This is a genomic window from Phyllobacterium sp. 0TCS1.6A (genome assembly GCF_026420825.1).
Classification (GTDB): domain Bacteria; phylum Pseudomonadota; class Alphaproteobacteria; order Rhizobiales; family Rhizobiaceae; genus Phyllobacterium.
Genome location: NZ_JAPMAB010000003.1, coordinates 456,184 through 511,818, shown reverse-complemented (window position 1 = coordinate 511,818; position 55,635 = coordinate 456,184). Strand labels below are relative to the sequence as shown.

Annotated in this window: 61 protein-coding genes (2 of these 61 cut by a window edge); 31 read left to right on the top strand and 30 right to left on the bottom strand. The window is 59.0% G+C overall.

Annotation, left to right across the window (positions count from 1 at the left end; translation table 11 throughout):
- Both OSJ75_RS10715 and OSJ75_RS10710 read right to left on the bottom strand, forming a co-directional pair.
- A protein-coding gene (locus OSJ75_RS10715; RefSeq protein ID WP_267227980.1) for an SDR family oxidoreductase crosses the window boundary here: on the bottom strand, nt 1-886 show its 5' portion. Its footprint begins 104 nt before the window's first position; 886 of the gene's 990 nt are visible here — the first part of the coding sequence; the start codon lies at nt 884-886; its stop codon lies off the left edge, out of view.
- A gap of 58 nt (nt 887-944) precedes the next feature.
- On the bottom strand, nt 945-1,415 hold the full coding sequence (locus OSJ75_RS10710) for a DUF2147 domain-containing protein (RefSeq protein WP_267227979.1): 471 nt from the start codon (nt 1,413-1,415) through the stop codon (nt 945-947).
- A 372-nt stretch (nt 1,416-1,787) separates the two neighbouring features.
- On the opposite strand from OSJ75_RS10710, the gene OSJ75_RS10705 reads away from it, so the two are divergent.
- A complete protein-coding gene (locus OSJ75_RS10705) occupies nt 1,788-2,243 on the top strand; it encodes a MarR family winged helix-turn-helix transcriptional regulator (protein ID WP_267227977.1) in 456 nt (151 codons plus the stop codon).
- Nucleotides 2,240-3,055 carry an NAD-dependent epimerase/dehydratase family protein gene (locus OSJ75_RS10700; protein WP_267227976.1) on the top strand — a complete coding sequence of 272 codons (816 nt, stop codon included), beginning with the start codon at nt 2,240-2,242 and terminating at the stop codon, nt 3,053-3,055. The genes OSJ75_RS10705 and OSJ75_RS10700 overlap by 4 nt, the downstream gene beginning before the upstream one ends.
- A gap of 72 nt (nt 3,056-3,127) precedes the next feature.
- Here the strand turns inward: OSJ75_RS10700 and OSJ75_RS10695 are convergent, their stop codons facing one another.
- Complete coding sequence (locus OSJ75_RS10695) at nt 3,128-4,051, bottom strand: AraC family transcriptional regulator (protein WP_250016034.1); 924 nt, start codon at nt 4,049-4,051, stop codon at nt 3,128-3,130.
- 164 nt (nt 4,052-4,215) lie between these two features.
- Here OSJ75_RS10695 and OSJ75_RS10690 point away from each other — a divergent pair, with 164 nt between their 5' ends.
- A complete protein-coding gene (locus OSJ75_RS10690; protein ID WP_267227975.1) occupies nt 4,216-5,532 on the top strand; it encodes an MFS transporter in 1,317 nt (438 codons plus the stop codon).
- A 93-nt stretch (nt 5,533-5,625) separates the two neighbouring features.
- Complete coding sequence (locus OSJ75_RS10685) at nt 5,626-6,189, top strand: class I SAM-dependent methyltransferase (protein WP_267228053.1); 564 nt, start codon at nt 5,626-5,628, stop codon at nt 6,187-6,189.
- A gap of 62 nt (nt 6,190-6,251) precedes the next feature.
- Here OSJ75_RS10685 and OSJ75_RS10680 read toward each other — a convergent pair whose 3' ends face one another.
- Nucleotides 6,252-6,650 (bottom strand): VOC family protein, encoded by a 399-nt coding sequence (locus tag OSJ75_RS10680; protein ID WP_267227974.1) that lies wholly within the window; start codon nt 6,648-6,650, stop codon nt 6,252-6,254.
- Between the two features lie 468 nt (nt 6,651-7,118).
- A complete protein-coding gene (locus tag OSJ75_RS10675; RefSeq protein WP_267227973.1) occupies nt 7,119-7,487 on the bottom strand; it encodes a c-type cytochrome in 369 nt (122 codons plus the stop codon).
- A 200-nt stretch (nt 7,488-7,687) separates the two neighbouring features.
- On the opposite strand from OSJ75_RS10675, the gene OSJ75_RS10670 reads away from it, so the two are divergent.
- The 3 genes from OSJ75_RS10670 to OSJ75_RS10660 all read left to right on the top strand — a co-directional run bounded on the left by OSJ75_RS10670 (nt 7,688) and on the right by OSJ75_RS10660 (nt 11,473).
- Entirely contained in the window at nt 7,688-8,614 is a 927-nt protein-coding gene (locus OSJ75_RS10670; protein ID WP_267227972.1) for an AraC family transcriptional regulator, read from the top strand.
- Between the two features lie 183 nt (nt 8,615-8,797).
- Complete coding sequence (locus OSJ75_RS10665; RefSeq protein WP_267227971.1) at nt 8,798-9,256, top strand: (2Fe-2S)-binding protein; 459 nt, start codon at nt 8,798-8,800, stop codon at nt 9,254-9,256.
- A gap of 3 nt (nt 9,257-9,259) precedes the next feature.
- Entirely contained in the window at nt 9,260-11,473 is a 2,214-nt protein-coding gene (locus OSJ75_RS10660) for a xanthine dehydrogenase family protein molybdopterin-binding subunit (protein WP_267227969.1), read from the top strand.
- Here OSJ75_RS10660 and OSJ75_RS10655 read toward each other — a convergent pair.
- Nucleotides 11,470-11,964, bottom strand: coding sequence for a hypothetical protein (locus OSJ75_RS10655; protein ID WP_267227968.1), 495 nt, complete (start codon nt 11,962-11,964; stop codon nt 11,470-11,472). The genes OSJ75_RS10660 and OSJ75_RS10655 overlap by 4 nt on opposite strands.
- Here OSJ75_RS10655 and OSJ75_RS10650 point away from each other — a divergent pair.
- The gene (locus OSJ75_RS10650; protein WP_267227967.1) at nt 11,963-12,367 is read left to right on the top strand and encodes a thioredoxin family protein; all 405 of its coding nucleotides are present in this window, start codon (nt 11,963-11,965) and stop codon (nt 12,365-12,367) included. The two genes, OSJ75_RS10655 and OSJ75_RS10650, sit on opposite strands and share 2 nt — an antisense overlap.
- 5 nt (nt 12,368-12,372) lie before the next feature.
- The gene (locus tag OSJ75_RS10645) at nt 12,373-13,092 is read left to right on the top strand and encodes a cytochrome c biogenesis CcdA family protein (RefSeq protein ID WP_267227965.1); all 720 of its coding nucleotides are present in this window, start codon (nt 12,373-12,375) and stop codon (nt 13,090-13,092) included.
- 28 nt (nt 13,093-13,120) lie between these two features.
- Here the strand turns inward: OSJ75_RS10645 and OSJ75_RS10640 are convergent, their stop codons facing one another.
- The 9 genes from OSJ75_RS10640 to OSJ75_RS10600 all read right to left on the bottom strand — a co-directional run bounded on the left by OSJ75_RS10640 (nt 13,121) and on the right by OSJ75_RS10600 (nt 19,594).
- Nucleotides 13,121-13,756, bottom strand: a complete 636-nt coding sequence (locus OSJ75_RS10640) for an NrsF family protein (protein WP_267227963.1) — start codon at nt 13,754-13,756, stop codon at nt 13,121-13,123.
- 49 nt (nt 13,757-13,805) lie between these two features.
- Entirely contained in the window at nt 13,806-14,363 is a 558-nt protein-coding gene (locus tag OSJ75_RS10635) for a chlorite dismutase family protein (RefSeq protein ID WP_267227961.1), read from the bottom strand.
- A 9-nt stretch (nt 14,364-14,372) separates the two neighbouring features.
- Nucleotides 14,373-15,008: an NrsF family protein gene (locus OSJ75_RS10630; RefSeq protein ID WP_267227959.1), complete on the bottom strand. Its 636-nt coding sequence runs from the start codon at nt 15,006-15,008 to the stop codon at nt 14,373-14,375.
- Nucleotides 14,995-15,561, bottom strand: coding sequence for a sigma-70 family RNA polymerase sigma factor (locus OSJ75_RS10625; RefSeq protein WP_267227957.1), 567 nt, complete (start codon nt 15,559-15,561; stop codon nt 14,995-14,997). Before OSJ75_RS10625 ends, OSJ75_RS10630 begins: the two co-directional genes overlap by 14 nt.
- A 93-nt stretch (nt 15,562-15,654) precedes the next feature.
- Nucleotides 15,655-16,263: a TetR/AcrR family transcriptional regulator gene (locus tag OSJ75_RS10620; protein WP_267227955.1), complete on the bottom strand. Its 609-nt coding sequence runs from the start codon at nt 16,261-16,263 to the stop codon at nt 15,655-15,657.
- Nucleotides 16,264-16,427: 164 nt separating this feature from the next.
- Nucleotides 16,428-16,628 carry a hypothetical protein gene (locus OSJ75_RS10615; RefSeq protein WP_267227954.1) on the bottom strand — a complete coding sequence of 67 codons (201 nt, stop codon included), beginning with the start codon at nt 16,626-16,628 and terminating at the stop codon, nt 16,428-16,430.
- Entirely contained in the window at nt 16,625-17,395 is a 771-nt protein-coding gene (locus tag OSJ75_RS10610) for a hypothetical protein (RefSeq protein ID WP_267227953.1), read from the bottom strand. Before OSJ75_RS10610 ends, OSJ75_RS10615 begins: the two co-directional genes overlap by 4 nt.
- A complete protein-coding gene (locus OSJ75_RS10605; RefSeq protein WP_267227952.1) occupies nt 17,395-18,492 on the bottom strand; it encodes a Rieske 2Fe-2S domain-containing protein in 1,098 nt (365 codons plus the stop codon). The genes OSJ75_RS10610 and OSJ75_RS10605 overlap by 1 nt, the downstream gene beginning before the upstream one ends.
- Nucleotides 18,493-18,877: 385 nt before the next feature.
- Entirely contained in the window at nt 18,878-19,594 is a 717-nt protein-coding gene (locus OSJ75_RS10600) for an SDR family NAD(P)-dependent oxidoreductase (protein ID WP_267227951.1), read from the bottom strand.
- 232 nt (nt 19,595-19,826) lie between these two features.
- Between OSJ75_RS10600 and OSJ75_RS10595 the strand changes: the two genes are divergently transcribed.
- The 5 genes from OSJ75_RS10595 (at nt 19,827) to OSJ75_RS10575 (ending at nt 25,698) form a co-directional block, all read left to right on the top strand.
- Nucleotides 19,827-21,155 (top strand): tetratricopeptide repeat protein, encoded by a 1,329-nt coding sequence (locus OSJ75_RS10595; RefSeq protein WP_267227950.1) that lies wholly within the window; start codon nt 19,827-19,829, stop codon nt 21,153-21,155.
- A gap of 20 nt (nt 21,156-21,175) precedes the next feature.
- Complete coding sequence (locus tag OSJ75_RS10590) at nt 21,176-21,658, top strand: hypothetical protein (protein WP_267227949.1); 483 nt, start codon at nt 21,176-21,178, stop codon at nt 21,656-21,658.
- A gap of 24 nt (nt 21,659-21,682) precedes the next feature.
- Nucleotides 21,683-23,329 carry a thiamine pyrophosphate-binding protein gene (locus OSJ75_RS10585; protein WP_267227948.1) on the top strand — a complete coding sequence of 549 codons (1,647 nt, stop codon included), beginning with the start codon at nt 21,683-21,685 and terminating at the stop codon, nt 23,327-23,329.
- A gap of 82 nt (nt 23,330-23,411) precedes the next feature.
- Complete coding sequence (locus OSJ75_RS10580) at nt 23,412-24,458, top strand: OpgC family protein (RefSeq protein WP_416362545.1); 1,047 nt, start codon at nt 23,412-23,414, stop codon at nt 24,456-24,458.
- A gap of 10 nt (nt 24,459-24,468) precedes the next feature.
- Complete coding sequence (locus OSJ75_RS10575) at nt 24,469-25,698, top strand: CaiB/BaiF CoA transferase family protein (RefSeq protein ID WP_267227946.1); 1,230 nt, start codon at nt 24,469-24,471, stop codon at nt 25,696-25,698.
- 5 nt (nt 25,699-25,703) lie between these two features.
- Here the strand turns inward: OSJ75_RS10575 and msrQ are convergent, their stop codons facing one another.
- The 5 genes from msrQ to OSJ75_RS10550 all read right to left on the bottom strand — a co-directional run bounded on the left by msrQ (nt 25,704) and on the right by OSJ75_RS10550 (nt 29,789).
- A complete protein-coding gene (gene msrQ / locus OSJ75_RS10570) occupies nt 25,704-26,384 on the bottom strand; it encodes a protein-methionine-sulfoxide reductase heme-binding subunit MsrQ (RefSeq protein WP_267227945.1) in 681 nt (226 codons plus the stop codon).
- The gene (msrP, locus tag OSJ75_RS10565) at nt 26,384-27,331 is read right to left on the bottom strand and encodes a protein-methionine-sulfoxide reductase catalytic subunit MsrP (RefSeq protein WP_267227944.1); all 948 of its coding nucleotides are present in this window, start codon (nt 27,329-27,331) and stop codon (nt 26,384-26,386) included. Before msrP ends, msrQ begins: the two co-directional genes overlap by 1 nt.
- A gap of 382 nt (nt 27,332-27,713) precedes the next feature.
- Nucleotides 27,714-28,178 carry a YHS domain-containing (seleno)protein gene (locus OSJ75_RS10560; protein WP_267227943.1) on the bottom strand — a complete coding sequence of 155 codons (465 nt, stop codon included), beginning with the start codon at nt 28,176-28,178 and terminating at the stop codon, nt 27,714-27,716.
- Nucleotides 28,179-28,295: 117 nt separating this feature from the next.
- Entirely contained in the window at nt 28,296-28,832 is a 537-nt protein-coding gene (locus OSJ75_RS10555) for a hypothetical protein (protein WP_267227942.1), read from the bottom strand.
- 99 nt (nt 28,833-28,931) lie between these two features.
- Nucleotides 28,932-29,789 (bottom strand): alpha/beta hydrolase family esterase, encoded by an 858-nt coding sequence (locus tag OSJ75_RS10550; RefSeq protein ID WP_267227940.1) that lies wholly within the window; start codon nt 29,787-29,789, stop codon nt 28,932-28,934.
- 291 nt (nt 29,790-30,080) lie between these two features.
- Here OSJ75_RS10550 and OSJ75_RS10545 point away from each other — a divergent pair, with 291 nt between their 5' ends.
- Nucleotides 30,081-30,713 (top strand): LysE family translocator, encoded by a 633-nt coding sequence (locus OSJ75_RS10545; protein ID WP_267227939.1) that lies wholly within the window; start codon nt 30,081-30,083, stop codon nt 30,711-30,713.
- 239 nt (nt 30,714-30,952) lie between these two features.
- Nucleotides 30,953-31,975, top strand: coding sequence for a methyltransferase (locus tag OSJ75_RS10540; RefSeq protein ID WP_267227938.1), 1,023 nt, complete (start codon nt 30,953-30,955; stop codon nt 31,973-31,975).
- A gap of 131 nt (nt 31,976-32,106) precedes the next feature.
- Here the strand turns inward: OSJ75_RS10540 and yghU are convergent, their stop codons facing one another.
- From yghU to OSJ75_RS10505, 7 genes are all read right to left on the bottom strand, one after another.
- Nucleotides 32,107-32,991, bottom strand: a complete 885-nt coding sequence (yghU, locus tag OSJ75_RS10535) for a glutathione-dependent disulfide-bond oxidoreductase (protein WP_267227937.1) — start codon at nt 32,989-32,991, stop codon at nt 32,107-32,109.
- Nucleotides 32,992-33,013: 22 nt separating this feature from the next.
- Nucleotides 33,014-33,718 (bottom strand): glutathione S-transferase family protein, encoded by a 705-nt coding sequence (locus OSJ75_RS10530; RefSeq protein ID WP_267227936.1) that lies wholly within the window; start codon nt 33,716-33,718, stop codon nt 33,014-33,016.
- 212 nt (nt 33,719-33,930) lie between these two features.
- A complete protein-coding gene (locus OSJ75_RS10525; RefSeq protein ID WP_267227935.1) occupies nt 33,931-34,737 on the bottom strand; it encodes an SDR family NAD(P)-dependent oxidoreductase in 807 nt (268 codons plus the stop codon).
- Between the two features lie 55 nt (nt 34,738-34,792).
- Nucleotides 34,793-35,236 carry a hypothetical protein gene (locus OSJ75_RS10520; RefSeq protein ID WP_267227934.1) on the bottom strand — a complete coding sequence of 148 codons (444 nt, stop codon included), beginning with the start codon at nt 35,234-35,236 and terminating at the stop codon, nt 34,793-34,795.
- Between the two features lie 934 nt (nt 35,237-36,170).
- The gene (locus tag OSJ75_RS10515) at nt 36,171-36,437 is read right to left on the bottom strand and encodes an aldehyde dehydrogenase family protein (RefSeq protein ID WP_267227933.1); all 267 of its coding nucleotides are present in this window, start codon (nt 36,435-36,437) and stop codon (nt 36,171-36,173) included.
- Between the two features lie 65 nt (nt 36,438-36,502).
- On the bottom strand, nt 36,503-37,582 hold the full coding sequence (locus OSJ75_RS10510; protein WP_267227932.1) for an MBL fold metallo-hydrolase: 1,080 nt from the start codon (nt 37,580-37,582) through the stop codon (nt 36,503-36,505).
- Nucleotides 37,583-37,625: 43 nt separating this feature from the next.
- Complete coding sequence (locus tag OSJ75_RS10505; protein ID WP_267227931.1) at nt 37,626-38,804, bottom strand: NAD(P)-dependent alcohol dehydrogenase; 1,179 nt, start codon at nt 38,802-38,804, stop codon at nt 37,626-37,628.
- A 116-nt stretch (nt 38,805-38,920) separates the two neighbouring features.
- Here OSJ75_RS10505 and OSJ75_RS10500 point away from each other — a divergent pair, with 116 nt between their 5' ends.
- Entirely contained in the window at nt 38,921-39,820 is a 900-nt protein-coding gene (locus OSJ75_RS10500) for a LysR family transcriptional regulator (protein ID WP_267227929.1), read from the top strand.
- Nucleotides 39,821-40,012: 192 nt separating this feature from the next.
- Here the strand turns inward: OSJ75_RS10500 and OSJ75_RS10495 are convergent, their stop codons facing one another.
- From OSJ75_RS10495 to OSJ75_RS10485, 3 genes are all read right to left on the bottom strand, one after another.
- Nucleotides 40,013-40,750: an SDR family NAD(P)-dependent oxidoreductase gene (locus OSJ75_RS10495; RefSeq protein ID WP_267227928.1), complete on the bottom strand. Its 738-nt coding sequence runs from the start codon at nt 40,748-40,750 to the stop codon at nt 40,013-40,015.
- Between the two features lie 96 nt (nt 40,751-40,846).
- The gene (locus OSJ75_RS10490) at nt 40,847-41,800 is read right to left on the bottom strand and encodes a zinc-binding dehydrogenase (RefSeq protein ID WP_267227926.1); all 954 of its coding nucleotides are present in this window, start codon (nt 41,798-41,800) and stop codon (nt 40,847-40,849) included.
- A 68-nt stretch (nt 41,801-41,868) separates the two neighbouring features.
- On the bottom strand, nt 41,869-42,525 hold the full coding sequence (locus OSJ75_RS10485) for an NADPH-dependent F420 reductase (protein WP_416362544.1): 657 nt from the start codon (nt 42,523-42,525) through the stop codon (nt 41,869-41,871).
- 131 nt (nt 42,526-42,656) lie between these two features.
- Here OSJ75_RS10485 and OSJ75_RS10480 point away from each other — a divergent pair, with 131 nt between their 5' ends.
- From OSJ75_RS10480 to OSJ75_RS10415, 14 genes are all read left to right on the top strand, one after another.
- On the top strand, nt 42,657-43,586 hold the full coding sequence (locus OSJ75_RS10480; protein WP_267227924.1) for a LysR family transcriptional regulator: 930 nt from the start codon (nt 42,657-42,659) through the stop codon (nt 43,584-43,586).
- Between the two features lie 173 nt (nt 43,587-43,759).
- On the top strand, nt 43,760-44,524 hold the full coding sequence (locus OSJ75_RS10475) for a 3-oxoacyl-ACP reductase family protein (RefSeq protein WP_267227923.1): 765 nt from the start codon (nt 43,760-43,762) through the stop codon (nt 44,522-44,524).
- Nucleotides 44,525-44,705: 181 nt separating this feature from the next.
- The gene (locus tag OSJ75_RS10470; protein WP_267227922.1) at nt 44,706-45,893 is read left to right on the top strand and encodes an MFS transporter; all 1,188 of its coding nucleotides are present in this window, start codon (nt 44,706-44,708) and stop codon (nt 45,891-45,893) included.
- Nucleotides 45,894-46,199: 306 nt separating this feature from the next.
- The gene (locus OSJ75_RS10465; RefSeq protein WP_267227921.1) at nt 46,200-47,060 is read left to right on the top strand and encodes a pirin family protein; all 861 of its coding nucleotides are present in this window, start codon (nt 46,200-46,202) and stop codon (nt 47,058-47,060) included.
- Nucleotides 47,061-47,113: 53 nt separating this feature from the next.
- On the top strand, nt 47,114-47,392 hold the full coding sequence (locus tag OSJ75_RS10460) for a hypothetical protein (protein WP_267227920.1): 279 nt from the start codon (nt 47,114-47,116) through the stop codon (nt 47,390-47,392).
- On the top strand, nt 47,389-48,345 hold the full coding sequence (locus tag OSJ75_RS10455; RefSeq protein ID WP_267227919.1) for a LysR family transcriptional regulator: 957 nt from the start codon (nt 47,389-47,391) through the stop codon (nt 48,343-48,345). The genes OSJ75_RS10460 and OSJ75_RS10455 overlap by 4 nt, the downstream gene beginning before the upstream one ends.
- A 140-nt stretch (nt 48,346-48,485) precedes the next feature.
- A complete protein-coding gene (locus OSJ75_RS10450) occupies nt 48,486-49,589 on the top strand; it encodes a Gfo/Idh/MocA family protein (RefSeq protein ID WP_267227918.1) in 1,104 nt (367 codons plus the stop codon).
- Nucleotides 49,590-49,656: 67 nt separating this feature from the next.
- The gene (locus OSJ75_RS10445; protein WP_267227917.1) at nt 49,657-50,673 is read left to right on the top strand and encodes an aldo/keto reductase; all 1,017 of its coding nucleotides are present in this window, start codon (nt 49,657-49,659) and stop codon (nt 50,671-50,673) included.
- 146 nt (nt 50,674-50,819) lie between these two features.
- A complete protein-coding gene (locus tag OSJ75_RS10440) occupies nt 50,820-51,542 on the top strand; it encodes an alpha/beta fold hydrolase (protein ID WP_267227916.1) in 723 nt (240 codons plus the stop codon).
- A 163-nt stretch (nt 51,543-51,705) separates the two neighbouring features.
- Nucleotides 51,706-52,848 carry a Gfo/Idh/MocA family protein gene (locus OSJ75_RS10435; RefSeq protein ID WP_267227915.1) on the top strand — a complete coding sequence of 381 codons (1,143 nt, stop codon included), beginning with the start codon at nt 51,706-51,708 and terminating at the stop codon, nt 52,846-52,848.
- A gap of 235 nt (nt 52,849-53,083) precedes the next feature.
- Nucleotides 53,084-53,758 (top strand): response regulator transcription factor, encoded by a 675-nt coding sequence (locus OSJ75_RS10430; RefSeq protein ID WP_267227914.1) that lies wholly within the window; start codon nt 53,084-53,086, stop codon nt 53,756-53,758.
- Nucleotides 53,755-55,074 (top strand): sensor histidine kinase, encoded by a 1,320-nt coding sequence (locus OSJ75_RS10425; protein ID WP_267227912.1) that lies wholly within the window; start codon nt 53,755-53,757, stop codon nt 55,072-55,074. Before OSJ75_RS10430 ends, OSJ75_RS10425 begins: the two co-directional genes overlap by 4 nt.
- Nucleotides 55,075-55,225: 151 nt before the next feature.
- On the top strand, nt 55,226-55,510 hold the full coding sequence (locus OSJ75_RS10420; protein WP_267227911.1) for a hypothetical protein: 285 nt from the start codon (nt 55,226-55,228) through the stop codon (nt 55,508-55,510).
- A protein-coding gene (locus OSJ75_RS10415) for an efflux RND transporter periplasmic adaptor subunit (protein ID WP_267227910.1) crosses the window boundary here: on the top strand, nt 55,510-55,635 show its start. 1,065 nt of this gene lie beyond the right edge of the window; the window shows 126 of its 1,191 coding nt (coding positions 1-126); its start codon is at nt 55,510-55,512; the stop codon falls past the right edge of the window. The genes OSJ75_RS10420 and OSJ75_RS10415 overlap by 1 nt, the downstream gene beginning before the upstream one ends.

Below are 55,635 nucleotides of genomic sequence, written 5' to 3'. Positions count from 1 at the left end.
GCGAAATCTCCCAGAGGCGCGCAGCGACGGTAGTGTCCAGCGCCTGGCCAGGAGGCTTCTCCTCGATTGGATAGCCCCGGGTTCCAGCCAGCCGGTCAGGTCCGTAATAGTGGCCGGCCTGCGCCGCCGGATCGGTCGCAGCAAAGAGTGTTGGCAAGGCGCCCTGCCATGCGGGCTGATAGAGAAACCATAAATAGCGCCGCGCAAATCCAGGCAGGCTCGACCAGCCCGGACCGTTCGGAATGAGGTCCGTGCGCGAGATGCCGGGATGCGCCGCCAGGCTATCGATGCCCCATCCTTCACCCTTGCTGCGTCGGTTCAGTTCGAAGGCGAACATGATGCAGGCCAGTTTCGACTGGCTGTAGACTTGCATTGGCTTGTAACCGCGTTCGGCTTGCAGGTCTTCAAAGTTCATGGCTCCCCATCGTGCTGCCACACTGCCCAAAGTCACCACGCGGGGCCTTTGCCCCCGCTTCAGGAGCGGCAGCAAATGCATGGTAAGGGCGAAATGACCAAGATAATTGGTCCCCAACTGCAACTCGAAGCCATCACTGGTCTCGCGCCGCGTCGGCATTCTCATGACTCCGGCATTGTTCACCAGAAGGTCGATACTGTCCTGCTCCCGTCCGATCTGCGTGGCGAATTCCGCGATCGAAGCGAGATTTGCGAGATCGACCTTGCCGAACCGCACCTGTGCGCCGGGGACGGTTTCCCTGATTGCGTCCACGGCTTTCGCGCCCTTGCCGGGATTGCGCCCGGCGATCACCACATCAGCGCCAGCTCGCGCCAATGCCAACGCGGTCTCGAAGCCTAGCCCGCCCGTACCGGTGACGACCGCTGAGCGGCCATCTTGCGATGGAATGTCCCGGGATGTCCATTTCGTCATCTCATTATCCTTGTCTACCGCCGGCTCGCACGGGCTATCGCTGGCGCGTCATTGGGCTTCACTGCGCGCGGCGAAGCACCATGGTTCGGCCAAGTATGGCGGTGCCCATATAGGCGCGAAGCTCGAGTTTTCCGCTCACCAGCGTGGCTCGAGCGGAGTGCGTCTGGCCAGTTGCCCCGCTGTAGAAACTTCCGTCTTCCCAGCGACCGTCAGCGGCGTCCCATTTGAGGTTCGTCACCAGAACGGCTCGCTCCAAGGAACGGCTTCTGAGGTTCGGGTCCGGATTGAGCGTGTCCTTCTTGAAGGTCTTGTCGTCGGCCTCCATCAGAAGTTTTCCGTAGAGGACCCGGGCCGCATAACTTCCTCCGGCGTCAAACATCTCGAGTTTGATGTTGCCGTCTTCGGATTCCCAGACGCCGACGATCTGATCCGGTGAAGAAGCCTGTGCGAATGCAGATCCAGCCGAAAGGCCTATCACGCCCGCCAGGAGCGTTGCGACCAGCATGGGCCCCGTTACTGATTTCAACATTCTACGTTCCTTTTGTCGGTTAGGTGGACGTCACGTCGAGAGTCGTGCCGCCCTGAGTTCGATGGCTGCCCAATCCCAAATCAGCGCGGCCTTGGATCAGGCCGGGACGATTGCCGGACATTGTGCTGCGGAAATTACACGGCGGCTGCCGAGCGACGAATGCCAAGAACCGCAAATTTCCTGCCCGATCCTGCAGCTGAATAGGAGGCCTTGCCCGCCCCGCGCAGCAGTTCGCGAAGAGGGTGGGCCCTTAATCCGCCCGCTGATGCGCTCTCCTATTCCAACCCGCGATCAGAGCAAGGCGCAGCCCTTGACATTTGTTTGGTACCTTGCATATTTGCTAGGTAGCTAGCAACATTGGAGTATGCAGCGGTGATCGGGAAAGACACAGATCGTGACATCATTGGAGCTTGGGCCAAGCGATGTTACTTCGCCGGTCGGGCGGTCATGGATTCAGCCTTGCGTCCTTACGATCTTGGCTCCGTGCAGTGGTACGTGCTCCAGCAGCTCGCAACGGCAGGGCCGACCATGCAACGTGATCTCGTGCGGTTGCTCGCGATCGAACGCGCGACAATGACTGGCATCGTTGCAACGCTCGTGCGCAAGGGGTTGATCGAGCAGGAGCCAGACAAGGTTGATCAGCGCCAGAAGCTTCTACGCATCACCGCCACCGGAACGACGCTATGGGGCGAGCTGCCTGATTTGTCCTTCATTCGCGCAGCCGCGTTCGACGGCATCGACGATGCCGACATTGCGATCGCGGTCCGAGTTCTCCAGAGCGCGACTGATCGGCTCGAAACCATTCTGCAGAAAGGAACCCATCCATGACAGTGCTGATAACCGGCGCAACGGGGCTCGTCGGAGCCCGTCTTCTTCCGCGCCTCGTCGAAGCAGGGCTGAACTGCCGCGCGCTCATGCGCAACAGCAAGAAGGCACCCGCCGGCGTGGAAGCGGTGGAAGCCGATCTCCTCGATCCCGTTTCGCTCATGCCGGCAATGGAGGGCGTTTCGGCGATCATCCATCTCGCAGCGGTTTTCCGCACGCCCGACACCGATCTCATTTGGAAGAGCAATCTCGAAGGCACGTGCAATCTCATCGCGGCGGCGAAGGCGCATGCGCCCGAGGCGCGTTTCATCATGGCAAGCACGTCCAATATCTATCACGCGGACAGCCCGCATCCTGGCCGCGAGGACGATGCGGCGAACCCGCAACAGGCCTATCCCGCCAGCAAACTGGCTGCCGAGAACGCATTGCGCAATAGCGGGCTGAACTGGGCCATCCAGCGGTTTGGCTTCGTCTATGGCGACAATGACGGACATCTCCAGGAACTGCCCCGACTTGTCGCCAATTACAAAATGCATCCTGCCCAGAGAATGAGCCTGGTACATCACCGCGATATCGCCACGGCCATCAACATCGCCCTGACCGGGGCGATGGATGGGCGTATCGTCAACATCGCCGATGAGGCCCCGACTTCGATCTACGAACTCGTCACCCTGGTCGGCGGCACAATGGAACCGTCGGCGACGCCGCTCGGAAATCCTTGGCACCTCCACATGGATGTCTCGCTTGCTCGCAGCCTCGGTTTTCAACCGATCGTCAGAACCGTTCATCAGGCTGCGCGGCAAAATCTGATGTGATTGGCTTCGTATGGTATTCTAAAAGACCGCTCCGAGCCGAAATGACACGGAGCGGCCTCCTGCAGAACGCGTTCAGGCGGAACGGGCCTTGCGGCTGGCATACTGGCTGTACATCCGCTGGTGGTTCAGCGCGTCCTGCTTCGGAGCCACGCCGAACATTCGGGAATATTCTCGGCTGAACTGCGACGGACTTTCGTAACCGACCTTGTAGGCGGTCTCCTCGACACTCGCCGCGTCCGCAACCATGATGCGCCGCGCCTCCAGCAGGCGCAGTTGCTTCTGGAACTGAAGCGGCGTCACCGAAGTCAGTTGCTTGAAGTGCTGATGGAACGAGGACGGGCTCATGCGCGCAACTTCGGCAAGTTGCTCCACCCGCAGGGATTGGGTGAAGTTGGCCCGCAGGAAATAGATGGCTTTGGCAACCCGCATGAAATTCGATTCCGGCACCGCGAGACTGCATAGTTCGGCGCCATGCGGGCCCGTGAGAAGCCAGTAGCAGATCTCGCGCATGACAGATGGATAGAGGATCGGGATTGCCTTCGGCGTTTGCGACATCCGTATCAGCCGCAGCACGCATTCCGCCAATGGTTCATCGACCGTCCCGACGAACACGCATGCACCGGGAGTGGCAGGCGGAGCCGGAGGCGTCTCCAACTGCTCCAGCACCTCGCGCAGCATCGAAACGTCCAGATCTATGGTGACGCCAATATAGGGCAGCTGCGGGCTTGCATCGACGACCCGACCACTCGCCGGCATTTCCATGCTGACGACCAGACATTCCATGGCGCCGTAGCGAAGCGTGTCCTCACCGAAGTGAATTTCCTTTGCTCCCTGGACGACGACACACAGCGACGGACGGTAGATCATCCGCATCGGCATCCGCTGTTCGTATGAACGGGTGATGTTGACGCTGTCGATCTGTGTCGGGAACAGGCCCTCACCGCCGCCCTGGCTTTCGATATAAGCGGTTACTCCGCCAAGGAGCGATGACGACACGCGAACCTCCGACTGCGTTCGAGGCCAGCGCATCACTTGCCCTGCCATAGGCAACATATCGCGGCCTGTAGGAATAGGCAAATTTCTTGCTGTATCGGGCATTTTGGTCATTGAAGACTTCCTCTAGCTTGATGATGCCAATCACAGCCAGGGAAGCGTCAAACATGACAGAAATTGCCGCGTCGTCAATAGACAGTCGAGACGTGCCGACCACTATGTCTACTGCCGACGGCGATGAATATGTTCAGGGGCGACGGGTTGTTGTGCTGCTTGTCGCACTGTTTCTTGTCAGCGTTACGTCGCAGGTCGATCGGATGCTTCCTTTCGTCCTGGCCGAGTCAATCAAGAAGGATCTAGACCTGAGCGACACGCAGGTGGGCTTACTGACAGGCATCGCCTTTGCGGTGTGCTATACGCTCTTGTCGATGCCGCTCGCCCGTGCTGCCGATCGAGGCTCGCCGCGCTTCGTCCTGATCCTGTGCATCGTGCTCTGGACCGCGATGACGGCGCTCGGCGGGCTCGCCATGAGTTTCTTGTTCCTCGCTTTTACACGCTTCGGCGTCGCCTTTGGCGAGGCCGGCGGCACGCCCTCCAGCCACGCGATCATTGCTCGCAAAATCGCGCCCGAGCGCCGCGGCCTGGCACTGGGCATTTTCTCCATGGGCATTCCGCTCGGCACCATGGTGGGCTTCGGAGCAGGCGGTGCGATCGGCGACGCCCTCGGCTGGCGCACAGCACTCGTCGGCGCCGGCGCCCTTGGGCTGCTGATCGCCCTGCTGGCGCTCATCGTCATAGGACCGACTCCGCCGCTCAGGCGCACGGCGGCCAATAGCGAGCCCTTCCTGCGGGCGAGCCTGCAATTGCTTTCCTCCCCGGCATTCCGTTGGCTGTTCATCGGGTCGATCGCACTCGGTTTCGCTGCGGCTCCGTTCTATGCATTTGCCGTTCCCTTCCTCATCCGCACCCACGGCTTCAGCGCCAGCGAGGCCGGACTGGCGTTCGGGCTGCTGCAAGGCCTGATGGGGATAGTCGGGACGCTGGTGGGCGGGCGCTTGTTCGATCGCGCGGTGCACTCCGGTACCGGCCGGGTCCTTGGGCCGCCCGCCATCCTCTTCATGATCGCAAGCTTGACGACGTCTGCCGCTTTGTTCGCGCCGGTCGGCTGGCTTTCCATCCTCCTCTTCGTACCCGGCATGCTCTCCTTCGCGTTTCTGCTACCCTGGTGCTTCGGCGCCGCACATATGGTGGCCGGCAAGGGCAAGGAGGCGATGGCGACGAGCCTCGCAATGGTCGGCTCCGGCCTTCTCGGCCCAGCACTCGGTCCCCTGATCGTTGGAATCATCAGCGACTCAGCGACAGCACAGCAAGTGCCAAACGGTCTTGGGATCGGTTTGCTCATCGTCCCGATGGCGAGCATCCTGACCGGAATCGCCATGCTGATTGCAAACCAGCGGATTGCTGCCGTGTTCGGCAATAAATGATGGCCACGGCCGCAACAGAAAGATCACTCCATGCAAGATCCAACACCTGACAGCTACGCCTCAACAGCCGCGTCCATGCCTCATTGCCAGCGCATGACGGAAACTGCCGGCTTCTTCCGGGCGTGGCTTAAAAACCCGATGCGCGTCGCCGCCATTGCGCCATCATCGAGCACGCTTGCCAAGCTGATTACCTCCGAAATCTCTCATGATACTGGGCCGGTAATTGAATTGGGCCCTGGAACCGGCGCGTTCACGCGTGCCCTGATCGCTCGGGGCGTCAGGCAGGAAGACCTCGCCCTGGTCGAGTTCGGGTCCGAATTCGCCGCCGCACTCGAACTCCATTATCCGCGAGCACGCATGCTCCAGATGGACGCCGCCCGCCTGAGGACCATCGATATCTTCGGCGGGAGGCAAGCCGGCGCCGTCGTCAGCGGACTGCCCTTGCTGTCAATGCCGCCCCGGAAGGTGATGGCGATTTTGACAGGCGCGTTCCGCAAGATGACGCCGGACGGCGCCTTCTATCAATTCACCTATGGCCCCCGTTGCCCGGTTCCACGCAGATTGCTTGATCATCTCGGCCTCGAGGCGGTGCGGATCGGCGGTACGCTGGCCAACCTTCCGCCCGCGGCGGTTTACAGGATCAAGCGCAGACATTGAGCTCGCAGTGCTAGAACCCAACATTCTCGGGCTCTGTTGCAAGCCAATCGCGTATGCCAAGCTTAGCGCGATCCGAACCGCGCTTTTGCTGCATCGGTAAAAGGCATAAACAGGCTGACGGCGGAGCCTTCGGGATCGCGGACCTGGAATGTGCGATTGCCCCAGGGCAAAAGCTTGGGCTCATGCACTATATCAGCCTTATCTTTGAGCCTTTCGAACGCAGCGTCGATGTCGTCGACCATGAATTCGAGGATCGCGGTGCGATTAGCGCACGGCTCCGAACTCCCCGGGCTGAACAATGCGACTGTCTCCGCACTGCCGATTGCCAAGGTGCCACCAGAGATGGCAATTTCGGCGAACTGCGGCGCAAGCCAGGTGGCAGCTGTTTCTGTCATCATCTCATAGAACGCCACCATGGCTTTGATATCGGCGGCGATGAGACGGACGGACGCGAATTTCATGATTTTTCCTTTGATATCGCCGGAGCGTTGATGACAGCTTGTGCATGGCCCGCTTGTAGCGCAATCATGTTGCCACCATTATGTCAGCAGGTGTCACACGGCCAGCGACATGATGGCCGCTCCCCTCAGCGCGCTTGCCGGCGGGAAGCAGCAGTCATCCTCACCGATCAAAAGCCGCTCGACATCCCGCCATCAGGCCGATGAAACCGATGGCGCTCACGCGCGCTCCCAACTGATAGCCGGTCAGGATTCCGCAACTTCGATCGCCTATGGCGTGGGATACGAAAGCCCGAACCAGTTCCGTCGGGAAGATGCCGGCCCGTTTGGACGGATGTGTTGCAAAAATCGGTTAGGAGGAAGCTCCGCTGTTTGCGCATCATGTGGATGAGTTCGATGCAAGCGAGCATGACGCTGACTGCAGGTTCGGACTTGAAGCCGAGCATGGATGGACAGGTGCGCGCCGGTCGGTCACTCGAGTGTCTTCAAATACGCGATGAGGTCCTGTCGCTCTTCTGGCTTATGTATCCGAATCGTCATCGTTGTGCCGCGCACCAACTTCGTCGGAGCTTCCAGATAGGCATCCAGACTGGCGTCGTCCCAGACAATATTTGATCCCGCCAACGCCTTGGAATAGCGAACGTGTTCTGTCGTTCCGGCCTTACGGCCCACGACGCCTTGCAGGGTCGGTCCGTTCTTTCTGCTGCCGTCCACTGAATGGCATGCGCTACAGCGGGCAAATAGCTTCTCACCTTTCACCGCATCGCCTGCAGCTGCGAAATCGTGACAGAGCGCCCAGCAGACCAGTCCGAGAAATGAGGCAATATGGGGTTTGTCCATGGCGGAATCGTCCTTTCGCAGGTCACAGAGCATCTTTGACACGTAACCACTGGAAAGGATGGGCGTTAGCCCGATCGGTCAGTATTCTTGCCCGATCCTCTGAATATCAAAGAAATGTGATACGACATTTACGCAGTGACTCGATAAGTGAGCGGCTCCAGGGATGGTATTAAGGAGGGCTCGCCATCGAGAAGGAAAGAATGCGTAGCGTCATTGCGCCCATACGGCAGCGCATTGTCGACCGCTTGACGAGGCTTGCGTGGGACGGAACAACCTATCAGCACCCTGTCCCCGATCTCGATCTTTATCGCGTCGTCGAACCGCTCGGTCCCGCTTGCGTTGTGTACGAACCGAGCGTGTCGCTGATCATCAAAGGCAGCAAGCAGATGCATGTCGGCGGCAAGACGATGGTTTACGATGAATGCAGCTTCTTCCTCATTTCCATCGGTTTGCCGCTAACCGGGCAGGTCTGCACGGCAAGTTGCGACAATCCTTATGTGTCAGCACGATTGAGGCTTGACCTTGAAAAGGCGCGGCGCATTATTGCCGATCACGATCTGGGTATATCGAACATGCCGCGACACGATCTCGGCGTGGCTGTTGGTACTGCGACGCCAGAGCTTTTCGATGCCTTGTTCAGGCTGATTTCCCTCGCCGACGCGCCTGGTGACCTGCCATTTCTGGCCGGTAACATCCATGACGAGATCCTCTACAGGTTGCTCCGGAGTGACCAGGGCGGCCACCTGCGCCGCGTTGCGCTCGCCGGCAGCAATGGCCATCGCATAGCCAAGGCGATCGCTTGGCTCCGCGAGAACTACAAGCGACCGCTCCGCATCGATGAGCTGGCGGAGACTGCGAACATGGGCGTATCAACGCTTCACCATCACTTCCGCACCATGACCGGGATGAGCCCGCTACAATTCCAAAAACACCTGAGGCTCTATCATGCGCGCGAATTGATGCTGGCTCAGTCTATCGATGCCGCCACGGCTGCACTCACCGTCGGGTACGAAAGCCCCACCCAGTTCAGCCGAGAATACCGGCGGATGTTCGGCCATCCCCCGCTGCGTGACATCAAGTCCATTCTCAACGCCGGTGAGACGCTCCGGCGGAATGTCGTGGGCTGACCAATCAACAGCATATTTCATAAGCTCAAGACGATCAGGCAAGAATTCAGCAAGATCGTGCTACCGATAGCTCCTGCCGCCCCCTAAGATGGCGAAGCAATTCAATATCTGGAGAGAGCGCGTGATCCGGCGTGCCCCCGCCGCGTCATGCGCGCCTCACACCATAGCCAAAGGACGAACACCATGGTGACTGTAACCATCAACGGCGCCCAGCACACAGTCGAGGCGGAAGCGGATATGCCCCTGCTCTGGGTCATCCGCGAGCTGGTCGGCCTGACGGGTACGAAGTTCGGTTGCGGCGTGGCGCAATGCGGCGCCTGCACCGTTTTCGTCGATAACGTTCCAGTACGGTCATGCCAGACCCTCGTTGGTGACATCGAAGGTCAAGCCGTGACCACTATTGAAGGCCTCGACGGCAAGGTCGCAAAGACGGTGCGGGCCGTCTGGGCCGATATGGATGTGCCGCAGTGCGGTTATTGCCAGTCCGGCCAGATCATGTCCGCGACAGACCTCCTGACGACAAATCCGAAGCCCACCGACGATGACATCGACGCTGCCATGTCAGGCAATCTCTGTCGGTGCGCCACCTATCATCGGATTCGAGCGGGTATTCATGAAGCTGCCAAGCGCTTGGAGGCCTAAGTCATGATTCCCAAACTGATGCATTCGATCGTCATGCCCGCTGCCCATGCCCAGGCATCGCGCCGGCAGTTTCTGCTTGGCGCAATCGCCATCGGAAGTGGCTTTGCTGTCGGTTTCCGCATGTTCGGCGCCTCATCTGCAACAGCCAGCGAAACGGCTGACGCAGGAACCCACGCCTTCTCGCCTTACGTCACCATCGACGAGAGCGGCAAGGTCACTGTGCTGTCGTCCCAGTTCGAAAGTGGCCAAGGCTCCTACCACGGTCTCGCCACCTTGGTGGCCGAGGAACTCGAGGCGGATTTCTCCACCATCGAGGTTCGGGGTGCTGCCGGCAATCTGAAGGCCTACGGCAACATCGCGTTCGGCGGCGCTCTACAGGCCACTGGCGGATCAACCTCTATGATGACCTCGTGGGATCGCTACCGCAACGCCGGTGCGGCCGCGCGCACGATGCTTGTTAAGGCTGCGGCCGCGGAATGGAACGTCCCGCCAGCAGAAATCTCTGTCAGGAACGGGATCATCACGCACTCATCCGGACGGCAGGGCGGGTTCGGCGATTTCGCCGCGCGTGCGGCAACCATGCCGGTTCCGTCGGATGTGGCTCTGAAGCAGCCTTCCCAATGGACGCTGATCGGCAATGCTGGCCTTAAGCGCTATGACAGCGCCCGCAAGGCGAACGGCACTGAACAATATACAATCGACGTCAAACTACCCGGCATGCTTACGGCGGTCATGATCCATCCACCGGTCTTCGGCGGCAAGGTCAAGTCATTCGATGCGACGGAAGCGAAAAAGCTGCCGGGTGTTGTCGACGTGGTGGAGATACCGCGCGGTATCGCTATCGTTGGCGACCACATGTGGGCGGCGCTTAAAGGGCGCGACGCGGTGACCGTCGAGTGGGACGAGAGTGACGCCGAAAAGCGAAGTAGCGCAGAACTCACGCAGATGTACCGCGAATTGGCGGTGAAGCCACCCGAGGTCATTGCCAGCAAGGAGGGTGATGTCGATCCGGCGTTCTCGGGCGCAGCGAAGATTCTCGAAGCGACCTTCGAGTTCCCCTACCTCGCCCATGCTGCACTAGAGCCGCTGAATGCAGTTGCCCGCAAGAACGACAATGGCACGCTTGAGATATGGGGCGGGCATCAGTTTCCGGATCAATATCAGACTCTCTCCGCAGAAATTGCCGAGATCACGCCCGATAAGGTGCACCTGCACGTCATGAAAACGGGAGGTAGCTTCGGGCGGCGGGCGGTATTCGATGGCGATGTTGTTGTCGAGGCTGTCTATATCGCCAAGGCACTGGGCTACCGCGCTCCGGTCAAGGTGCAGTGGACACGAGAGAACGACATGCGCGGCGGACGCTATCGTCCGGCCTATGTCCACGCGATCAAGGCCGGCCTCAACGAGAGCGGCAAGCTTATCGGCTGGAGCAATCATATCGTAGGGCAGTCCATCGTGTCGGGCACGGTGATGGAGGGCATGATCCAGAACGGGGTCGATCCGACATCGGTGGAAGGGGCCGTGCATCTGCCCTACGCCATTCCCAACAAGACAGTCGGGCTCACCACCACACGGACCGGCGTCCCGCCCCTCTGGTGGCGTTCGGTGGGCTCCACACACACCGCATTCGTCGTCGAAGTGTTCATGGACGAGGTTGCGGAAGCAGCCGGTCGTGACCCGATCGACTATCGCCTGTCGATGATGGAACCGGACTCACGCCACGCGACGATCCTGAAAATGGCCGCCGAGAAGGCGGGCTGGGACAAACCGGTGGCGGAAGGCCGGTTCCGGGGCGTATCGGTTGCCGAAAGCTTCGGCTCTGTAGTGGCGCAGATTGCCGAGGTCTCGCTTGACGGTAGCGGTGGCATCAAGGTAGAGCGCGTCGTAGCCGCCGTCGATTGCGGACTGGCGATCAATCCTGACCAGATCCGCGCGCAGGTAGAGGGCGGCATCGGCTTCGGTCTCGGCGCCATCCTTGGCGAGGAAATCACCCTCACCGACGGCCGGGTGGATCAGGGCAATTACGATCTCTACACACCGCTGAGGATCGACGCGATGCCTAATGTCGAGGTCCACATCCTTGCTTCGGCCAATACGCCTTCGGGCATTGGCGAGCCGGGCGTTCCGCCTATCGGTCCTGCCGTCGCCAATGCCGCCTACAAGGCGCTCGGCAGGCGCATTCGCATCATGCCGTTCGCCAAATCACTCGGCGCTTAATTCTGGTTGAAGGGGCAGGACGACGACATTGTGCCGATCCCCGGCACACGCCGGATCGAACGGCTCAAGGAAAACCTCGCTGCTGCGGACGTGACGCTATCGATCGATGATCTGGTCAGCATCGGAAAGTCCTGCCGCGTGGCGCTTTCGGTGCGCGCTACGATGGCGATATGGTCCCAAACTGGATCTGACAGACAATGGGTGGCTGGCATTGCTCGCCACCCGTCGTTGACTCGCAAATAGGCTTCACACGAGAATGTCCGCCGCACGCGCATAGGCGGCACCAGCATGGTGCCGCGAAGGCCCTGGTACGTTCCCTCGCCAACCTCTTCGGGATTAGCGCACGCCTCCGTTTCGGCGTCGCCGTGCAGGCATATCCGAAAGGTGTCCAACGAGGCGCAAAAGATCCCCGTCTGGATGTAACAAATGCCAGTCTGCGCCGAATACTCAATAAGCAAGACAAGATTGAACTGACGAAAAGGAAAGCCCATGTCAGCCCTTAAATCCGCCGCTATGTGCATGGCCGTCATTGCCAGCCTGTTTTTTGTCTCGGCCGGAGCCAATGCCGGAGAGCGTCAAGCCTTCTCGACCACCAAATTCGAAGAGGCCCAGGCGGCTGGCTCTCGCATACTTGTCGACATAGCGGCGTCCTGGTGTCCGGTTTGCAAGGCGCAAAAGCCGCTTATCGAGGAAATCGCGGCCGAACCGGCAAATGATGATCTTATTATCTTTCAGGTCGATTTTGACACGCAAAAGGATGCCGTCCGCGGCTTTAACGCGCAAAAGCAGAGTACCTTGATCGCCTATCGCGGCAAAACGGAAACGAAACGCTCTGTTGGCGACACCAATTCGGAGTCGATTGCGTCGCTCATCGCAAGCAATCGGGACAAGTGAGCATAATGCTTGGCAATACGTTCTTTGCGTTTATTGCGGGAACGCTCACGGTACTGGCACCCTGCGTGATCCCGCTGCTTCCGATCGTGCTTGGAACGGCGGCCAGCAAGCATCGGCTCGGCCCGATCGCGCTAGCAAGTGGATTGGCGCTCGCTTTCGTGGCTGTAGGCCTTTTCGTTGCCACCATCGGGTTTTCGATCGGCCTCGATGCCGACAGGTTTCGGCTTTTTGGCGGCGTGTTGTTGGTGGCTTTTGGCTTTGTTCTGCTTATGCCGGCGCTGCAGCTCCGATTCGCCACTGCGGCCGGACCTCTTGGCAATTGGGTCGAGCAGCGGTTTGGCGGCGTTCAAGGCGATGGCTTGACCGGCCAGTTTGCTACAGGCCTGTTGCTCGGTGCTGTGTGGGCCCCCTGCGTTGGACCGACACTGGGGGCTGCGTCCGTGCTCGCCGCTCAGGGGCAGAACCTTGGCCAGGTAGCCCTGACAATGTCCGCCTTCGGCATTGGCGCAGCACTACCCCTGCTTCTACTCGGCTACCTATCACGCGAGGTGCTGATCCATTGGCGTGATAAATTGCTCGGCACGGGTCGTACCGGCAAAATGTTTCTCGGTGGAGCGCTGCTAATCGTGGGTCTTTTGATTATTTCGGGGCTCGACAAGCAGCTGGAGACGGTCTTGGTCAACGCATCACCGGCATGGCTCACGAACCTAACAACTCGCTTTTAAAACGCGGTGACAATTTCGACTGGAAGCTCTACCAGCGAAGAAAGCGCCGCCCTGCAAAATATCCAATCACAACGACTACGGCAGTCGCTGCTGAATACCATGTGGCCACAAACAAAGGGCTGTCATCAGGACAGTTGGAGGCGTAGAGCGTCGATGCGATCCCGGCCGATACCAGCGCGGCGATGGCGCCGGCAAGGCCCGGGTCGTCAGGAGCTCCGTTTTTCATGGCTCGAAACAATAAGATACCTGGGAAGAAAGACAGGACCGGGATCGCGATCAGGCAATGCACGGCATTGAGGCCAATGAGCCGTGCACCCCACAAATCGGGCGGCGTAACAATCAATTCCACAATCACTGCTCCAAGAAGCAGCATCGGAACAAGAAGTAACAGCCACCGTCGAACAGTCGCACCTTGCCCTGGCTGAACCATGGCGGTCAACAATGACGAAGCGATCGAAAAAAGCGAGAGTGTGAGAAGGAATTTATATGCAAACCGTGCTTTCTCAATGGCTTCCGCAATGTCAGGGCGCACTCCCAAAACGGCAAAAAACAGCGCACACGACATCATTGCTCCCATGATGACAGCGAGCAATAGCGACTTCGAGGTCTTGACCGGTGGTCGAGTATCCTGTGCAATCAGATTGATCAGGTCGTCTGTTCTCACGCGACTTCTTTCCTACTGTCAAATAATAGCCGGCTACGTCCTGCCTGCCTCAATAATCGGGTTCTCGCAGCCTTAGTCGGACTTCAACTTCACGATCGACATACTCCCATTCCGCAGTTCCACGCAACCGGTCGAGCAATGTATCGAACTGGGGGCTGGCCTCTTCAGAGAACTCGAACCATGTGAGAAAATCGAACGGCTCTCCGAGATCCCGGCCATGATACAGGCGTCGTGCAATTGCCGGCAAATACTCGATACCAATGCCGATATGTACGGAATCTTGGATAATGCCCAGACGCTCGTCTTGCGCCAAAGACCACCATTTTTCGGATTTTCTTATCGGGATTAAAGCGGCAAGACGCGCTGTGTTTCGGCCAAGCGGAGGCTGAATTGTGGAAAGCTGCTCGGCTTCTAGCCGACTGGCATACCGAACGCTGCTGGTCGTACCTCGAAGTGTCCAGCTAACCTGTAACAAGGGAGGCGTTTGACTCCCATCGGTCACGGCAAGGTAGGGTGCAAGCTGCAGTCCTCCTCCCGAGACGGCTCGCACAGCGTCAATTCTCCACTGCCCTCTCTGTCCAGCTACGAACGAAGTTGGTTTTACCACAGTTGCCTCCTACCAGCGCAAGAGCACGCGGCCGAAGATTGCTCCCACCAGCGCGACAGCGGAAATTGCGATCGTATACCAAAGCACAACGAACAAGGGGCTATCGTCATCACAATTTGCAGCATAAAAGGTCGCCGCAATGCCTGCAGCGACGAGGCCAGCGACAGCGCCCGCGACGGCAGGTCGAACGGGCGCGGCATGTCGCAGCGCATACAGCAAGCAGCAAAGAGGGCCTGCTGCCAAGGCGGGAATGAACGTCAGGCAGAAGCGCGCATTGTGACCGATCATGCGCACATACCAACTCTCCGATGGGACTGCGCAAAGCTCGATGATAGCTGCCAACGCGATCAGCGCGACCGGAATGAGAATCGTCTTTGTCCAGAACGACGTTGGCACGCCCGGCTTTCCAATTCGGAACAAGACAGCACTCGCCGTTATTGCCAAGGATATGGTGACGACAAATTTGAACAGAAATCGACCGGTCTCCATCACAGAGTCGATATCGGGACGCAATCCGATAAAACCGACAAATACAGTTCCGGCTATCAGCACCGCCGCAAAGAGCGCATGAAGCAGCAAATGATTCAGGTTTTGGCGGACCGACGTGTCTTGAGCCAAGAGGGCAATCAGATCATCCGTTTTCATTGGCACGCTCAGAGTAAATGGCGGCCAACCCTTTTAACGCCCGATGCAGCGAGACACGAACCGCCACTTCGGTCATCTTCAACCGTTCCGCCGTTTGTCGCACACTGAACCCTTCGATCGAAATCGACCGGACGATGGTCCGCTGCGGGTCCTTCAATCGCCCAAGAATCCTCTCCAGGTCCATACGGTCCGACACGCCGTCACCTTCGTCACCCTCCAGCAACCCGATAACATTCTCCAGTGGCACAGTGATATTGCGTCCACGTCGGCGCAAGCTATCGATGACCTTGTTGCGCACGATCGCTGAAATCCATGGCCCCAGTGGTCGAGCCGTGTCCCACGTTCCTCGTTTCAAGTGGATTGCCAGTAGCACTTCCTGTACCACGTCTTCTGCCTCGCTCACCGGAGCACCGAATTGTTCACATCGTTTGCGAGCCACCGCACGTATAAAGGGCGTGACCGCGCTCAACAGGCTATGATAGGCGTTACTGTCACCAGCAATCGCGGCACGCATCCAGTCAGCCCATTTCTCTTCGCGCGCCAGATATTTCATCCGACACCAACGCATTCGCCGAAACTCTCGACTTTGTTACATATCCTTTTAGGGGCCTCCCCCGCACGGGAAGGACAACCGAAGGCGTGGTTATTATGCATTGTCCAGCTTTTGTCCTGAGTGTGGTTCCAAAAGGGCGAATATCGGTTTGATCAGACCTTCGAGAAGTTCTCTTTCCGGCCGAGTGCGTGCAAGAACACGAATCCCCAGCAGAGTTCCCAGCAACGTGCGTGCCAAGTCGTCTGCGGACTGATCCTGGCTGATTGTGTTGTTCGCCTGGCCTGCCTCGATACAACGCCGAAAGAATGTTTCGACTTGCACAAGGACACCTGCGACGGCCCGCTGGAACTCTGGATCATGCGGCGCAACTTCCAGGGCAGAATTGACAAGCATGCAACCTTTGCGCTTTGCATCCTCGAGTGACCTGTCAATAATCTCCTCAAAGAATGCGCCAATGGCAGCGCGGGGTGGCCTGCGTTCGAACCGGCCGATACGGTCTACGAAGCTTCGTTCAACATATACGTCCAGGGCCCGGCGATATACCGCACGCTTGTCACCAAACGCATTGTAGACGCTTGCAGTGGTCAACCCCATTGCAGTGGCCAAGTCCCGAATTGACGTCGCTTCGTATCCGTGTTCCCAAAATTGCTCCACGGCTTTTATCAGGACCTGTTCCTCGTTGAACTCTCTGGGTCGGGCCATTGCTAATCTCTCAAAAAGTAGTTCCAGACACGACAGCCCCTGAATTCAACACACTCATTTTAGAACAGGTGCGTTAAAACGCAAATGGTTTCGGCGCTGGGCGACATCATGCGGCTATTTCGCGGAGGTACTCGCAAACGTAGTCGTTGGTGCGTGAGATCGAGTTAGTGGCGCAGCTTGGACAATAGCAAATCCAGACCTGACAGTACCCCAATGGCGGTCAGGCCGAAAATCACGTAGCGCAGTTCCTCGAAAGGCGTGCCATCAACGTAGCTGAAACCGTATTGCCACGTCAAAACAATTGCTACCGCGACAAGGGTGGTCAACAAAAGGCCAAACAGACCGGAACGAAGCGTACGGGTCATGCTCCGGTCTCGCTGGCGGGCTTATCGATTTTCATGATCAGCAGATCGTCGCGCCGTTCAAGGCTGCCTTCGAGAACTATTGGAACACCGGTCTTGTCGAGCATTGTAGTCGGCATAGGTCCACCATCCTTCGAAGCCAACAAGAAGAACATATGCCCGTGAATTGGAGCAGTAGATACAAAAACTGGAGGCACACCTCCAGAAATACAAAGATTGGCACAAGCCTTGTGCGCGAGGCCGGTTCCAGGTTTCATGGCGCCTGCACTGCATTTTCCATCGCATATCTCGCCGGTCAGACGCCACGAACCGAGATTCTCCGGTGCGGACGTTGCCGGCAGTGCCGGCATTTGCGGATCGGCCGCTTTCAGGTCGTCTTCGCCGCCGATCAGCAGCATTGTCAGGTCTCCACGCTTAACGAAAACACCGCCTGCCCGTACGGTTTTGCCCGTAAGCGGCAGTGCCCTATCGTCAATCCCAAACTTGCCCGAGCCCGCCAGCATGACAGCCCGCGCAGGCTTTGTACCGTCTGCGGGAATACGGAGAATCGGATAGGGTTTTATCTCCATGGTGCCGATCAGGTGCTCGCCGGAGAGGTCATCCGCATAGCTGCCCGACCCTGGGCTGTCGGTATTGAGAGACAGCAATGCCGACGCCGAAGCCATTGCCGCAATGAAGAACAGGATGACCCCGATCATCAGTACCCTGACATCCGGGGGGACCTTCTTGAAGTAACCGACAAAAAAACCACGCTCTACGGGCCGCAGCATCAAATTGGTCCTACATTGTTCGGCGCGACCGTCCCCCCGTCCAGTTCGGCGGGAATGGCCAGTGGCTCCAGCTTTGTTCCAAGTGGCAAAGGCTCCGGATCAACCAGAATATTCGACCCCTTTAAACGAAGGCGATATTTGCGGATCCGCTCCTGGAACGGCGGCGGTGAACAACCATCCTCGGGACGATACTGATAGCCATGCCATGGGCATGTAATAAAACCTCTGATCACCTTGCCTTCGCCGATGGGTCCGTTCTGATGCGAGCAGATATTGGATATGGCTGAAAGACCACCCCTTGAACGGAAGACGGCGATGCGCTCACCGCCCGGCGCTGCCCCGATGATTGCTCTGCCTTCGGCAATCTCGCTGACGTCACCAACGATCACCCAAGGAGCTTCAGGGGTGTTTTGCAACGCAGCCGCGTCAGCCGATGTCTCTCGCCGGCCCGCAACGAGGTGGAGGACACAAAGTGTGGCCAATCCGCCGAGCGACAAAAATGCCAAAGCAAGATCCCGGCGATCGATCAGGGAGCCAAGCGCCACATGCAGGATGACCGCAGCATAGGCGAAGTAGATGCCCATGTGGATCGCCTTCCACACCGGCGGCGTCAAGAAGGAAAGCCAGAAATCATGGCTCGTTACCGCAAGCATTGCCAGAATAACGAGCGCAAAAATGCCAAAGAGTTCGAAAGGAAAGCCTGTGATGGTCAGGAAGCTGGTATTGCTGGTGAACAGCGCCCTGAGTTGTGGCGTAGGACTGAAGGAAAAATACCATTCGAGCACATAATAGGCGTGCGTGGCCGCAATAATCGCTGTCATCACGCCAAAATGACGACGATTATAGAGTAGCGGGACGAAACGCACGTCGATCCGCGCCAGTGGCCCGATTGCAAGGACAATGGTCAGCATCAGCAGGGCCAGAGACCCAAAGGCACGCATCCGTTGAATCGGCAGATCGGTGTCCCGAAGCGCGGAGGACATGACAGGCCCCAATCGCAAGAAAATGAGGATGTAGATGAAGATGCCGGCCAGCATGACTGCATCATAAATGAGTTTGGTCTTATTCCAGATGACCGGTTTGTAGGATACGCTCATGGATTGCCACTCCCCTGTGGTGCGGGATCAAGACGTACCGCTGGCGCATCGGCCGGCAATTTTGGAACGCTCGCGAAGATCACGACGAGCATGATCGGAAGAGCGATTGCAAGGCATGTCCAGATCGTTGCATGTGCACGACGGTGATGGCGCTGCATGCTACCGTTCTCCTCTAGAGAGTCTGATCCACCGCCAGACGACCAACGGCCAGAGAAGAACGAGCCCGGGGAGAAGGAGTGGGCGGACTGCATAAGCCTCGCGTGCTGCCGGATCGATATTGTCAAATCCAACCAGTAGAAAGGCGACGGCGACAGCGAGGCCGATACCGCCCCAAAGCATCAATCCTGCGGAGACGGGATCGGACATCGAAACCATCGGCGCCTCCTCAGACACGGCCCGTTGCCGGTATGGCCGCGCCGGTGACGATGCCTGCTTCAGGCGAGATGAGGAACCCGATGAGCTTGGCTATATCAATTGGCTGAACCCAATTGTCCATCTTCGCATTCGGCATCGCCGAACGGTTCTGTGGCGTGTCGATCGTGCCTGGCAGAATACAATTGGCTGTAATGCGCTTGTCGCGATTTTCCGCGGCAATCGCTTCCGTGAGCCGGATCACCGCCCCTTTTGATGCTGCATAGGCGGCTTGATTGGCGCCCGCTTTCAGTCCCGGCGCTGCCGCGACGTGAACAATGCGGCCGTAACCCGCATTCTGCATCGGTTTCAGGACCGCTGCACTGATTGTGTAAGCTGTTCTGGCATTCATGTGAAACAACTGCTCCCACTGCTCCAGGCCCGTCTCGCCTACAGGTCCCATCTGGAAGCCGCCGACAGTATTGGCGAGCGCATCGAGCCTGCCAAATCTTGCCAGCGTTTTTTCGACGACCTCCCGGCACGACGTCAAATCGGCAAGATCGATGCCGCCGATCTTCAGGATCTCGCTGCTATCGGGCAGGTTATCGGCCAGTTTTTCCAACGCTTGCGAATTGTGTTCGACGCAGACGAGCCGCGCGCTCGTCCTTGCAAGTTCCCGCGCTACCGCGCTTCCCAGATTTCCCCCTGCCCCTGTGACAAGCACAACGCTGTCTAACTTCTGTTCAGCCATTCGATCACCATTCCTGTCTCGGAAAACGATACGTCCATGTACCTTCGCGAATTCACGCGGCTTTGTTACAGGCGCCGTGGATTCTTTTCTCCGAACCCGTTCATTGGCACTGCATCAAAAAAAGCAAAAGGCGCTGTAACAAATCACTGCGGTGCAGCCGTAGTGGGGCTTGTCAGAAGGAGACAGTGAACCTTGCAGGTTCCTATCAACTTCCTTCGTCAAGGAGCAATCAATGAAGCGCGATGCTTACGGTCTCATGACCAGCACTGACAGCAACGAGGCACGACGGGCATTCGAGAACGCAGTTTTCGGCCTGGCGGCACATCGACCAAACACCGGGACGGCAATCCAATCGACCCTGGACGCCGATCCGAACCATGTTGCCAGCCATGCGCTCAAGGGCTTTGCAAATCTGATCTTGGCGCGGTCAGAGCTTGACCAACACGCTACCAAGGCGCTCGTTGATGCGCAGGCCGCGCTAGTCGTCAAAGGTGGAGGAACTGGCGACGAGCGCAACCTTGTGAACGCGTTGGAGGCTGCCGTCAAAGGCTCGTTTTCGCGTGCTGCGGATATTCTCGACGACGGTTTCGAAGATGGGCCGGGGACTTTCCTTCCCTTCAAGATTTCGCAGGCCCTGCGTTTCATGTTGGGAGATGCCCGCGGCATGCTACAGGCGAGCTCACGCGCTGTCGCACGCCTTGACGCCGGCACAATGGCGAGAGGCTTTGTCCTTGGTTGCCACGCATTTTCGCTAGAAGAACATGGTCGATATGCTGAGGCACTTGCTGCAGGCCAACTCGGGGTTGCGCTGCAGCCGGACGATTCCTGGGGGCTTCACGCCGTCTCGCATGTCTTCGAGATGCGTGGCGACACAGAAGAAGGCATTGGCTGGCTAGAAGCAAATCGCAAGGCCTGGTCGCGCTGCAATAATTTCTCCTTCCATATGGCCTGGCATCTGGGACTGTTGCATCTCGAACGCGGTGATCACGATCGGGTGCTGCAGATTTACGACGACGAGGTCCGCCCCCAGCAAACCGACGATTTCCGCGACATGGCGAATGCCGTGTCGCTCCTGTGGAGGATGGAGCAATCTGGAGTTCATGTTGGGGATCGCTGGACAGAATTGGCAGAAATAGCCCATCGTAGGAAAGCGGACACGACGTTGATTTTTGCAGCTTTGCACAATCTGGCCGCGATGGTCGCCGTTGGGGATCGCGATGGGGCCCTGGAGCTTGTATCGCATATAGAAGCCAAGGCACTCGGCAGAGATGATCAGGGCCGTATCGCAGCTGAGATCGGTGTGCCGATGGCACGGGTTCTCACAGGCCTTCATGCTCCGGCGGACCGCCAAATGCTCGAACGAATGGTGGCAAACCTCCCAAAGATCGGCGGCAGCAATGCCCAGCGCGACTTCTTCGTCCTCGCGCTCGCCAAGGCGGTCGGAAGTGGCGGAGACAATGCCGGAGTCTCGCGTATAGGCCAGATCCGCCAGCATCTAAAAGCTGAAGACCGGCTCTTCAAATCTATTGAGCAAACGGTCGGCATGACCTTATCGGCATGACGTCAAGAAGGAGAAACCTGATGTCTATGATGGAAATACACAAAACCAATATCTTTCCGGAGATTCAGCCTGGCCTTGCACGCACGATCATCATTTCGGGACTTGCCGCTGATATCGCATGGGAAACCTGGGCGCGCTTGATCACGCCAATATTGGTCGGAGGACCATTGGAACCAGCCGCTCTTGTCCAGTCCGTGTTTGGCTTCGACAATCGGCTGGCCGCCGAAGCCATTCACGCCATTGTCGGCATCGTCTTTTACCCAATCGGCTATTTGTTCATCGCGCGCCCTCTACAGCGACTCATCTTTCCAAAACTACCCCTGCTTCTGACCGGTATTGGCTTTGGAATCGGTCTTTGGGTATTCGCTCTTTATGTGATGGCACATCTGTTTGGCGGACAGCCGCCTTTCCTGGGATTCATCCCACTGACTTGGGCATCGCTCTTTGGGCATATGATATTCGGCACTGTCGTTGCGTTCGTCGTCCGTGCACTCGGGCGCTAGTAGCGGGCAGGAGATGGGCAGCCGATGTATCTTGGTGTATTGAACTCCATGTCCAAAATTGTCGCTACCGAGCGTGTCGCCGATATACTCGCCAGAACGCTTCATGCGCATCATATCCGGCATGCCTTCGGCGTGCCCGGCGGCGAAGTCGTCACGCTGATCGATGCATTGGAGGCGGCGGGAATCGTATTCCATCTCGCCCGGCATGAAACGTCGGCCGCCATCATGGCGGCCGGCGCGAGCACGATCAGCGGCAATCCCGAGCTGTTGGTGACGACCGTCGGTCCCGGCCTTGCAAACGCCGTGAATGGCATCGCCGACTCCTTTCAGGAGCGCACCCCTCTTATCGTTATCTCCGGTATCGTCGATCGTGGAACCCGCGCCCGCTACACCCACCAGGTTATTGATCATGCCCAACTACTGCGCCCAATCGTGAAGGCTTCATTCGAAGTCGAGCCCGAAAGTGTCGCTTCGACCGTGGCGCGAGCTGTCGCAATCGCGACTGCGGAGCCAATGGGGCCGGTGCATCTGGATCTTTCACCGGCAGTGGCCGCGGCTTCCAGCCCAGGCAGGACCGCAATCCATCCACCGCTGCAATTCGACGCGGCCGTTCCGCACGGGGATTTGGCGGTTCGCTTCCTGACAGAACGAATCCAGACGGCTCAACGACCGTTGATCCTTGCAGGTTTCGAAGCGGCGCGCAGCGGCGCCGCACCGGCCTTGCAGCAACTTGCGGAGACGATCGGTGCCCCGGTACTCACGACGTACAAGGCGAAGGGCGTCTTCCCCGAAAACCAGCCATTGTCGCTCGGCGCGGTTGGCTTGTCACCGCTCGCTGACGGGATTCTGCTCCCGCTTGTACAGTCGGCGGATCTCATACTCATGGTGGGCTATGACCCGATCGAGATGCGCCTTGGTTGGCTGGATTTCGTCTCTGACTGTGAAAAGCTGGTGGATATAACCAGAGCAGCCTCCGATCATGGCATGCACCACGCCGGCACGCGGATTTCCGCCAACCCAAAGTCCTTGCTGGAGGCGTTGAATGGCTCACTGACCGAGCGCCGGAGCTGGGCCCAACCGATGACGGTGAAAGTCGAGCTGGATAGAACCTTCGCGACCAAAACTGCCTGGGGACCCCATGCGATCATTGACTTATTGAATCAAGTTGCAGGCGATGACAGCCTGGTTACCGTCGATAGCGGAGCGCATCGGATTCTCCTGTCGCAGAAATGGATTGCTGCAAAACCGATGTCATTGCTCCAATCCGCGGGCTTTTGCACCATGAATGCGGCGCTACCGCTAGCCATCGGTGCCAAGGTCGCCGATCCATCACGACCAGTTTTTGCAGTGATGGGCGATGGCGGACTTGAGATGGGAATCGGTGAACTTGCCACCCTACGCGATCTCAATCTGCCTATCACCATCGTGCTTTTCCAGGATCGCAGCCTGGCGTTGATTGCTCTGAAGCAAGCATCGGCCGGTCTGAAATCGACCGGGGTCACGCTCGGCGAAACTGACTTTGCCGCCGTCGCACGAGGGTTCGGCGGTTTTGGCGTCAATGTGGAGAATTGTGATGACATCCGTAACGAGCTTCAGGCAGCCCGCGAGCGCCAAGGCTTCACCCTCATCGCCTGCAAGTTCGACGCCAACGCCTACCACGGCGCCTTCTGACACCCTTTGGCCAAGAGATTCAGGCCCCCAGAAGGTCAAGCGCGCGCGTGATCCGCGGCTCGACTTTTTCCGGGGTGTCGGCATGCTGATCATTCTTATTGCCCATATCCCCAATAACGGATGGGCACTGTGGATTCCAGCACGCTTTGGTTTTTCCGACGCCACGGAAATGTTCGTCTTCCAGTCCGGAATGGCCTCTGCCATCGCCTTCGGTCTGACCTTCGATCGCAGCGGTACGGTAGCGCTTGTTGCGCGCGTCGCTCAACGTATCTGGCAGATTTTTTGGGCCCATATCGCCGTCTTCATCGTCGTTGCCGTCATCATGGTTGTCGCCGGAACCCGTTTTGACGGTGTCACCTATGTCAACAGTCTCAATCTCGCGCCCTTTATGCAGGACCCGGGTAATCTTCTCGTTGGCCTGCTGACACTGCGTTATGTGCCAAACTATTTTGACATCCTGCCGATGTACATCGTCATTCTTGCATTGATGCCGGCAATGATCATCGCTTCAAAGGTTCACCGTTTTCTGCCGTTCGCCATGATGGTTGCTTTGTGGCTTGCTACCCAGTTCGACCTGACCAGGCTACCGGCGGAGCCCTGGTCGGATCGCCAATGGTTCTTTAATCCCTTCGGGTGGCAATTGCTGTTCTTCACCGGTTTTTTCCTTATGCGCGGAAGCCTGCCGGCTCCCGGCTATGATCGCAGGTTGATGGCGGCTGCGGTTGCCGTCGTGATCCTGACCGTGCCGTTTGCCTGGGTGCGGTTCCAGGAAGCATATCCCGCCTTCCAGACAGCCTCCGCACGACTTTTCCCCCTTACCGACAAGACTGATTTCGGCCTGCTGCGCTTCATTCATTTTATGGCGCTCTGTTATATCACCGTACATCTGGTAGGCGATAAAGGCTCTCGCCTGCGCGGCCCTGTCGTACGGATGCTGACGGTGGTTGGCCAGCAATCCCTTGCCGTCTTCATCACTGGAATGGTGATTGCACAGCCGATCGGTATTGCGCTTGATCATGCCGGACGCACGGTTTCGGCCGAGGCAACTGGAAACCTGTTTGGCTTTGGTGTGCTGATTGCAACCGCCTATGTCGTCAGGTGGTTCAAGAGTTCTCCCTGGAAATCGTGAGAGGCCCCTAATGTCAGCTCATCAAAAACCCGCCAGTCTCGACGGTCTGCGCATCCTCGATCTGTCGCGTATCCTCGCCGGTCCGACTTGCACGCAACTGCTGGCCGATCTTGGAGCCGATGTCGTCAAGGTCGAGCGACCCGATGTTGGCGATGACACGCGCAGTTGGGGGCCGCCCTTTGTGCCGAATGCCGACGGCAGCGATAGTGATCTTAGCGCTTATTTCCTCTCCGCCAACCGCAACAAGCGGTCGATAGCCATCGATCTGGCCAAAGAGGAAGGTGTTGCGCTTGTCAAGCGGTTGGCGGCGATCTCGGACGTGGTGGTCGAAAACTACAAGCCGGGCGATCTCGACCGACGTGGACTCGGATATGGCGATATTCGCAAGATCAAACCAGATATTGTCTGGTGTGCAATCTCGGGATTTGGCCAGACTGGCCCCTATTGCGAGCGAACCGGCTATGATTTTCTTGTCCAGGCGATGGGCGGCATCATGAGCATCACCGGCGAAAGTGACGCGGCCGGCGGCCGGCCACTCAAGGTCGGGCTTGGCATTGCGGACGTAATGTGCGGCATGTATGCGACAGTCGGCATCCTCGCTGCTCTGCGCCATCGTGACCGCGCGGGCGAAGGCCAGTATATCGATCTGGCCCTGTATGACGCGCAAGTTGCCTGGCTCATCAATGCCGCGACGAACCATCTGGTTTCAGGCCATGTGCCGAGTCGGATCGGTAACAGGCACCCCAACATCGCCCCCTACCAGACATTTGCGACAGCGGACAGCGAGATCGCCGTCGCCGTCGGAAATGATCAACAGTTCGCGCGGTTCTGCGAGGCCATCGGTTTTCCGGATCTGGCCAATGACGAGCGGTTTCGTCGCAATAGGGATCGCGTTGTCAATGTCGATGCGCTCGACGAGTTGATCACCCAGCAACTACGACATGACACTGCCAGCGAGTGGGTCGAGCGTATCCTTCAGGCAGGGGTTCCGGTCGGAAAGGTTGCCGATGTCGGTCAGGTTCTAAGCGATCCACATACGCTCGCCCGCGATATGGTCGTCACCATGAAATCAGATGGTCAAAGCGACATGAAGGTACTCGGCAATCCATTGAAGATGTCAGCAACGCCGGTACAGTTTCTGCGCCAACCTCCGCATATCGACCAGGACCGGGTACAAATTCTGGCCGAACTCGATGAATTGGAACACCGTTTGGGGCATGCCGACCCGAACAAAACCTAGACAAATTAGCGACCGGAACCAAGAGGTGGGGAGCGAAGAACGGGAGCGGGTGTTCGCCCCCGTTTCTGCTTGTCCTTCTGGCCACGTGCGATCGAACGCCATGAACGGTAGAGGAGCATCAGAACGATAGCACTGATATAAACATATTGCTCAAGGTCGAGAACCTTCGTGGCGAGCGCAAAATGCAGGGCGGCAACTGCAGCGATGATGTAGATGAGGCGGTGCAACCAGATCCATTTCATACCCATCCGGCGGATCGAAAAGTTGTTTGAGGTGACGGCAAGGGGAACGAGCAGAGCGAGCGAAGCCATACCGAACATAATGAATGGCCGCTTCAGCACGTCGTCCAATACTGCGGAAAAGTTGAGTGCCTGATCAAGCACGATATAGACCGCGAAATGCATGAGCGCGTAGTAAAAGGTCAGAAGACCAAGCGCACGGCGGTAACGCAGGAAGTTCCAGCCGAAGATATCCCGAACGGGCGAAACCGCCAGTGTCAGGATCAGAAATCGTATTGTCCAGAGACCGAGGAAAAGCTCGAAGGTCTTGACCGGATCGGCGCCGAGCTGGTCGGTGGCTCCGAGATAGAAGGTCCAGATGGCAGGCAAAAAACCCAGGCCGTAAAGGGCCCAGATGGAAGCGGGCAGCCAGCGCCTGGGCAATCTGAACGACAAATGTCCAGCCATCAGAAATTCGTCCTGAGGTCCATGCCGGAATAGATGCTGGCCACTTCGTCGGCATAGCCGTTGAATGGCAAGGTCGGGTGCCGGCTGGCACCGAAGAAGCCGCTTTCGCCGATCCGGCGCTCCGTCGCCTGACTCCAGCGCGGATGATCGACCGCTGGGTTCACATTGGCGTAGAAGCCATATTCCTGCGGGTTGGTCATCTGCCAGGTGTTTTTGGGCTGCTGATCCGTCAGGGTGACGCGAACGATCGATTTTATCCCCTTGAAGCCGTATTTCCACGGCACGACGAGGCGCATCGGTGCTCCGTTCTGGTTCGGCAGGGTTTCTCCGTAAAGGCCGACGGCAAGCAACGTGAGTGGATTCATGGCTTCGTCGAGGCGCAGGCCCTCGACATAGGGCCATTCCAGCGATTGGAAAATACCCTTCTGGCCGGGCATTTCCTCTGGACGGACAACCGTTTCAAAGGCGACATATTTGGCGCTTCCGAGCGGTTCCACCTTGCTGAGAAGCGCAGCCAGCGGAAAACCGTCCCATGGGATGACCATCGACCATGCCTCGACGCAACGCATCCGGTAGGTGCGGCTTTCGATTGGAAATTCTTTCATCAGGGCGTCGAGGTCGAACGTGCCGGGCTTGTTGACCATGCCATCGACCTTGACGGTCCAGGGCAAGGGCTTGAAGTCGCCGGAATGAGTGGCGGGATCGCTCTTGTCGAGCCCGAACTCATAAAAGTTGTTATAGGTCGTAACGTCCTTGAGCGGCGTCGTCGACTCGTCGACCTTGTACGCACTCTTGACTGGGGAAAGCGCGGCGGCACTGGCCTTGCCGGCACCGTAAAGCGCCATGGCGCCCATCGCGGCGACGCCAAGGAAGGCGCGGCGGCGGAGATAGACGTCGCGTGGCGTAATTTCCGAGGAGAGAACCCTGGGCGGATGATAGACAGGCATTTCAGTATTCCTTCAGGATGGGGCCGCGAGCCCGCCTTTGAATAATTCTACCATCGTCGGCCACCGGTCGGTAGCCGCCACGGGCGTCGCGGCAGCTACACGCAGTGACGGCAGGACGCCCGATCTGCTGGCCCAACCGGCATATTTCACAGTGACGCTTCCAATCTACGGCCGCACCGGACAATCCGGGTGGATAGTAATGGATTCGCATGCACACACAGAATCGTTACAGCCTCACACCTTCGTGATCGACAGGTATGGGAGTGCAACGAACTGGGATGGCGCACCTGCTTCCCGCTTTGGCCAGTGCTCCTCGAAGAGCGCCTGATTGCTGACGGCGCTCTTCGATTGCGGGTTCATGAGCCCGGAAGCGAGGGACCCTTCACGGCTCAGGTTGTACCCTGACCTTATCCCAGTTTGCGTCTGCTGTTTTGATATTCCCGCTGACATCCTTCTTCCATGTCTCACGGACGTCATCATTGTAGTTGAGGTAGAGCTTTTGATCGACGACCGTGAACGCCTGTGGCTCAGTCGTCGCCTTATGCCCCTGCGCGGTACCAAACGCGCAATAACCGCCATATTGCGGGGCATAGCGCTCCGGATCCTTCGCAAACGCGTCACGATGGGCAGCAGACGCAAACTGGAAGGTCGCGCCCTTAAAAGACGTGGTGTATTTGTTCGAGCCTTTTACAGGTTTGTTGTCGGTGAAGTAGGCAACGGCGTCGTATCCGTTGATCGCGACACCGTTGGTGGTGAATATCTCGCCAGCAAAAGCCCCGGAGACCGCCAAAAGTGTAAGCGCAGTTGCGGCAGTCAGAGGCGTAAGACGTTGGATCGATAATGTCATCGGTTATTTCCTTCGATACGTGTTGGGAACGCTTCTGTTACGTGGGACCGCGTCGAAATGTTACGCAGGGAGTCCTCACGACTGCGTAAATTCCTTCGTGTGGAAAGATCAGTGCGATCACTCCGAGCACATCGAGAGAGCCACCTTTAATTCCAGTTCCCGGATTTTCTTGTCTCTCTCGGACAATTCCATGAGCATCTGCTCCATACGTAGGTCGCGCGCGAGCGAAATCTCCCAGAATGTTACGGCGAAAATCACAGGAACAGTGTCGGCAAATTCATCATCTGACTGCTGCGGTGAACTTTCTGCCACGACGGTTCCCCAAAGCTTGAGAATGCACTCGGCGCCTGCATCGCAGCGAACGAGGGCCTCCGTAAGCGCTCCATGTCGGCCAGCGCAACGGCGGAACGCCGAACTTTCGACGTGGACGCGAAATTTGGAATCGTTGATGACGTGAGGAAGCATCGCGCCACTCGAGACAGTCTCGAACGCAGTGTCGGGGTGTACAAGGGAATAATCGATCGTCAACGTTCGAGACCCTTGAATCGCATGCGCGATACTCGGAGTGAGCGCCCGCCCCCAGACGGCCGCACCTTCTCCGAAATGATGAACGATGGCATGGCCGATGTTTGGACTTATAGCTGACTGCAGCATGAGGGCGTTCCTTTCCAATCGTCGAACGATCCGTTCTGGCTACCATTTCGTAGGAGTACAGGCAGTTGTTACAAAGGATTTTCGTCTGATTGGAGCCGATCATTTGGGAAAGCCCAACGCGGTCAGGCCGGCATCAAGCATATCGGCTCGAGCTTCGTGCCCGCCATTGTGGATGCACATGATACTGTCGCCCCGAATGCAATCCGGCACATCCTCGCATTCGATGCCCACCAGCGTGACTTTCTTCGCAGCCTTCATGTTGCATTTGGCGCGCTGGCGCAGAATGCCAAGGCTTTTGCGCGCATCACCCTGATAGAATTTGGTGCCGATTGCGCGACCGGCGAGCGGAAACGTCTGATCCGCAGTTCCATGAAAATGTACAATCGGAGGAAGATTGGCAACGCAATCATCCGGGCCTGGAAGAGGATTCCAGAACACGCCGGAGAATGTCACCATCGCCGCGGTTTTTTCACCTTCGCGGCAGGCAGCATACCAGGCCATTGATGCGCCGATGGAAAACCCGCCCATCACCGTCTTGGCCGGCGTAAAACCGTGACGTTGCCGCAGGTCGTCCAGGACATTCTTGATAAATGCAATATCGTTGCGACTCTGTCGGGGACCGTGAGGAAATGACCAGCCCCCATCGATGCCATCAACTGCCACATAGGCGAGGTGATGCGCGAGCGTCACCTCGACTAACGGGCGTTGCCGTAGCTGCAAATCCGCAGAGCTCTTGAAACCATGGAAATAGATATAGACTCCGCGAATGTCACCATCTTGCGGCAACTCGATCCGGTAGTTTCCTCCCTTGACCGGACAAGCGGACCGAACTCCGCAAAGATTTTCAGACATGGCAGCGAGAGGCGAGAAAAATGGCAGGAGGAGGATGGCAAGCGCGCATATGCGAATTGTTCGGCCTGCGAGCACGACGCTCTTGGTGTCTTTAAATCGTTCCATCAAGTCATACCCACGTCGCCTCGTCGCAGATACTTCGCACGCAGATCGCTTATCGTTACATTGGGTGGCAAAAACACGATTTCAGCTTGGCTGGTGGCGTTTCCGGCTTCGGGTCGTGCTGGCAAGTGTTACCTTGAAGCGAGGCCATCTCGACCGGGAACGACGATATTCACCGCTACCTGCGGTAGCTGCAGGAGGTCACCATACCTCAAATTTATCCATGCGCATGCTGTTCTGTAACGATTTAATCCGACCCACCGTATGGTTGGCGAACATGGTGCGATAACTGACATGACCTACGGCGAAAATCTTTGGCTCTTCTCCAGCCTTCTGTTCGGCATCATCATCCTGCCGGGCATTGACATGATGTTCGTGCTGGCGAACGCCCTGACCCGTGGCCGCGCTGCGGGCCTCGCCGCCACCGGTGGCATGATGCTTGGCGGGCTCGTCCACTCGCTTTACGGCGCCTTGGGCGTCGGCCTGCTGGCAAAGGTCATTCCCGTCCTGTTCACGCCCTTAGTCGTGGCAGGCGGAATCTACATGGCCTGGATCGGCGTCACCCTGATGCGTAGCTCGATCGTCGTCGACGATGTCGGCCACGCCAGTGCCAGAAACAATTGGGAGGCCTTCCGCCGCGGCGTGGTGACGTGCCTCATCAACCCCAAGGCTTATCTCTTCATGCTGGCGGTCTATCCGCAGTTCCTGAGACCAGACTTCGGACCGCTCGCCCCCCAAGCTGTTATCATGACCGCGATGTTGGCAGGAACGCAACTCGCCATTTATGGTGGACTCGCGCTTGCCGCGGGTACCGCACGGCGCTTCCTTGTCGGCAACAGTGCCGCCACGATTTGGACTGGACGCGTCTGTGGCGCCCTGCTCGTGACGGTCTCGGCCCTTACATTGTGGGAGGGGCTGAAGGCATAGCACGGGAAGCGTGTTCGCCACCGGACATGACAGCCTTCAATGTTTGGCTCTGTAACAATCTCTCTTTCTTGAACGTATCGGTTCGGTAGTGAAGACAAAGACATGGCTTCGGTCGATGCAGTCATCGCTACAGCGGTCCGACATCGACGGCTCCCGTTTCAAGATAACGACCGCAGCGTGCAGCTCGCTGCAAACCCTACGAGTTAATCAAATCCGACGATCAAGTGAGGAGCATAACATTGCAGCTTTCGCCTTCGAAGATACTTCAAATTGGGACGGGCTTCTTTGCATCCAAGACCCTGCTGAGCGCCGTTGAGCTCGATCTGTTCGAGACGCTGGGCGATGGGTCTCTTCCGCACAGGGCGCTACGCGACAAATTAGGGTTGCATCCACGCTCTGCCGCCGATTTCTTCGACGCTCTCGTTGCCCTTGGCCTTCTTGAGCGTGATGGTGACGGGCCGGATGCTCGCTATGGCAATTCCGCTGAAGCTTCTGAATTCCTTGTTTCTTCAAGTCCGGCTTATATCGGCGGAGTCCTGCGCATGGCAAACAATCGACTGTATCCTTTTTGGGCACGTTTGACCGATGCCTTGACGTCGGGAGAGCCGCAAAACGAGGTTCGTGATGAACACTCTCCAGATTTGTTCACAGCGCTGACCGCAGACCCACGTGTGCTAGAAGAGTTCGTTGACGCAATGGGAGGCCTCCAGCGTGGCAATTTCAAACTGTTAAGCGAACGGTTTGATTTCGGCTCCCATCAAAGCATCTGCGATGTCGGCGGCTCGGGAGCCTTGCAGTCGATCGCGATTTGTGAACGGCATAAGCATGTTCGTTGCATCAGTATGGATCTCGAACCTGTAACCGATGTCGCTCGTCGGAGAATTGAAGCTGCAGGGCTGACGGAACGTATCGAGGCAAGGAATGGAAATTTTATGGTCGATTCTTTGCCAAAGGCGGACGTAATCCTGATGGGCAACATCTTGCATGACTGGGACACGTCGACCAAAGAAATGCTTATTCGCAAGGCATGGGAAGCTCTGCCGGCTGGCGGTGCCTTTGTTGTTATCGAGGAGATCATTGACGATGCCCGGCGCACGAATGCCAGCGCATTGCTAATGTCGCTCAACATGCTGATTGAAACGCCGGGCGGGTACAATTTCACCTTCGCGCAATTCAATGGATGGTGTCGCGACGCTGGATTCGCTCGAACGGAGCGTTTGGACTTGGCCGGGTTATCGAGCGCAGCTATCGCATATCGATAAACACCCTATGTGTGGAATGGAGTCGAATCCCTGCTTGCCGAAACGCCCGTGCTGCAAAACCTCGTTTTCGCTGCCACGGGCGGATAAGGGCTTGAAGGTACGGTTGTAATAGGCCGACACCAAGGCTGCAGCTAGTCCTTCCCTTCGGTCTCAGTCAGTTTGTCCTGCGTCCTTGTCTCGAAATCGCTGGCGTCGTGGCGTTCGCGTAGCTGCTCCGACGGATCGCCCGTCATGCGATTGACCATGCGGCCACGCTTGACCGCAGGACGCGCGTAGATTTGCTCGGCCCAGCGCTGAACGTTCTTGTAATCCTGCACCTGCAGGAATTCGGCCGCGCCGTATTGCCAGCCCTTGGCGAGGCCACCATACCATGGCCAGATGGCAATATCGGCAATGGTGTAGTCGCTGCTAGCCACGTATTCGCTTTCGGCCAGACGACGATCGAGGACGTCGAGCTGGCGCTTCACCTCCATGGCAAATCGGTCGATCGCATATTCAATCTTCATGGGAGCATAGGAGTAGAAATGCCCGAAGCCGCCACCGAGATAGGGCGCGCTGCCCATTTGCCAGAAAAGCCATGAGAGGCATTCGGCGCGGGTCGCTGGCTCGCTCGGCAGGAAGGCGCCGAATTTTTCAGCGAGATACATCAGGATCGAGCCCGATTCGAAAACGCGGACCGGCTTTTCGCCACTGCGGTCCAGCAGAGCCGGGATCTTCGAATTGGGATTGATGTTGACGAAACCGCTGGCAAATTGATCCCCATCGCCGATCTTGATCAGCCAGGCGTCATATTCGGCGCCCCTGTGCCCAAGTGCCAGCAGCTCTTCCAGCATAATGGTGACCTTCACACCGTTCGGCGTTCCCAGCGAATAGAGCTGGAGGGGATGACGGCCGACCGGCAACCCCTTTTCATGTGTCGCACCTGCGATCGGCCGATTGATGCTGGCGAAGGCGCCGCCGCTCGGCTTGTTCCAGGTCCAGATCTTTGGAGGATTGTATCCCGCTGTCTCTGACATCACGTTCTCCATTATTCCCCGTTCATGCGACGGGAGCATAGTTCGACGGGAAAAGCGCCCGCTTGGTTTCTTCGTCGTTGACGCGCTTGAAGGAATGATCTTTGCCGACCTGCCTGGCGCGAGAGACGGCAGGACGCGCATCGACCGTTTCGAAGAGCCGCTTCAGGTTCGGATATGCGGCAAGCGGATCCTCAAGCCCCTTGAGGACGCGCGAGGCCCGATCCAGCCATCCCCACGCAGACATGTCGGCAATCGTATAAGTATCTCCGACGATGAAGTTTCGGCCCTCAAGATGATCGTTGAGGACCTGATAATGACGCTCGATCTCGCGGCGATAGCGGTTGACGGCATAGTCGAGCCCTTCCGGCGCCGCGTGCTGGAAATGCACCGCCTGCCCTGAGAATGGCCCTAGGCCGGAAGCGAGAAACATCAGCCACGAAAGAAGCTCCGGCCGATCTTCCGGTGAACCGAGAAACTGGCCGGTCTTTTCGGCAAGATAGATCAGGATGGCCGTGGAATCGAAGACGCGTGTCTCTCTTCCGCCTGGGCCGTCCGTGTCGATGATGGCCGGCACCTTGCCATTCGGATTGATGGCGCGAAACGCCGGCATATGCTGCTCGCCCTTACTTGTGTCGATGGGGACCATCTCATAGGAACGCTCCGCCTCTTCCAGGAAGAGGGCGATTTTCGCAGGATTGGGCGTTGGATGAAAATAGAAGCGGATCATGGGGGCTCCGTCAGGGATAGAAGATCAAAAGCTGCGTTACTGATGCATCCGAATCTGGGCCTCGCCCGACTCCGGACCAACTTGTGAGCCGGGAAGACGATCGGCGAGCAGGGCTTGCGCGCTCGTAAGGAGGCCTGCGACTTCCTCTTCCTTTCCGGTCCTCGCCTTCAATTGTACGAACAATGCTACCTTGGTCACGATCACTTCCTCCCTCAGAGCGCCGAATGGCCGCATACCGCCTCTTCGAGCGCAGATTTCATCGTCAGAAACCGTTCATCGATCGCCGCCGGATCATCCCGGTTGGCCGCAATCATCTTTGCACGGGCCTCTCCGCCGCGGATCACCTCGAGCAAATTGGCTTCAATTCCTTCGATCAGTGCATTGGCGACCGCCTCCGCCGGTTCTCGCGTGAACCCAAGTTCGGGCCCAGCCTTTGAGGAATGCATCATCGGGGTGTCCGTCGCGCCGGGATAGAGCGTCACGACGCGAACGCCTTCGCCCGTCAACTCCCGGCGCAGCGCCTCCCCGAAGCGCGAGAGCCCCGCCTTTACCGCAGCATAGGTGGCGTAGAACGGTGCACCGATCAACGCCATGCCGGAGGTGACGTTGACGACGAGTCCGTCCCCGGACGCGCGCAGGTGAGGAAGAGCAGCCTGCGTCAGGAGAATGGGAGCAACAAGGTCGACCTCGACCATAGTCCTTATCTCCACCTCCGTCGTCTTCTCGAGACGACCGGCGCGCACGCCGCCGGCGTTGTTGACGAGAACATCGAGCCCGCCAAGCACCTCAATGGCCTTGTCGAGGGACCGGGATCGGCCCTCCGTGGCGGCGACATCCGCCTGGATGCCGGTAACCGGCCACCCATTCTCCTGAAGATCCTTGACAGCCCGAGCCAGCCGCTCCGGGTTTCGCCCGGTAACGGCGACACGAGCCCCTTTCGCCAGCATGGCACGCGCAATGGCGAAGCCAATGCCACTGGTGCCACCGGTGACGAGAACACGCTTGCCTTCGAGATTCATGATTTTACCTCGTTTCTTCTTCAGGGTGGTTCGGCCTCGGCAGCTTCAGCCGCCCTCAGTGCATCGACAATTGCTTCTGGAGAGAGGCACTTGTGGTAATCGGCTTCGGCAGCTCCCAGCTCTCATCTCCATTAATCACCATGAGGTCGACACCGAATGAGGAATACGCCGCCTTGAGATCGTCAGGCATTTTGTAGACGAGCCCGAATTTGCGCGCGACCACATTGCCGATATCGCTGAGGACGTCGAAAGTGAGATTATTCTTCTCTGTCATCAGAACAATCGGACCGTCGGCCAGTGTCTCAAACAAGGAGATCGTCTCGCCCGTTCCACCCGGCAAGCGGAATTCAGGGGCCAGATCACCGGGCTTGAGAACGCGATCGAACGGAAAATCGATCATCAGTTTCCCAATCTTTGAATTCAGAAATGCTGCTGCACCGGAAGGTGCGCTTGCCTCGAACTTCCCGTTGAAATCAGCAAGCTCCTGCTCGAGGCCCATTGTCATTATCTCCCTGTGTCTTGGACGTGTCAGCGCGATTGCAAAAATGCGTGCGCCGGGCTGCGTTCTACCCTGTTCTAAATCACTCGTTATAAAATGTATCGCATAAAGTTCCAGGCTATCGTGGAGCCATAATCACATTCCCGAGAGATAGACCCATGACCCGGCCGAGAGAGTTTGACGAAGAAAAGGTGCTGGAGCTTGCCGTGGAGCAGCTCTGGGACGAGGATTCGAAACGACGTCGATCCGGAATCTCGCTCAGGCTATGGGGTTGACGACCGCCAGCGGCGTTGTCACGTTGTTTAAATTAGAGTGCGGCAGACCGGTATTCGGGCTCTCAGGTGGGTTGATGAGCCACAGCACTCCATTCGGCCAAGGCCATTCGGCGATGGATGAGGATTTGTGAAGCGGATAGATTTGCGCGGGTTGGGATGTCTGGTTCATCTGCAACAACTACCGCACAGCGGTTGACGGAGAATCAACGTGACACACCCCGGAAAGTTCTCCGGTCCGAGTCACAGAAGCGATATCGAGATCACCCATTGCCACGGTGTAGCGCACTTCCAGCGGCGAAATTTCTGTGAGCGAAATGCTGATACTCGGGAATTGCGGTTGAAACTGCCGCATCCTGAGGGACAATACCGGCGCGTATTTTCACAGGGCATTTAGCAGCTGCGAGATCCGCGTCTCAGCGGTGCGACGTGCGGGCCTGGTGTCGAGTGCTAAGCTCCGAGGGGGTCCTTCACGACCCACTGGCCATCGCTCTCAGCGTTTCCTCGCAACCAGGGATTGGGCCCCCGCGCGAATGGATAGCGGCCGTGTCAGCGCTCGCCATCGCGCGACGGGTGTCAAATATCACTTCCTATACGAGCAGCCGCGAGCCCGTCATGCAGAACTGGCCTTCGAATACCGTCAGCGCCTTTTCCAGAACAGGCTACATGTCGGCGTCGTCGAACACGATCATTGGCGCTTTTCCCCCTAATTCAAGTCCGAAGCGTTTCATTCGGCGCGCCCCGACCGACTGATCCCAACGCCGGTCTTCGTGCTTCCCGTGAAGCTGATCGTCGGCACATTGGCGCTTTCGACAAGGAGCGCGGGCAGCCGCGCCGCCATCATCCGGATATTCGCCGATGCGTTCGTAGGTCGCCGAATTGATCGAGATGCCAAGGCTCGCCGACGAAACGAACGCGCCATTGATCAATTCTTGGCCGAATAAGTCGTCATCTGAAAGTCCTTAGCTTCAGCGGGCACAGACCGCGTCGGGGATCAGGTCAGAAAAGGCGGAGCGTTTTCGCCGCGCCGGCGATAGTTGGGACGCGGGCGTTCAAGACGGATCGATTCGAGCACAGTGTAGGCGTGATACTTGGTCTGTGTAGTCACGCCGGCGAGCCGCTCCGACCAAAGCTGGCCGTTGCTGCTGCGCTTTTCGAGTACATATTTGGTGGCGTAGTTCGCCATCGAGTTGATCCAGTTCTCGGTGCCGACGAACACTTTGTCCCAGCCGGCGCCGTCCAAGATGCTGATCAGGGCATCCGACCGCGAGAACCGGTCGACGGCCGCTTGCGCGCCATCAAGGACGTCGGCGAAATATTCAATCGACGCCTTGACCGTCTCAGGCGTGCCGTACTTCATGTGGTGACCGGCCACGAGGAAGTCGAAGTCGAACTCGAGGAGCTGTTCCTGGGCCTGATACCAGCCGGTTATGTTCTGCGAAGCGTCGCAGTGCATGAAGGTGGCGCTGCCGGGGCTGATGATGTCAATGACGGTCAGCACCTTCTGCGCCGGCGCGTAGATGAAGATGTTCCCGGGGCAGTGGTTCTCACCCTTGTACGACAGCTCCAACGTCACGCCGCCGACCGTCAGCGTATGTTCCTTGTCAAAGGTGAGGGTCGGGATCGGACGGTTCGGATCGGGAAACCTCTCGAGCAGTTCCTTGGTGATCTCGTGAGCGACGATCTCGACGTTCGGCCCGAACACGGAGGCAGCGCCGATATGATCGGTATGCCAGTGGCTGTAGATGACATGTGTCACGGGCTTGTCGGTGACATCCTCGATCGCTGCGAGCATGTTCTCGCCGATCGTCGGCGGGGCATCGATCGCGATCACTCCGTCGTCCGTCACCACGAACGCCGCATCATAGCCACCGCTGGTAACCCAGTAGAAGCCGCCACGCAGCTCCTCGACATGGTAGCCCAGCTTCTGGAAGCGCTCACTAGTGAAATAGGATGGATAGTAGTTCGGGGGATCGGCCGGATGCTCACCCGCTTCGGGAAAGCCGTAATTGTCGATCGCGAAGAATGTCGGTGTATCGCTGGCATTGATGGCTTTCTGATGATTGTTGCACATGATCCGCTTCCTTTGCTGATGAATTGGGAGTCGCGCGGAACGCTCAGGCGTCCGTGGCGCCGAACCGGAGGACCGCCTTGATGACGCGACCGGCGGCGACGTCTTCGAACGCCTGGTTGATGTCCGCGAAGTCGTAGAAGGTGATCAGGCGGTCGAACGGAAACCGACCCGTGCGGTAGAGGCCGATCAGTTCAGGGATCATCAGGGCCGACACGGCATCGCCTTGAATGATACCCTGGAGCGTCTGCCCGACTGTCAGACGCGATGCGTCCACCATCGCGCCCGAATGGGCGTTGAAGGCGACGAAGCCGAAATGTCCCATCGGCGCGAGGGCACCAACCCCCGCATCGAGATTGGCGGCACGCCCGCTGGTGTCCAGGACGAACTCGACGCCCCTCGGCTCGATCTTCCGGATCGCCGCGGATACGTCCGCCTGGCCGACCGCGTTGACGACGTGGGTCGCGCCAAGCTCCCTGGCGAACTCCAGCCGTTCTGCATTGACGTCGATGGCAATCACCGTGGCCGCGTCGGCGACCTTGGCGGCCATGATCGCGGCGAGACCGACCGCGCCCACGCCGAAGACGGCGACCGTGGCACCGACCGGCACTTTCATCGCCTTCAGGATTGCACCGGCGCCGGTCTGGAAGACGCAGCCGAGCGGCCCTAGAATCTCCAGCGGAATGTCGCTGGGCACCTTGATGGTGTTGCGCTGATGCGCAAGCGCATAGGTCGCGAACGAGGATTGGCCGAAGAAATGGGCATGCAGGTCGTCCGCGCCGTTCCGCTCGACACCGATGGAGCCATCCAACCGCGCACCCGCAAAGTTGGCTTCCCACACTTTCTCGCAATACGCGGCGTGAGACGACAGGCAGGGTTTGCACTGTCCGCACGAGTGGTAGGAAAGTACGACATGGTCGCCAGGCTTGATGTGGCCGACCGATACTCCAGTACGCTCGACGATGCCCGCGCCCTCGTGGCCGAGGATTGCCGGTAGTGGCGTCGGCATCAGCTGTTGCCGGACATGGGCATCGGTCGCACAGATGCCAGTTGCGACCATGCGGACCAGCACCTCGTCCGGCCGGGGCGTTTCAAGTGTCACATCTTGCATCACGAAAGGTGCATCCTTTCGCTCGATCACGGCAGCGCGAGCACGCGTGATCGCGCTCTGACCATGCGGATCGCGGGGAATGTCCGCTGCTTCAGAGTTTCGCGATTTTGTCATCGGTGGCCTCCAGGGAGTTCGATTGCGAGGCGGTTGGTGTTTCCGCTGCCCTTTCCTCGAAAATACCGATCCTGTAGTGTTGCAGTAGCCACCAAGGCAGAAACGAGGAGTTGCTAATGCCGGAACCCGAGCCCGTTGACTTGTTGGACGTGATCGCATTCATCCGAGTGGTGGAAACCGGAAGCATTGCAAATGCTGCCGCGCGCCTCGGCATCGTCAAATCTATCGTGAGCCGGCGCGTCAGCCGGCTCGAGGCCGTTCTTGGTGCTCAGTTGCTGACCCGCACGCCGAGGGGCACGAGGTTGACCGATATTGGTCGCGAATATCATGCGCATGCGGCCGCAGGCCTATCGCAACTGGAATCGGCGCAAGAGGTCGTCAGCAAGTCGACCAGCGAGATTGCTGGCCAGCTGCGAATTCAGGTTCCGGCCGCCTTTGGCGAGTTTCTGCTGGCGCCGCTACTGGCGGAATTCGCGCTTCTCTATCCGCTTATCCAGTTCGATGTTCGCTTTACCGATCGTCAGGTGGACATGGTCGCCGAGGCGTATGATCTTGCGATCTGGCCCGGCGCCGTTCCGGACTCGATTCTCATCACCCGCAAGTTTGCCAAGATTCGCTGGGCAGTGGTTGCCAGCCCCGCCTATCTCGATGCGCGCGGACGCCCTACGATTCCCGCTGACCTGGCGGCGCACGACACCATTCTCTACGCGCTGGATCCCGGCCGTTGGCGCTTTCAGGGCCGCGACGGCTGGGAGCACGTGCGCATGAACTCCCGGTTCTGCACCGATAACGGGCAGATGCTCCTGGCCGCTGCGCGCGCAGGTCTGGGGGTTGTACTTGTTCCAATGTTCATGGTGGAAGGCCCTTTGGCGCGAGGCGAGCTCGAAGCGGTCCTGCCCGATTTCCTGCACGAAGGGGGTGATCTGCAGATATTCATGCCGCCTGCGCGCGCCGGTATCGCGCGTGTGCGGGCATTGGTGGATTTCCTCTACGAGAAGTTCGACCGAGAAATCTGAGTCGTTCGCCGGGTCAGCGCAATCTCCAGGCCGCCAGAACCAGCAGGGCACCACCAATCGCCATCGCGGCCGGTGCGGCAGTAACACCTCGGCCAGGGCTTGGCGGCTGCCAGCCATGAGTGGAGAGCTAGTAGAGTATCAAGTTAGCTCCCACTCTCCAATGTTACAAGTCACGGACCCGCTGGCGTGTGTTTAGGTCAGCGTGCCGCCATCAACGGTCAGGATGGTTCCGGTAATTTGTCGGGCCGCACCAGATGCGAGAAATGCTACCGCAGCCGCGATATCCTCCGGCTCGCCGTACCGGCCGAGCGGAATTAAGGCACGCTGGAAATCTCCGAACTCGCCCTCGGCCGGGTTCATTTCCGTGTTGGTTGATCCCGGCTGAATGAGGTTGACAGTGATGTCGCGAGGGCCAAGTTCTCGCGCCAGACCGCGGGTAAATGATTGAAGTGCCGATTTGGTCATTGAATAAACCGTCGACGGTCCGACAATGCGTTCTGCGCCTGCGGAGCCGATTGTGACGATCCGGCCACCTTTGCCAAGATACGGCATCGCGGCTTGCGCTGCCAGGATCGGGGAACGAGCGTTGACGGCAAAAAGGGCGTCGATCTCGGCGACGGTGAAATCCGCCACATCCTTGTAGATCGCGATAGCTGCATTGTTCACCAATATGTCGAGGCCGCCCAATGCCTGCGCTGCTTGATCAACCGACCGCTTGACCGCCTCGGGGTCCTTGCTATCAGCCTGGATAGCTAACGCCTTGCGCCCTTTGCCTTCGATCGTTGCGACAACTTGCGCTGCCCGATCAGCGGCGCGTTCGTACGTGATCGCAACGTCGGCGCCTTTTTCGGCCAGAGCGACCGCGATTGCGGCCCCAATGCCGCGGGACGCGCCAGTCACAAGCGCACGTTTACCTGCTAATTCACTCATCGATTGTTCCTTTCGTTATCGACAGGGGAAATGTTTCGCCCGGCCGCCTTGCGGCGGGCGTCCGTGCGGCCTGCCGCCGTACGACTATTTTCCGGGTTACGCGATCAGGACCGGCAGACCGCTCAAGCGGCGGTTGTCCATGTCGTCATGCGCTCGGGCTATCTCATCGAACGGATAGCGTGTGGTTTCGAGATCACTGAAAATTCCTGTGCGCAGCGCATCCCATAGCTGAGAAGTTGCGATCTCGACTGCCGGTCCCCGGACGTATTGCGGGGAACCACCGCTGCGGACAGCTACCCCCCGCCGCACAAGATCGGGCGCCGGCGCTGGCTGACCAGACGCGGCTCCAACAGCGGCAATCACGCCACCATCACGGATGCTTGACACGCCTAGCGCGAAGGTCGCCCGGCCGACCAAATCATAGACGACGTCGACACCGTCAGGGGCGATCGCGCGGATCTTGGCGGCGATGTCCGGCTCGCCAGCGTGGAAGGCATGGGTGGCACCGGGCGCGACCTTGTCGAACTTGTCCGGCGATCCGGCGACGCCGATCACGGTTGCGCCCAGCGACTTGGCCCAGCGAGACAGGATTGCTCCAACGCTTCCCGATGCCCCAAGTACCAGCACCGTGTCGGCGGATTTGAGATCGTAGAGACCACGCATCCCCATCCAGGCCGTCCCACCCTTCGCCAGGAAGGTCGCCGCAGTCTCGTTCGAGATATCGGCGGGCAGGCGGATGAGCGGCGCGGTCGGAATGATCCTCTCGGTGGCATATGCACCTTCCGAAAAGAAGTAAGCCACTCGGTCGCCGACCGACAGCCCCTCGACGCCGGATCCGACCTCGGTGATCGTCCCGGCTGCTTCGAAACCGGGAACTGCCGGCAACGCCATCGGATACTGGCCTTTTCGTATCATCGTATCGACAAAGTTGAGGCCGATCGTGTCCTGAATGAGCCTGACCTCGCCGGCTCGTGGCGCGCGCAGGTCTTTCTCGATGATTTGCAGGACGGAGGGGCCGCCGGTTGACTGCATTTGAATGAATTTTGACACGATATCGTCTCCGGGTTTCAGATGGCTTGCGGCGCTTCCGATTGCAGACGGATGGAGCGCAGCGATGTTCAGTCGAACTTGACGAGGTTGAGAGCGGGCAGCGGGCCGCCCGGGAACTGAACCAACTGGCTGCCGACCGCAAGCGCGCCGAGATCGATCCCGAAGAAGCCGATGCGATCAATGATGGCGGCGACCTCTGCCTTCGCCCTCATATCGTTGCCCGAATAAAACAGGACGCGCCTGCCGCCTTCCGAGTGGGGGTCGCCCGACAGTTGCTTTGGCGTCAGGTGGTTGAACGCCTTGACGACGCGCGCGCCTGGCACAAGGGCGGTGAAAATTTCCGTAGAGGTGCGGCCGCCAAGGTCCGCCGGCCTGTAAAGCGGCGCTTCGATAGAGTTGTTGGCGTCGATTACGATCCTGTCGTCGAAGTTCAAACCGGCGAGCGCGGCAGGTATCTTTGACCACGGGACTGCCACGAGAACGATGTCTTGCGCCGCGGCCTCTTGCAGGCTTCCAGCCCGGATTGTGCTGCCGAGCTTCGAAACAAGCGTCGTGAGGCTTTCCGGTCCACGGCTGTTTGCGACCACGGCTTCGATTCCTGCCTTGCCGAGCGCCGTGGCAAATGCGGCCCCTATATTGCCGGCTCCGATAATTCCAACGGTCATGATCCAGTCCTTTACGGTGCGGTGAGAATTGTATCCGCGACGGTCGGTTTTCCGCTGCATCCTTGGCCTGATGCGATTGGCGTTGCAGAAAACCGGCGCTGCTGTTGACTGGAATATGGCTGGCAAATACACGTAACATAAGTCATAGATGAATTGTTTTAGTTTCAATCAATGTTTGAAGGTTGCTTATTATGGAGACACTGGCAAACCTGGAAGCGTTCGTTCGAAGCGCGGAAGCGAGCAGCTTTTCCGGGGCAGCTCGGCGTCTCTCGATTACACCGGCCGCAGTCAGCCGGAACGTTGCGATGCTGGAACGGAACCTTGGCATACGGCTGTTTCACCGCTCGACGCGGAAGTTGACCTTGACCGAGGCGGGGGAGTCCTTTCTGGCAAGCATCGGCGACAGCCTGAACCACCTTCAGGGGGCAATCGACGGGGCATCACAAACGAAGGGTGAGCCTGTCGGCGTTCTGAAGCTCAGCATGAGTTTAACGTTCGCTATGGGATACGTTCTTCCCGCACTGCCCGACTTTCTGGCCCGTTATCCGGGCATCAGACCTGACTGGCATTTCGACAGCCGCAAGGTCGATCTTATCGCCGAGGGTTTTGACGCCGCGATCGGCGGTGGTTTCGAACTCAATCCGGGCATCGTTTCCACGACGCTCGCACCGGTTCACGTTATCGCGGTCGCATCGCCTGGTTATTTCGCTGGACGGCGCCGGCCGACTAGCCCCGCCGATCTGGCCGATCATGCCGGAATACTGATGCGGTCCTCGAATTCGGGCCGGATTAGGCAATGGATGATGCGCGACGCCCAAGGGCGCGAAGAGCGCGCGCTGCTCAACGAAACGATCGTGATGAGCGACGCCGCGCCCATGGCGCAGGCGGCGATCGCGGGGTTGGGCATAGCATTGTTGGCCGTACCCGATGTGCTGCAGCATATGGAAAGTGGTGCGCTCGAACGTATCGTTCCGAAGTGGTATGCCGATGCCGGATCTATCTCGCTCTACTATTCAGCCCGCGTGCTCCAACCGCTGAAAACCCGCGCTTTCATTGACTTCTACACTGAATATTTCCGTAGTGAGCGTCTTAGCGCCCGATTTGCGGGCAGCCTCAGATAGCGTCCACGCGTCCTTGTCATACTCTCCGAAAAAACGTGGCCCCTAGGCCGCATCAAGTCTTCCATTATCAACAGATGCTTGAATATGATCCAAATGATATGCCGCTAATATTCTAGGAAAAAATGCACGAATATCATTCCACCGAAACACTCGGCACGTAAATGGAGTGAGAAATGACTGAAGTGAGCGCTTCTCGGAACCTTCCACTGAGCGGCAAGACCGCACTCGTTACCGGTGGATCGCGATCAATCGGCGCATCAATCGCCCAGCGTCTCGCAGCGGATGGTGCTCAGGTGGCCTTCACCTATCGCGGATCGCCTGCGAAGGCTGAGGAAGTTGCTGTCGCCATCGAAAGAATGGGCGCGCGCGCGCTGGCCATCGCCGCTGATGCCGCTAATCCGGATGCAGTACGCGCTGCTGTCGCCGCGACAGTCGATAAGTTCGGCGGCCTCGACATTCTGGTGAACAATGCCGGTATTGCCTTCGCGGGTTCGATCGACGAAATCGCATTTGATGACTATCAGGCAATGCTCGCAGTCAACGTAACAGGCGTTTTTGTTGCCACGCAGGAAGCCGTTCGCCATATGAAGGATGGCGGCCGGATCATACAGATCGGCAGTTCAATCACGAAATATGCCGGGGTTCCTGGGCTGTCAGCATACGGCCTCACCAAGGGGGCAGTCGCCGGCTTCAACCGGAGCTTGGCTCATGACCTCGGTCCACGCGGCATCACAGTCAACACAGTTCATCCGGGCCCAACCGACACTGACATGAACCCTGCCGATGGCGAGTTTGCCGCTATGCAAATCTCGCGCATCGCAGCGGGCCGCTATGGAAAGCCCCAGGAAATTGCGAGCGTTGTCGCATTCCTTGCAAGTCCAGAAGCCTCCTTTGTAACGGGTGCCGACATTCGGGCTGATGGTGGTTTCACATCCTGAAATATGCCGGAGCGAAATCCAGAATTCGCTTCGACGCCCCCATCAATTTCAACGCCTCACCAACCAGTCAATGGCTCAACGCGGCTTTGATGGATACGGTTGCAATGCGCCGTCGGGTGGATCACGGCGCCGCGCCGCGGCTCACGCTGAGGCAGGTCTACCTCTATCCGGAGAAAATCCCTTGTCTGAGATAGCGAATTCAACAGAGCGCGATGGTGTCCCTGGAGCGCCACCCGCTTCGTGGCTAGCCGTATTATCGCTGGCGTTTGGAGCATTTGGGCTGGTGACTGCGGAATTTTTGCCGATCAGTCTGCTTACGCCGATAGCGACTGAACTGGGCGTCTCCAAGGGCGTGGTGGGCCAGGCTATCACGGCCACAGCCGCAGTGGCTGCGATCGCCGGGCCATCTCTTGTTTTAATGTCAGGCAAGCTAGACCGCCAAAAGCTTGTCTTTGGCTTGACAGCGATCCTCATCATCTCCAACGTCCTCGCGGCCTATGCATCAAGCATCTTAATACTCATCGCGGCTCGCGCGATGCTGGGTTTCGCTCTTGGAAGTTTCTGGGCCATGATGGCGGCGCTGGCTTTGCGTTTGGTTCCTGCCGACAAGGTGCCGCGGGCCATTTCGATCATCATCATGGGTATCTCCCTCGCCACAGTCTTTGCTACACCGCTGGGCACTTATCTTGGTGGCCTATGGGGGTGGCGCGCCACTTTTCTCGCCGCCTCCGGCATTGGCTTGGCTGCGCTGGCGATCCAGATACTAACCCTTCCTAAGCTGCCACCCATGGCGGCACCCGGCCTGAACTCCTTCAAAGCGGCGCTGTCGCGTCGTTCGGTGGCCATCGGTTTTGGAACGGCATTCCTCGTCGTGTCAGGGCACTTCGCCGGGTTCACCTTCATCCGCCCCTTTTTGGAGGAGATCACGCGCCTCGACATTTCGACTGTCTCGCTCGCTCTCCTGGTCTTCGGCCTTGGCGGCTTCCTGGGAAATATCGCCGGCGGGGTGATCGCCGAGCGCAATCCCGCCTGGGCCGTCGCCTTGTTCTCACTCCTGATAGCCAGTGCTGCATTTGCGCTCAGCCTTTTCGGCACCGTCGCGGGAGTTGCATTCGTGGCGACCGCTCTGTGGGGGGTTGCCTTCGGTGGTTTCCCCGTTGCGATCTCGATCTGGAATGCACGTGCAGCGCCTGATCATGCCGAAAGTGCCGGTGCGCTTCTGGCGTCGATTTTCCAGGTCGCGATAGCGACAGGCGCGGCAATTGGCGGTCTCATCATCGAGGGCTTCGGCTCGACTGGCACAATCCTTTATACGGCTTCGGCGACCCTTACTGGCGCGATGGTCATCCTCGGGCTCAAGAGGCAGTAAGCGGAGAGGGTCGACTGGCAGATAGATATTATACAGCTCTCCAAAGCGCGAGCGCGGAATCAGGCCGCCTTCCTTCGGCGACCTGTAACAATATGTTTCGATCATCTGAGGACTCTGAACTCAGTCCATCTCCCTGGTCGATCGGTTGCACTTCTTCACGCACCTTTGGGTTCCTCGTTGCGCAACACTGGGTTCTCGAACCCCCATCTTGATCGAGGCCGGTCCGATCCGAGATGATTGGCGATGATGCCGAGGTGGCGCCGAAAGCGGCGAACTCGGCCCCGAGTTACGAAAAGGACCAGAATTATGCTGCAGAGATCGATTGACCGCGTCACAAGCATACCTCCACTCGGCCCGGGCTTCGACGGCGAGCGGCACAAGGCCGCATTGGTGATCGCGCCCGGCGACCTTGCCTCGACCGATCCGTTCTTCCTGATGGCCGACGACAACATCACACTGGAGGGACGTTTCGGCGATGCACATCCCCATGCCGGCCTCGAAACCGTGACCTTCATGCTCAAAGGCACGATGGAGGATACCGGAGGCCGGCTGGAGGAAGGCGATGTGGAGTGGATGACGGCGGGCAGCGGCATCGTCCACTCGGAGAATGCGACGGTCTCGACGGGGATGCGTCTGTTCCAGCTCTGGCTGATCCTGCCGGAAGAGCAGCGCAACATGCGCCCCCGGGTGCAGGTCCTGCGCCGTGCCGATATGCCGGTGCACGCTGAGCCAGGGGTCACGGCGATAGTCTACAGCGGTCAGCTGGAGGATGCGGCAGCGCCGACCTTGAACGCGGTGCCTGTCACCTTGATCGACGTTCATATGGAAGCAGGAGCCGCCTTCGCCCCGCAATTGCCGGCCTCCTACAACGCCTTCGTCGTCTTGATCGATGGCGAGGTGGAGGCTGGCGTCACCAGCGAGCAGCTGGTCACAGGCTCGGTGGGCTGGACCGCGCCGGTGGGCGGTGGTACGAGCTCGCTCACGATGCGCGCACGCGATCGCGGCGCGCGGGTGCTGCTTTACGCCGGGCAGCCACAGGGCATCGAGGTGGTAGCGCAAGGACCGTTCATTGCGGGATCGGCGAGTGAACTCGCCGGCTACTATGCCGCTTACCGTCAGGGAAAATTCCCTCATGCCGGCACGATGCGGCCGGTCGCCCACCCGTAGGAACGTTTTGTCGCGCCGCGATTGTCGTGCGGCACCCTCCAAGGAAAAGGGTTATGGTCAGAAAAGTCGAAATGCAGTCGATCGGCACTCCCGCCGTTCTCAAGATCGTCGAGACGGACGTCGGATCACCCGGGGCGGGTCAGGTGCGACTGGTCCAGGATGCGATCGGCATCAACTATGTCGACGTGATGGTGCGCACCGGGCTCTTCCCGATGCGCCTGCCCGCCACGCTGGAATTCGAGGCGGCAGCGGGCGGGCCTTCCTGTCCTGATCGACTGATGGGCAGCCCCATGCCTGTCACTGATGGCACGTGCGACTATACATCCACATGATGCATTTACACGGCATTGACCTCAACCTGCTTGTGGCGCTCGACGCATTGATCGCCGAGCGGAACGTCACGCGTGCCGGCCAGCGTATCGGACGCACGCAACCGGCGATGAGCGCCGCCCTCAATCGTCTGAGAGGATTGTTGCGGGACGAATTGTTCGTCAGGGGACCCCACGGACTTCAACCCACGCCACGCGCGCTGGAACTGGCGGAGCCGATCTCCCTGGCACTGCGCAACATTCAGCAAACGCTGGAATTCACGCAAGAGTTCGATCCATCTGCTGCGGCGATGACATTCTCGCTGGGGCTCTCGGGCCATACCGAAAGCGTGGTTCTTCCGCCTCTGATCCGGATCCTCGCCGACCGGGCGCCGTCCGTTGACCTTCGGGTTCGCGACTATGGCAGCCGGGACGAGGCCACTCGCTTGCTGGACGCCAGCGAGGTTGACATGGCGGTCGGACTTCCACCGGTCGAGACCGGCCGAATCCTGAGCGCCCGTTTGTTTCAGGATCGCTTCGTGTGCATCCTGCGCAGGGACCATCCTGCGGCGAACCAGCCGCTCGATATGGAAGGGTTCCTGTCGCTGCCGCACATCCTCGTCTCACCGGAGAACGAAGGGCTGGACGTGGCCGACGCCGCGCTCGCCACCAAAGGCCTGAAGCGCAGGGTCGCAGTCACGGTTCAGCATATGGCGAGCGCGCCGGAACTGGTCGCCACTTCCGACATGGTGGCAACGGTTCTCGAGAGCGTCGTCAGGCGATCGGGTTGTTCGGAGCAACTCACGGTGCGGGACTTTCCGCTGCGGCTGAACCCCGTGCCGTTCGTCCTAAACTGGCATCGCCGCAATGACGCGCATCCGGCGCAGCGCTGGCTCCGCAACTGCCTTTCCGGCGCCTTCCCGCACGTGTGGCAAGGCTCTGAACAGGTCTGCGCCGACCTCAGACAGCAATATTAGTGAGGCAGGTTCACGAATAGTCATCCATGCGAGGGATGATGATGCATATCAGATATCGATTTCAGGATATCGATCCCGCCCGTTTAGATGCCAGACGACAGCGCCAATGAGCGCTCGAAAATCAATGCTGGAGCATAATCATGACGGACAGGAAGTTTCGTGTCGGGATCATCGGCGCGGATACGCAGGCGAGCTGGGCTGGCGCATCACACGTCCCCGCGCTTGCGGCGCAGCCATCGCTGGTGCTGGCAGGCGTGGCGACACGCCGGGAAGATAGCGCGAGGGCTGCGGCCGAGGCGTTCGGCGCCAAGCGCTGGTATGGGGATCCCTATGAACTCATCCGCGACGAAAGCATCGACGTCGTAACCGTCGCCGTGAAGGTTCCGGCGCACCATGACCTGGTAATGGCGGCGTTGAAAGCGGGCAAGGCGGTTTATTCAGAATCACCGCTCGGAGCGACCTTGGCGGAAACTGAGGCGATGGCGGCTGCGTCCAAGTCGCTTCACACCGCGATCGGATTGCAGGGTCGCCACAATCCGGCTGTGCGCCGCGCCGCGGAGCTGGTCGCGTCCGGCAAGCTTGGACGCTTGCTGTCGGCCCGCGTCGACGCGACGACGTTCGGCTACGGACCTCAGACGACGAGCAATTACGACTATTTCAACAAGGCCGCGTCGGGCGCGAGTTTCATGACGATCACGAGCGCCCATGTTCTCGATGTAATCGAAGCGGTTCTTGGCAACATCACCGAGGTCGACGCCCGCGTCGCGCTCCTCTGGCCGGAGATCGAGGTCGTCGATACCGGGGATATCTCGGCCCGCGAGATCCCGGACCATCTTGACCTGATCGCCAAGACCATGAGCGGAGCGCCGGTATCGGTCCAGGTGCTCGCCGGCGTTCCGGCCGAAGACGCGGGCTTCACTTTCGAAATTCGTGGAACCGAGGGACGGCTGACCCTGACCGGCAATCACCTCGCCGGCGCACAGGTCGGCGATCTCAAGCTCACGGCGACCGTCGCGTTCACACCACCCGACACGCCGATCGCAACTGGTGTAGGCCCGACCGCCGCAGATTTTTGGGCCGGCGCCGCGATCAACGTCGGGGAAGTCTACGCCTCGCTCGCGCGCGACCTGATCGCGGGCACTTACAAGACGCCGGGGTTCGATCACGCGCTTCGCAACAGCCGCTTGGTTGCTGCGGTGGAGCGCGCCGCCCGGACAGGCGAGCGGCAGAGCGATCTCGGCTGAACTGATTTTCAAACGGGACCCGACGTCACGTTCTACGCGCCGGGCCGTCAAGACAAGGAGATGTAGTATGCAGATGCGCAAGCTTGGCAACAGTGGACTGTTCGTGTCCGAGCTCTGCTTCGGTGCGATGACCTTCGGGGGATCGGACGGTCTGTGGGGACAGGTCGGAAGACTGGGGCAGAACGATGCGGATGCGCTGATCGGCGCCGCGCTGGATGCGGGCGTCAACCTCTTCGATACGGCCAACATCTATGCGCATGGCCGGAGCGAGGAGATCCTGGGCCGATCGCTCAAAAATTTGGGCGTGGCGCGGGACGATGTGGTTGTCGCGACGAAGGTGGCGTCGCCCATGGGCGATGGACCGAACCGAGGCGGCGCGTCGCGGCTTCACATCCTGAGCGAGTGCCGCGCCAGTCTGCGCCGATTGGAGCTCGACCATATCGATCTCTACCAGATTCATGCCTTCGACCCGGCGACCCCGATGGAGGAAACGCTGGTGGCGCTCGACACCCTCGTTTGTACAGGCGATGTTCGCTACATCGGGCTGTCAAACTGGGCCGCCTGGCAGATCATGAAGGCCATCGGCATTACGCGCGCGAGAAATCTGGCGCCGATCACCTCGCTGCAGGCTTACTACACGCTCGTCGGCCGGGACGTGGAGCGCGAGATCCTGCCGCTCCTCGCCTCCGAGCAGGTGGGCCTGATGGTGTGGAGCCCGCTCGCCGGAGGCTATCTGACCGGAAAGTACGCCGACGGCGGAAATCCCGAAGGCGCACGGCAGACCGAACTCGACTTCCCCCCGATCGACCGCGTCCGGGGTGAGCCGCTGATCCGCGTCCTCAAGGACGTTGCCCACAAGCACGATCGCAGTCCCGCGCAGATCGCGATCGCATGGCTCCTCAAACAGCCAGTGGTGTCGACCGTCATAATCGGCGCCAAACGGGTCGAGCAGCTGCGCGAGAACGTTCACGCCACAGAGGTTCAGCTTGACCCGGACGACATGGCGCGTCTCGATTCCGTTAGCCGCCTGCCGGTCGAGTATCCGGGCTGGCTTCTGAATGCGCCGAGCAGTCGCGGCTCGTGATCCTTGCGGGTTACACGGCTGCCGTTCGCCTGGGTTCCTCAAACAGCAACCCCATGTTTCATGTCTGCCCGCTACTGCAACGCGGTCGAGGCGATTATCTTCCTGCCAACGCTCAACAACGGGCAACGCTCAACAAGGAGATATTCATGCCGGCAGTCCTGGTTCACGGTGTTCCTGACACTCATCGCCTTTGGGATCCCGTCCGCTCACATCTGGCACGCACCGATATCGTCGCACTCGATCTCCCGGGCTTTGGCTCGCCGCTGCCATCAGGCTTCGCCTCGACCAAGGAGGAGTATCTCGACTGGCTGATCAAGCAGGTCGAGCAGATCGGCGAACCCGTGGACTTGGTCGGCCACGACTGGGGCTGCCTGTTGACGGGGCGCCTCGCGTCTATCCGCCCCGATCTGGTGCGAACCTGGACCGGAATCAGCGGGCCCATCGATCCAGAATACCTATGGCACTATCTCGCCAAGATATGGCAGACGCCAGGTGAAGGCGAGCAATGGATGAAGGACCTCGACCTCGAGGAATTTGCGACGAAGCTAGTCGAGGCGCAGATGCCGCGAGATGCGGCGGATGAATCGGTTCGGCATCTCGATGCCACTATGCGGGCAAGCATTCTCGCACTTTACCGTTCCGCAATCGAGGTCGGCGCGGAGTGGAAGCCGGGTTTGAGCAGCATGACCGCGCCAGCGCTGGTGATCTGGGGCCTGGACGATCCGTTTTTACCGCACCGCTTCGCCGACGAGCTCGGCAATGCCACACGCGCACGCGCCGTCGTGAAGCTGCGCAGCTCACATTGGCCGATGATAGAGCGTCCTGCCGATGTCGCGCGCGAACTCGAGGCCCATTGGACTCACGTTTAATTACCTGCGTTTGCGTTACTTGGGCTCAAACCCACGCAGCCGCAACGCGAACGGCAATGATTGGTCACCCGCTATGCGCCCAAGCATTTGTCCGGAAAACGAAACCAAGGTGAAGCAGCACGGTGAGCATTGCCCGGGTTGCACCAGACAGGAGCACGCCTACATGACATATTCAGCAAACACCCGGATCGGCGTTGGCATCGTCGGCGCCAGTGCTGATCGAGGCTGGGGCGGAATTGCTCACGTCCCGGCGCTGCGGACGCTCGATGCGTTCCAGATCCGCGCTGTCAGCACGACTCGTATGGAGAGTGCGAACGCGACCGCTAGCCGAATAGGCGCCGATCTTGCCTTTGACACACACCAGGCGCTGGTCCTGCGGCCGGAAATCGACTTGGTGGTGGTTGCGGTTAAGGTGCCGGAGCACAAGCAGATCGTTTCCGACGCGCTCGCCGCGGGCAAGATGGTCTATTGCGAATGGCCGCTCGCGCGAAACCTGTCGGAAGCGGAAGCGCTGGAGGGGTTTGCCCGCGAACGGCGGCTGCGAACGGCTATTGGGTTGCAGGGCGGCCTCCACCCGCCGATCCGCTACCTTCGCGACCTCGTCCGGCAGGGCGTGATCGGCAGGCCGCTCAGTACGAGCATCCGAGCGCATTTGACCGACGCCATGTGGCTCGGCCGATATGACCCGCCGTTCGAGTACATGGCTCGCGCAGAGAATGGCGCCACGCTTCTAAGCATCATGCTCGGCCACGCGCTCCAACCGCTCGCACACGTACTCGGCGCATTTGAGAGCCTGTCCGCCGTCGTCGCCAATCAGCGAGGCGACGGTGTCCGCCTCTCGGATGGCACGTCCCTTTCGAAGGACGCGCCGGACGAGATTGTCGTCGCCGGCGTTCTCGAAGGCGGGATCGTCACTTCGCTGCACTACAGTGCCGGGCAATCCGCCGGCTCGGCAATGGTGTGGGAGATCCAAGGCGCCGAAGGCAGTCTGCGCGTCGAGACGGCATCGGGCTACATCCACTTCGGCGATGTGACTATCACTTTGCGCCGCGGCAGCGAGCCTGTCGAGCGGCTACAGGTCCCGCCCGCGTATGCGGCTCCCGACCTGCAGCTCGACGCACCCGCGGCTGGTGTCGCCCGCCTCTACGCCCAGTTCGCCGCCGACCTCCGCGATGGAACCGCCGATGCGCCGGACTTCGCGGTCGCGCTTGATCGTCACCGGGTGCTCGAGGCGATCACACAGGCCGCTGAAACAGGTCATCGCCAGCATCTGTCCCATCCCGACCTAGTCAATTCCATTCTCTGAAGACCCGGGGAGTTTCTTGACCATACCCGTGCACCTCATGCACGAAAAAGTTCAGTCAATAACGCGGCTGCGGCGAAGATCGTCATCTAGCTTTCCGTCGAAGCCCCCAGATACGTGTCAAATCTGGGCAAGTCAGAAAAAATGCGGCATATCGGTATTAGAAAACTACAACTCGGTGGCAAGAGGTGCTCTTCGCGGATTAAGGCGCACCTTCCCACGTTGGGGGAACACCAGCATGAGGATACTTCTGGTCGAAGACGAGGTGGAGTTCGCCAAAGCAATGCGCGGCGCCCTCGAACGTGATCGCTTCGTGGTCGACTGGGTGACTAGCATTTCGCTTACCAGGGAAGCATCCCGGTCACAGGTGCACGAGCTCGTTTTGCTTGATCGCACGCTGCCTGACGGCGACGGCCTCAGTCTTATTCCACAACTGCGGGTAGACAATCCGGGCGTGCCTATCATTGTATTGAGCGCTCGCGGGGAATTGAGCGACCGCGTAGCCGGGCTCGACGATGGTGCCGACGATTACCTGGTGAAGCCTTTCGACCTGGAGGAAATGCTTGCTCGCATTCGGGCAGTGCAGCGCCGCCCGAACGAACTTGCGCCAGACGAAATACTCGTCGGTGACCTCGTATTCGATATGGCCCATAGCGAAGCCAGAGTACGCGGCACGCGGTTAAATCTGCAGCGACGGGAAGTTAGGGTGTTAACCGCACTGCTGCGCCGGCGTGGGCGCACCGTCCTACGCGAGTCTCTTGAGGAAGCGGTCTACGGCTTCGACGACACGATTCAGTCGAATATACTCGATTCCCATGTCTCACGCCTGCGTCGAAAACTCAGCGATTCGGGCGCTGGCGTCGAGATTCATACGGTCAGAGGGGTGGGTTATTTGCTCAGGGTAACGGATTGAAGCGCCGCCAGCCATCGTTGAAGACGCGCCTTGTTACCAGGCAGCTGATCCTCCAGTTTCTGGCGGTCGCGGCTACCGCCATTGGCTTCATCATCTTTTTCGTCAATTCGGCTCTCGACGGGATGTATGTCGAGGAGGCCGTCGTAAAAGTCGCGGCAAACTCGATCGTCCGAGATGCGGCCGGAACCCCAATAGTGGAAGTGACGCCCGAGCTGGCGAAACTTCGCGAGGAATCGCCGGATCTCTGGTTCGCGGCCCGGCTTGGCGACGGCAATGTGGTTGCCTTTGGCCAGGTGCCGGCGGAGTACGCTCCCCTCGTTCCCCACCTCGACAAACTGTCTTCGGCAGACATGCGCGGGCAGTTCGAACCATTTACCCTTTCCGCCCTCGTTCGACAGGAATCAAGCCCCGCAGGCGATATGAAGATCATTGCGCATGGTCGGGTCCAACCCTTCACGGCGCTCATCACAATAGCATCCAATCTCGTGGCGACCGCCATATTCCTCGCCCTGGCACTCGTCTCCATCGTCGCGACGCCAATGATCGTCAAGCGTGCCTTGGCCGGCGTCATAAAGACTGCGGAGGAAGCAGAGCGGATCGACGTCGGGCGTCGCGGCATCCGTCTTTCGGAAGACAAGGTTCCAAGGGAGATCGGCCCGCTCGTCCGCGCTGTCAATGAAGCTTTCGACCGTCTCGATGAAGGTTATGATCGCCAGAACCGCTTCATCGCGTCGGCCGCTCATGAATTGCGCACGCCGATCGCTATTTTGAGAATGAAGATCGACACCGCGAGCGACAAAGGCCTGCGGTCGCTCTTGCCGGACATATCAAGGCTTGCGACGCTATCCGAGCAACTGCTCGATCTGCATCGGTTGGATAATGGCGCGCCGAGTGACCGGATCGACCTGGTCGCGCTCGCCCGCAGTGTCGCTGCGGATCTGGCACCGGTGCTGATCGCGGCTGGTAAGGCCATCGAGGTGATCGTTCAACAGCCCGGAATGATCATGGGCAATACCGATTCGATAGAACGCGCGCTCACAAATCTCATCCAGAATGCTGTCGAGCATGGCGGGAACCAGATCATCGTGCGGGTCAACGGCCCCTCCGTGGAAGTGGAGGATAACGGGCCCGGCATACCGGGAGAAGAACACGAGCGGGTGCTTGAACCCTTTCATCGGCTGCGGCCACGTTCCTCCGGTGCTGGCCTGGGTCTCAGCCTGGTCAAACAGGTCATGGACCACCACGGCGGCCGCATCGTTATATCGAAACAACCCGGCGGGGCGATCGTGCGACTAGAATTCACTCCGGTGTCGTAATCACGGCCGAGCCAATGTTGGCGCAATGTTCGCCTGCGCATCTAAACGGACGGAGCGCGCTGCCGCGCTATCTGTATCCATACTCGCCGTCTTGCGCGTTTGCAGTGAGCTGCAACCGCGAGGCGCAGCTTTATCATATTTGGGGTTGATAATGATCACAGATCATCGATGGCAACGAACCGGCTGTCCAGAAATACTGATTGGACTCGTCGCATATGCACTGTTTCTTGTTTCATTCGGCCTGCTGATAAGACTTCTGCCCTGCAACGTACCTGTTATCCTGGCGATCGTTGGTTCGACGGCAAAAGGTTTTGTCTGTGTCGGCGCTTTCGCTGCAACTTATGGCCCGCGGATACAGACCCTGCGCCCCTTCGGGTTCCGACCGGTGGCACCTCGCTGGCTCGGGATCGCGACGGGAATGGGGATCGTCGGCTGATGACACGACACATTACCCGCAAGCGTCTGATTCTGGCGGCGGCGACACTTGTCGGCCTGCTGATCGTCTGGTTCCTGCTTCTGCGTCCGCCGGCGAAACCTGAACTTGTGACATCGCAGGCGCGA

Bases quoted from the DNA above. Each gene is read 5' to 3' on its own strand.
- OSJ75_RS10710 (WP_267227979.1), bottom strand. From the start codon at position 1,415: ATGTTGAAATCAGTAACGGGGCCCATGCTGGTCGCAACGCTCCTGGCG.
- OSJ75_RS10700 (WP_267227976.1), top strand. From the start codon at position 2,240: ATGACAGTGCTGATAACCGGCGCAACGGGGCTCGTCGGAGCCCGTCTT.
- OSJ75_RS10690 (WP_267227975.1), top strand. From the start codon at position 4,216: ATGACAGAAATTGCCGCGTCGTCAATAGACAGTCGAGACGTGCCGACC.
- OSJ75_RS10685 (WP_267228053.1), top strand. From the start codon at position 5,626: ATGACGGAAACTGCCGGCTTCTTCCGGGCGTGGCTTAAAAACCCGATG.
- OSJ75_RS10680 (WP_267227974.1), bottom strand. From the start codon at position 6,650: ATGAAATTCGCGTCCGTCCGTCTCATCGCCGCCGATATCAAAGCCATG.
- OSJ75_RS10675 (WP_267227973.1), bottom strand. From the start codon at position 7,487: ATGGACAAACCCCATATTGCCTCATTTCTCGGACTGGTCTGCTGGGCG.
- OSJ75_RS10670 (WP_267227972.1), top strand. From the start codon at position 7,688: ATGCGTAGCGTCATTGCGCCCATACGGCAGCGCATTGTCGACCGCTTG.
- OSJ75_RS10665 (WP_267227971.1), top strand. From the start codon at position 8,798: ATGGTGACTGTAACCATCAACGGCGCCCAGCACACAGTCGAGGCGGAA.
- OSJ75_RS10660 (WP_267227969.1), top strand. From the start codon at position 9,260: ATGATTCCCAAACTGATGCATTCGATCGTCATGCCCGCTGCCCATGCC.
- OSJ75_RS10650 (WP_267227967.1), top strand. From the start codon at position 11,963: ATGTCAGCCCTTAAATCCGCCGCTATGTGCATGGCCGTCATTGCCAGC.
- OSJ75_RS10655 (WP_267227968.1), bottom strand. From the start codon at position 11,964: ATGGGCTTTCCTTTTCGTCAGTTCAATCTTGTCTTGCTTATTGAGTAT.
- OSJ75_RS10645 (WP_267227965.1), top strand. From the start codon at position 12,373: ATGCTTGGCAATACGTTCTTTGCGTTTATTGCGGGAACGCTCACGGTA.
- OSJ75_RS10630 (WP_267227959.1), bottom strand. From the start codon at position 15,008: ATGAAAACGGATGATCTGATTGCCCTCTTGGCTCAAGACACGTCGGTC.
- OSJ75_RS10625 (WP_267227957.1), bottom strand. From the start codon at position 15,561: ATGAAATATCTGGCGCGCGAAGAGAAATGGGCTGACTGGATGCGTGCC.
- OSJ75_RS10620 (WP_267227955.1), bottom strand. From the start codon at position 16,263: ATGGCCCGACCCAGAGAGTTCAACGAGGAACAGGTCCTGATAAAAGCC.
- OSJ75_RS10615 (WP_267227954.1), bottom strand. From the start codon at position 16,628: ATGACCCGTACGCTTCGTTCCGGTCTGTTTGGCCTTTTGTTGACCACC.
- OSJ75_RS10610 (WP_267227953.1), bottom strand. From the start codon at position 17,395: ATGCTGCGGCCCGTAGAGCGTGGTTTTTTTGTCGGTTACTTCAAGAAG.
- OSJ75_RS10605 (WP_267227952.1), bottom strand. From the start codon at position 18,492: ATGAGCGTATCCTACAAACCGGTCATCTGGAATAAGACCAAACTCATT.
- OSJ75_RS10600 (WP_267227951.1), bottom strand. From the start codon at position 19,594: ATGGCTGAACAGAAGTTAGACAGCGTTGTGCTTGTCACAGGGGCAGGG.
- OSJ75_RS10595 (WP_267227950.1), top strand. From the start codon at position 19,827: ATGAAGCGCGATGCTTACGGTCTCATGACCAGCACTGACAGCAACGAG.
- OSJ75_RS10590 (WP_267227949.1), top strand. From the start codon at position 21,176: ATGTCTATGATGGAAATACACAAAACCAATATCTTTCCGGAGATTCAG.
- OSJ75_RS10585 (WP_267227948.1), top strand. From the start codon at position 21,683: ATGTATCTTGGTGTATTGAACTCCATGTCCAAAATTGTCGCTACCGAG.
- OSJ75_RS10580 (WP_416362545.1), top strand. From the start codon at position 23,412: ATGCTGATCATTCTTATTGCCCATATCCCCAATAACGGATGGGCACTG.
- OSJ75_RS10575 (WP_267227946.1), top strand. From the start codon at position 24,469: ATGTCAGCTCATCAAAAACCCGCCAGTCTCGACGGTCTGCGCATCCTC.
- msrQ (WP_267227945.1), bottom strand. From the start codon at position 26,384: ATGGCTGGACATTTGTCGTTCAGATTGCCCAGGCGCTGGCTGCCCGCT.
- msrP (WP_267227944.1), bottom strand. From the start codon at position 27,331: ATGCCTGTCTATCATCCGCCCAGGGTTCTCTCCTCGGAAATTACGCCA.
- OSJ75_RS10560 (WP_267227943.1), bottom strand. From the start codon at position 28,178: ATGACATTATCGATCCAACGTCTTACGCCTCTGACTGCCGCAACTGCG.
- OSJ75_RS10555 (WP_267227942.1), bottom strand. From the start codon at position 28,832: ATGCTGCAGTCAGCTATAAGTCCAAACATCGGCCATGCCATCGTTCAT.
- OSJ75_RS10550 (WP_267227940.1), bottom strand. From the start codon at position 29,789: ATGGAACGATTTAAAGACACCAAGAGCGTCGTGCTCGCAGGCCGAACA.
- OSJ75_RS10545 (WP_267227939.1), top strand. From the start codon at position 30,081: ATGACCTACGGCGAAAATCTTTGGCTCTTCTCCAGCCTTCTGTTCGGC.
- yghU (WP_267227937.1), bottom strand. From the start codon at position 32,991: ATGTCAGAGACAGCGGGATACAATCCTCCAAAGATCTGGACCTGGAAC.
- OSJ75_RS10530 (WP_267227936.1), bottom strand. From the start codon at position 33,718: ATGATCCGCTTCTATTTTCATCCAACGCCCAATCCTGCGAAAATCGCC.
- OSJ75_RS10525 (WP_267227935.1), bottom strand. From the start codon at position 34,737: ATGAATCTCGAAGGCAAGCGTGTTCTCGTCACCGGTGGCACCAGTGGC.
- OSJ75_RS10520 (WP_267227934.1), bottom strand. From the start codon at position 35,236: ATGGGCCTCGAGCAGGAGCTTGCTGATTTCAACGGGAAGTTCGAGGCA.
- OSJ75_RS10510 (WP_267227932.1), bottom strand. From the start codon at position 37,582: ATGTGCAACAATCATCAGAAAGCCATCAATGCCAGCGATACACCGACA.
- OSJ75_RS10505 (WP_267227931.1), bottom strand. From the start codon at position 38,804: ATGACAAAATCGCGAAACTCTGAAGCAGCGGACATTCCCCGCGATCCG.
- OSJ75_RS10500 (WP_267227929.1), top strand. From the start codon at position 38,921: ATGCCGGAACCCGAGCCCGTTGACTTGTTGGACGTGATCGCATTCATC.
- OSJ75_RS10495 (WP_267227928.1), bottom strand. From the start codon at position 40,750: ATGAGTGAATTAGCAGGTAAACGTGCGCTTGTGACTGGCGCGTCCCGC.
- OSJ75_RS10485 (WP_416362544.1), bottom strand. From the start codon at position 42,525: ATGCAGCGGAAAACCGACCGTCGCGGATACAATTCTCACCGCACCGTA.
- OSJ75_RS10480 (WP_267227924.1), top strand. From the start codon at position 42,657: ATGGAGACACTGGCAAACCTGGAAGCGTTCGTTCGAAGCGCGGAAGCG.
- OSJ75_RS10475 (WP_267227923.1), top strand. From the start codon at position 43,760: ATGACTGAAGTGAGCGCTTCTCGGAACCTTCCACTGAGCGGCAAGACC.
- OSJ75_RS10465 (WP_267227921.1), top strand. From the start codon at position 46,200: ATGCTGCAGAGATCGATTGACCGCGTCACAAGCATACCTCCACTCGGC.
- OSJ75_RS10460 (WP_267227920.1), top strand. From the start codon at position 47,114: ATGGTCAGAAAAGTCGAAATGCAGTCGATCGGCACTCCCGCCGTTCTC.
- OSJ75_RS10455 (WP_267227919.1), top strand. From the start codon at position 47,389: ATGATGCATTTACACGGCATTGACCTCAACCTGCTTGTGGCGCTCGAC.
- OSJ75_RS10450 (WP_267227918.1), top strand. From the start codon at position 48,486: ATGACGGACAGGAAGTTTCGTGTCGGGATCATCGGCGCGGATACGCAG.
- OSJ75_RS10445 (WP_267227917.1), top strand. From the start codon at position 49,657: ATGCAGATGCGCAAGCTTGGCAACAGTGGACTGTTCGTGTCCGAGCTC.
- OSJ75_RS10440 (WP_267227916.1), top strand. From the start codon at position 50,820: ATGCCGGCAGTCCTGGTTCACGGTGTTCCTGACACTCATCGCCTTTGG.
- OSJ75_RS10435 (WP_267227915.1), top strand. From the start codon at position 51,706: ATGACATATTCAGCAAACACCCGGATCGGCGTTGGCATCGTCGGCGCC.
- OSJ75_RS10430 (WP_267227914.1), top strand. From the start codon at position 53,084: ATGAGGATACTTCTGGTCGAAGACGAGGTGGAGTTCGCCAAAGCAATG.
- OSJ75_RS10420 (WP_267227911.1), top strand. From the start codon at position 55,226: ATGATCACAGATCATCGATGGCAACGAACCGGCTGTCCAGAAATACTG.